This window comes from Fibrobacter sp., assembly GCF_045131395.1.
GTDB lineage: Bacteria > Fibrobacterota > Fibrobacteria > Fibrobacterales > Fibrobacteraceae > Fibrobacter.
Map to the genome: position 1 here is coordinate 1 of NZ_JBGUQY010000039.1, position 57671 is coordinate 57671.

Consider the following 57671-nt stretch of genomic DNA (forward strand, 5'->3'; position numbering starts at 1 on the left):
CATCGACATGGCGTTCTCCTGGTCAGATAGAAGTTCTTCGTCCGCATTGTCCACACGGATGCGGTCAATAGCCTCTTCAATTATATCACTGCCAAAGTTTGGCAACTTGTCGCTGTCGGCGGCATGATTCAGCAGATACAGCCATGCATCCACGGGACCGGACACCTCTTCAGCGGACTTCTTGAAGTTTGGCAGACTAAAAAAAATATACCTATTTTTCGGGAAAATAGGTACTGCGGAACCGTTCTTGACTGCACTTAAGACCTGGGCAGCATCCATCATCATTACCGGCAAGGCGTCCGCGGCTGCGGCTCTCCTATGCGTGTGCAAGCACCCGCGCAGTCGAGCCTTGCACGCTTTTCTTTGACATAATAACTCCCAATGGGCTTTTGACGCTTACTCCCCAAAGGGGATAACTCAACTAGACCACTAAAGTGGTAAGTTTCGTATAGGCGTCCGCAACGTTGTTCGGTCATAGAATCAAACAAGTTTGATTCTGCGACACTCACTTAATGGGCTTTTGACGCCTGCGGCGTCCGCGGCGTCGTTCGGTCATGCCAAAACGCAAGCGTTTTGTCGCGACGCTCACTTAGCACGCTTTTCCCCAAAGCCCTGTTTTTTTGTTAAACTTTTTTGAATGATTAATTAAGGTTTAGTAATCCTGTACACAACGAATAGAAAGGCCATTAACCTTCTTTGTACCAGCAGTTCGATTAATTCGATCTTGAGTAATCAGAACAGTATTACCATATGACGCAGTCGAATCTCTCACTAGACTACCATCATAATCACCAGGAATCCAATGATCTGCGAACACATCAATATTCGCATATCTAATATATTTTTCTGGAGAATCAACCCATTGAGTTTGTAGCACTCCGGCAGGCAAAAGAGAAAATCCACGCTGATTGGAGCCCCACAAAACAGCGCCCAAATACGAAGCGCCATCTCTGGAGCCGCGACCTTTCATTACAGTAGCCCATTCTTCCTCATTCATCACATGCCATCCCTCAGGACAAATTCCCCGATGAATGACAAGACTAAGGTTATTTTGATACTCGGGAACCGGATTACTCATCAAGTCGTACTCCTCCGGACATTTGGCACTGCCCATGGCAAAGCTGTCACAGGCTGCCGGGAAATTCATCACCGTAGCCCAAGTATAAAGGCCACCGAAGCCGTTCTCGCAATACCAAGGGTCATCATCGTAGCAGAACTTGGTAGAATCGGTCATCTGGGTTCCCCCAGGAATCATCCTGCCATAGTTTAGATTTTGGGCAAAAAAAGTTATAGAATCTATTCCACGAAAACCATGTTCATAGCGAATTGTCTTGTACACCTGGCCGTCACGGGGGTCCGTAAATTCCCCGTAGCTGTAGTCATTCTCGCTTACAAAAAGACGGCTCATGTCGTAATACTTGCTACTAGAAGAAGGCGTTACAGAACTAGAAGACATCGGAATCCAGCGGCCATTCTCGCAGATAAATTCCTGTTGCAACTGAGGAATATACTGAGTCCACCCCTCATAATCACTCGAGCAAAGCGAATCCCGTAGCACATAGCCACTGGAACTAGAACGAGTATTATCTACACTCGACGAAGATGTATCCACACCATCTGAGCTACTGTTCTTACCGCTCACAGAACTAGAACTCTTCTGCGAATCATCTCCAGACTTTACAGACGAAGAAGACGTTTCCCTACCGACCGAAGAACTAGACCCTTCGACTTCGCTCAGGGTGACACTTGACGAGGATTGGCTTTCAGAGGCCGGGTCAGAAGAAGTTGACGAATCGTCACCACAACCGGCAACAAAGATCGCGAAAACAAGAGCTAATACAAGAGGCATGGACCCCCTCCTTGCCAGTCGAGGGTGACCTACAGCAATAACATTCTTCATAATCCCACCTAACCTTCATTTTTTTTTGCGAAATATAACAAACTCAACGAAAAAAGACATCCAAATTCTTTTGGATGCCTCAACACTCTATTTAGGATAAACGCAGAAGACTAGTCTTCTTTCTTTTGGAGACCGATATCGATCTGGCCGAACTTAGCTTCGTAAGCCTTCAGGGTTGCGGCGAGCATAATGGCCAAGCGCTTAGCCGTGTACGGGGTCATCACCACGCGTTCGGCAATGTCGACATTCACCTTGCCCTGATTCACGTTCCAAGCCTTGTTAAGGCCCAAAAGCATCATAATTTCTTCGCGGCCGCCCACCACGTTGGTCGCGTTCACATAAAGACTCTTCATATTGGAATCATTCCAAACCACTTCGGGCTGGGCAACGGATTCAGTCTTTTCGTTCGTATTTTCTGCCATATAGAAAACCTCCAATTGTTATTACTTTCCCAAAACGCGCTCGCAAATTTAACAAAAGCAATCCGCTTAAATTGTTACAAAAAACTTATACAAGGTGTAAAATTAAACATACGTTGTATTCATTTTTGCATCTTGACATTTTATATAAAGAATTCTAAAATTCGCCTCGTTTTGGGATATTGTGTTACTGGAGGTCCAATGAATAGAAAGGATTGGTTTATTGTTGTTGCCGCTTTCTTGGCAGCATCTTATTTTACGGCCTGTTCCGTAACAGATTCCGAAAACTCGGAATATTCCAAATGGACTTTCTCGGGCATGGTCATTGACGCATCGACAGGGCTCGCTCTCGAAGGTGCTCAAATCTCTTACCTCGACAACGACGGCGACATTGACACCACCGAAACCGACGAAAACGGCAACTTCTATATAAGCAACCTGCCATACGGTTCCAGGACCTTTACGTTCAACTATATCAGCGTCAACAAAAAAGATACCCTGTATTACACCCCAAAAGTTTTTGACGTCTCTAGCACAAACGAATCCAGCCACATGGAAGGCGTGGTCGCAAGTACCTCGGCTGTTATACGGTTAAGCCCGCTCAATGCAGCCGTCACAGGCGAACTCTACATCAGCGACCCAGGTTCTGGTAAAAAAATTCCGGTTTCAGGTCTTTCGCTGAGTCTTTCGCACATTGATTCCAGTTACATCAACATTTTCCCGAAAACGTTCTCTACCAAAACAGACTCCCTTGGCAAATTCACCTTTAAGAAATTGCCCGCCGACACGGGCCTTGTACTGAACGTAGCCGGCTACACTTACAAAAACATCCGTTACCAACTCTATAGCGTAGCACTCCCCAAACTTGCCGCAGGCGCTACGCGCGATCTCGGGCGCGCCTACCTTGTTCAAGACACTCTGATTCCGCAAACGAAAAAGATTGTAGCCTCGAACGTGATGGACAACAACTTCATTGGATACGGGAACATTTCTACCCTTGCAAAGCCTTACTACGTCTTCTCGCAAAAAATCCATTCCAGCAATCTCACGGTAGAAGTAACGGCAGACACAAACAAATTGTACGTGAAGCCCGTCGTTAAAGGCGATACGCTGTTCCTGGAACACGACACGGCCTTCCCTGCCGAAAAAAAGATCGTAGTCAGCATTGTCGCCTACGAAAAAAAGTCGAACGACCGCATTCAAATGACATTCAGCGGCGACTCCGCCTTCACGACTGACCGCGGACTATACGCAATCACCAGTAATGCATGGCCGACCAACAGCAAATTCAAGGCTACATTTGGAATCGAAGACACCATGTGGGTCAAGTTCTCCGAAGAACTCGACAAGAACACCGACCGCATTCAATGGAATTACTGTAGCGGTGTTCACAGAACCCTGTACGGCAACGGATTCTACGCTAATTCCAAGGCATGGGTCAAAAAAGACACCATGTTCGTACAAATGGACGAAAAGATTCTGCAAGACCGCCAACAGGGCGACAGCGCAGGCTTCAACATCACCATTTACGCCAAGAACGGCCTGTATGCCGAAAATTTTGAGTTGAGAACAGAACTCGTTGTACCACCCCAATCAAGCAGTTCTTCCGAGGCTTTATCATCTAGCAGCGCAGAATCTTCGAGCAGCAGCGCAGTCATTGAATCGTCAAGCAGCGAAGCCGTCTTTGAATCATCGAGCAGTTCGGCCATGGAATTGCCGAGCGAAGGCGATACGGCTAGTTCTTCGAGCAGCAGCGCCATCTAAACACCATTATCCAGGTTGATATTTTTGAAACTATTTTTCCTGACATTTTTCTTGTTTGCATTCGGGACAGCCGTTGCAGCCTCTTTTGACGGAGTCACGGAACCCATCGCCCAGGCAAAAATCGGTTTTACCGTCCCCGGAAAAATTGACCGCATTTGGGTGAAAGAAGGCGCATTCGTACACAAGGGCGACACCCTGATGAACCTTGTCAAGACCGAAGAAGAGATTCGCGTACACATGACAAAGATCATTGCCGACGATTATTCGGGCATCGCATCGTCCAAGGCGAAAATGGACACATACCTAAAAGACTATTACGCCATCAAAAAACTGTACGAAACCAGCAACTCGGTAAGCGAAGAAGAACTGTGGGAAAAACAGATGAACTTCGACATTTCTAGAGCCGACTGGAACGCCGCCAAAGTCAACAAGATCAAGGATTCATTGGAACACCGCATGGCCCGTGCCCAGCTCCAAAAGCAATACCTGATAGCCCCCTTTGACGGCGAAATCGTATCGATTTCCAAGAACACCAGCGAAAGCGTCGAAGCCTTAGAGCCGATTATCGAAATCGCCGATGTGCGAACCTGCCGCATGACAGCCTACATTATCGTGAACAAGGCCAGTTCACTCAAGATTGGCCAACAGGTAAACCTGCAACTCAATAGCGGCAAGGCTAAGAGCAAAAAGGGCAAAATCGAGTTTATTTCACCCGTGGTAGACAAGGCGAGCCTTTTGAGGACCGTCAAGGTGATATTCGACAATTCGGACAAGTCCGTAGAACCAGGCGTCACCGGGAAGATCCAGATTAAATAACCGATAATGATGGCAGCGCGTAAACAGGCTTATTTAAGGAGCATCGCTTATTTTGTATTGCTTTTCGCGATACAAGTGGTTTTTGCGCAAGAAGATTCGCTAGTCATCAACTTTAATGAAGCCCTCAAAATGGTCATCGGAAATAATTCCGATGTCCAGGAGGCTAAATACAACTGGATTGTACGTTCCGAATATGCCCAAGGCGCATACGGCAACTTCGAACCGCATCTAATCGGACGCGCGTTCAAGGAACGTGGCGAGAGCCCCAGCGCCCTGTTTACCGAGACTAAAGACGAATACAAGATTGGCGTGCAAGGCAAGTTGCCCACGGGTACCGAATATGATGTCGGCTTTAACCAGGCGACCTATACCCACAGCGACTACACCTCGGAACTTTACTTTGGCGCAGAACTCCGCCAGCACCTTTTGAAAGACGGTCCGCTGTATCTTTCGCCCACGAACGATTTACGCTCGGCAAAGTTCCAAAAAGAATACGCCTACCAGAAATACCGAGAAGCCTTAAGCGAAATTCTGGAAAAATTCTGCGATAGCTACTGGAACTATTACTATTCGCAACAAATGCTCCAGTTTTCAACCGAATCTGCAAAAGTTGCAGCCGATATAGTAAACGACGCCCAAAAGCGCGTAAAACACGGCTTGCTATCTCAGCTAGATTACCAAAAGACAATCGCCGAATTTTCAAATCGCGAAGCCGCTCGTTTAGAAGCCCTCGACAAGCTAAGAGCCGCAAGGCTTGATTTTTTGCTCATGCTTTCGTCCACCGAAATGTTGCAAGACGAGCGCCCCCTCGCCATTGCCCCAGACACCAAACTTGATTCCGGAAGGGTCCTTGACTCGCTTACATTCATCGATTCCATAAGCGCCATGCACCCGACATACCTTTCGCAAAATGCCGAACTGGACATCCGCGAAACCGAGCTGGACTTGCACAAGTCCAACTTCTTGCCCAAGGTGGACCTTGTTGGCAATTACGGGATCCGCAATAGAGACAACAATGCCCACGCCGCAGTAGCCGGGTTCAAGAGCAAGAATATCCGCCAGACAGTCCTTGCGGGCGGAATTGAAATAGATATTCCCCTGTTCGCAAACATTCACGAACGCCACCAGATTGCAGCAGAAAAGGCCAACGTGCGTTCAGCCAAAATCCGTCTTACGCTTATCCAGAGCAAGCTCTTCGAAGAATACAAGATGCTGAAAAAACGAGCTGTCGAACTGCGTGAACAATGGCAATTGAGCGAAGTCACCGTCAAATATCACGAAAAAGAACTGGAAGAAGAATTCAAGAAACTGGAACTTGGCAAAAGCAACTACCACCAGATTTTCGAGACAGAAGAAGATTTGCGCGAAGCAAAGCAACGCCACTTGGAAAGCATGCGGCTGCTTCGAGTTATTGATGTTAGGCTCGCTCGCGCTACAGGCAAAATTTTACTGCAGAATGACCTAGAATCTTGGAAAGAAGGGAAGCTCACCCTCCGCGAGGATCTGCTCCATGAATAAGAAGACCGTTTCGCTGGAACCTACCGAAATTATCAAGGCGATGCAGGGGGCTCTTCAGAGCTCGAACGCCAAGATAATGCAGATGACCAATGTTTTTGATACAGTCCAAAAGGTACTAGAAAAAGAAACATTCAAGGCAACGGCGATTACCCTCGCAAGCGAAATTGCCGACAGGCACCATGCCGAAAGGGTGAGCCTAGGTTGGCTCAAGCATGACTATATCGCCCTCAAGGCCATTAGCCATACCGACCGATTCGAAAAGAAGATGCAGATCGTGCGCGACCTCGAAGGTGCCATGGAAGAAGCCTACGAGCAAGATGCCGCTATCACCTACCCCGAAAAAGAGAACAGCCCCCTTTCAAACCGGGAACACAAGCGTTACAGCGAAACCCACAATGCAGGCAACCTGCTTTCGGTCCCCATCAGGCACGGCGACGAAGTGATTGGGATCATCACATGCGAACGCAAGGGGAAGATTTTCGACGACAACGAATCGACCCAGATTCATCTCGCCGCAAACCTCTGCAGTGCAAGGCTACTGGAACTTTACAGCAAAAGCCGTTGGTTCGGCGCCAGAATGGCACACAAAGCACGCAAAGTGCTAGGCAAGTTCCTAGGGCACGAACACACCTGGGCAAAGCTGATCGGTATTCTCGTTACCGCATTTATCCTTTTTGCAACGCTCGTTCCCATTGAATACAGGGTAAGCTCCCCTGCGATCTTGAAAACAGACAAAATAATTTATACGACAGCTCCATTTGACGGCTACATCGAAAGCGTAAGCGTAAAGCCAGGCGACATGGTGTACAAGGGTCAGGAACTTTTGCGACTCGACCAAAAGGAGCTTAAACTCGAAGAAGCCGACCTTATGGCCGTTGAGCAGGACAACCGCCGCGAAATTCAAAAAGCGCAAGCGAACAGGGAACTGGCCGAAATGCGCATTCAGCAGGCAAAACTTGCACAGACTCTGGCAAAGCTAAAGACAGTCCGCTACAAGCTTTCAAAATCAGTAATCAGCGTAACAGCCGACAGCGCCATAATCGTCGAAGGTGACCTGCAAAAACGTATCGGAGCCCCAGTCAGCCAAGGTTCCGAACTATTCCAGATGGCTACCATTGAAAACATCTATGTAGAATCCAGCGTTAGCGAACTGGAAATCAAGAATGTGAAACTCGGCGGCGAAGGCCTGCTCGCCATCAAGAGCCGCCCCGATTATGTTTACCGATTTAGAACGGAACGCATCAGCCCCACGGCCACCGTCAAGGATCAAGAAAACACCTTCGCTGTACGCGGAGAATTTGTAAAGCAGACTCCAGCGTGGTTCCGCCCTGGCATGACAGGCATTACCAAAATATTCTCCGAGAAAAAGACTCTCTGGTGGATTTTATCGCATCAGGCCATCGACTTTTTGCGCCTGAAGCTTTGGTGGTAAGGCAAAAAATTCTATCTTTGTGCTCACTATGAGCATTTCTATCCCTCAGTTGCCTAAGGGCACACGTGATTTTTACCCGGAAGCCCAGCGCATCCAGAATTACATTTTTGACACCTGGCGCAGCGTCGCCGAATCTTTTGCCTACGAAGAATACGAAGGCCCCATGTTTGAACACCTGGAGCTTTACACAGGCAAGTCCGGCGAAGAAATCGTTAGCCAGCTTTACAACTTTAAGGACAAGGGCGACCGCGAAATCGCACTCCGCCCCGAAATGACCCCCACGCTGGCCCGCCTGGTGATCCAAAAGGCCCGCGAACTCAAGAAGCCTTTCAAGTGGTTCAGCATGCCCCGCCTTTTCCGTTACGAAAAGGCACAGAAGGGTCGCCTTCGCGAATTCTTCCAGCTGAACATGGACATTATCGGCACCGAAAGCATCTACGCCGAAGCTGACCTGATGGCCGCTATCGCTACCATGCTCCGCAAGTTCGGCCTCAAAGATGGCGAATTTGCCATTGGCGTTTCTAGCCGCAAGCTTTTGGCCACCTACCTCGAAGAAATCGGCGCCCCGAATCCGGCGCTGGTTTACCCGGTGCTTGACCGCCGCTTAAAAATCGGCCCCGAAGCCTTCGCCAAGGCTCTCGCCGACGCAGGCCTCTCCGAAGACCAGGTGAAAAAACTGGACGACTTCATGAGCTGCAAGAGCATCGAAGAAGTCAAGACCAAGGTGCACAGCGAAAATGCAACGGCCGCCCTCGCCGAAATCGAAGACCTGTTCGCCACCCTCACCGCAGCAGGCTACGGCGAATGCGTGAACCTGGACCTTTCCATTGTTCGCGGCCTTGCCTACTACACCGGCATCGTGTTCGAAGTCTTTGACAAGGGTAAATCCATGCGCGCTATCGCTGGCGGTGGCCGTTACGACAGCCTCACCGAAAAGCTCGGCGGCGAACGCATTCCGGGCGTGGGCTTTGGCATGGGCGACGTGGTTCTCGCAGACCTCCTGGCCGAACACAACCTGCTCCCGAGCCCCAAGCAGAGCGTGGACTTCTACATCGCAAGCTTCGGCAACGACATGAAGAAGGTATTCGAAACCGCCCAGGTGTTCCGCGCAGACGGAAAGACGGTATCTCACCCGCTGGCCCCCATGAAGATGGGCAAGCAGCTGGATCAAGCAAACTATCAGGGCGCCAAGATTGTCGTCTACGTGGACGGATCCAAGGCTGCCGAAGGTGAATTCGAATACAAGGACATGCGCACCGGCGAAATGTTTGTCGGCAACGTCGCAGCGATTATTGCCCGCCTATGATGTCCCCTTTAAAAGTCCTCCTTTCTATCATTAGCCTTTTCGCGGTGCTGGGCTTGATCGCCCTCATCTACCCCAACGACGGGATTCATGTAGGCGACAGCACGCTCCGGTACCCGAAGCTCACCGAAATCTTCGAAAAGCAGGCCGTCGGCGATTCCCTCGAGGAATCCGGACAGGTCGACCCCGAAGAGGCTATCCGCGAAATGATGGAAGCCACCAGACGGCAGGAATTCGCCGCCTTCAGTGACTCCCTGAAGTTCTACGAGGACTTTTTCCAAAAGGGACGCACGCGATTCGATTTGCCCAACAACGACCCCACGTGGTTCGACCGATTCTTCTTGCACATGGAGCTTGCCTCCCTGGACAGCACCGTGGTGCACGTGGTCCACTACGGCGACTCCCAGCTTGAAGAAGACCGCATTTCGGCCACCATCCGCGAAGACTTGCAAGACGAATTCGGTGGCGCAGGCCCCGGCATGATGCCCGCCATCATGACCGTACCGTCCCAGACCACCAGTCATGCCAGCACGGGCGCACTCTCCCGCTACATCCTGTTTGGACCGAAAGACGAAGAAGCGGACCACAGCCGCTACGGCCCCTTGGCCCAGCTGGCCAAGCTGGAAGGCGAAGCCGCCATTACCATCCAGCGCCGCAAGGAACGCAAGGGACAGTTCCCCCACGTAGGCGGTTACAAGACTATCAAGCTCTTGACCAACAAGAACGCCCGCATCAAGGCCAAGCTCAACGTCAACCAGACCTTTGCAGAAGTGGTCGGCCAGAACGATGACGGCACCTCCAAGGAAAAGCGCACCACCAAGGTGGTAGACGCAGGCGAACCCACGGTCGATACCTACAACAAGCTGAAGGTCTTTACCTGGAAGCTGAAGGACACCACATCCGTCGCCAAGATGTACTTGTCCGGCAACGGCGAAATTTACGCCATTGCCGCCGACGGTGCTTATGGCGTGGCCGTTGACAACGTGGCCATGCGCGGTTCTTCGGGAACCATCTTCCACCGCATTGACACCGAACTCTTGGCAGAATCCTACAAGGCCATGAACGCCCGCCTGGTGATTATGGAATACGGCGGAAACCTGGTTCCCAGCATCAACTCCGGCAACATCGACTGGACCAAGAAAATCATCACCCGTCAGATTCAGGCCATTCAAAAGGCGAACCCCGATGCAGACATCCTGTTCATCGGCCCTGCCGACATGGCTCGCCAAAAGGACGGCCAATGGCAAACCTACGCTGGCCTGAACATGACCATCAAGGCTCTCCGCGAAGTTGCCCTCGAAAACGGTGCCGCTTACTGGGACATGCACCGCGTCATGGGCGGCAACGGAGCCATGATCAAGTGGGTCAACAAGGATCCGGCCCTGGGCTTCACGGACCACATCCACTTTACCCGCCGCGGCGCTGCCTACATGGGCGACCTGTTCTGCTCGGCACTGCGCATGCATTACGACTACTTCAAGTTCCGCGACCGCCACAACATTAGTGACGAAAAGCTGAAAGACATTCACAAGTGGAGCTCCGAAGAACAAGTCGAAAAAGAAAAGAACGCCCTGCCGGAGCGCACGTTCCTGAACGTCAAGAGAAGAACTAAGAAGGCAAAAGGAGGAGCTAAGAAATGAGATTTCTTACCGTAGCCTTGATTGCAGCTCTCACAACAAACCTTATTGCAAGCGAAGCGAAAAAGCTAACGGCAGCCCCAGGTGCCTACAACATCGACCTGACCCGCTACGATTTTATCGACACTTCGCTTAACGTAATTCAGTTCCCCAGAGGAAATGCGTCCTTCAACGCTTTCTACAACAAGCTGGACACCCTGGTGTTCGAAAACCGCGGACAGGTGCGCATCCTGCACGTGGGTGGTTCCCACCTGCAGGCCGACGTGATTTCGGGCCGCATCCGCGAACACTTTATCAAGGAATATCCGGGCGCCTCTGCAGGCCGCGGCTTCGTGTTCCCCTACTCCGCCGCCCGCACCAACACGCCCGCCAGCTACGCCAGCGCCTACAAGGGCATCTGGGACATGAACAAGAACGTGCAGCGCGAAATCAAGAAGCCCCTGGGCCTGCTTGGTATCGCCGTCAGCACCAGCGACCCCCGCTCCGAAATCACCCTCCTTTTAGACAAGTACAATTCTGAACCTATCTGGGGCGAAACCAAGCTCAGGCTGTTCGGTTACAGCGACAACAACGATGTGGTACCCGTACTGCGTGTAGATTCCACCGACATCTACGGCAAGCTGGACACGGCAAGCCAGAGCTACGTCTTTACGAGCCCCCGCCCCATCGATACCATCCAGATCGCATTCCGCTGGATGGATTCCCTGCAGCAGGCCACCATCGCCCAGTTCATTACGGACTCCCTGATCCAGGACTCCATCGCCAGGGCCAAGGAAGACTCCCTGAAAAAGGCCAACGGCGACACCGCCCAGAACAAGAAGGAACCCGAACCGCCCGCCAAGATTCCCAACAACGTGGCCCTGCCCGAAGTAGCCAGGGATTCCATGTTCCAGGGTGAATGCGATGTCTTGGACACCGCCTGCCTCGCCCGCGAAGAAGCCCGTGCCAAGGGCCCCCGCCGCTGTGCCGACATGGTAAACAAGCCGGCTGTCAACTACGCCGAAGGCGAGCTGGATTCCACCAACTACGCCAACGAGCACTGCATTACCGAAGCGGAAGTCGTTCCCGATTCTGCAAAGAAGAACGCCCGCCCCCGTTTTACGCTTACGGGTATTTTGACCGAAACCAACAACCCGGGCATTACCTATACCGGCGTGGGCATCAACGGCGCCAAGGTTCACGACTACTTTGAAGAAGTCTGCCCCCGTTTCGAAAAGGAACTGGCCTACTACAAGCCGGACCTGGTGATTTTCGCCATCGGCATCAACGACGCCAACGTGGAACGCTTTAACGACAAGCAGTTCCGCGAAGACTACGACAAGCTGATTACCCGTATCAAGAAGGTGAACCCCAACGCCGCCATTATTTTCGAGACCAACAACGACATGTACCGCAAGGTCAAGAAAAAACGCTACGTGCAACACCCCAACGGCGACGTGGCCCGCAAGGCATTCTTCGCCCTGGCCGAAAAGCATAAGGCCGGCGTATGGGACAAGTTCAGCATCATGGGGGGATTAGGCTCCATGGCCAAATGGGAAAAGGCCGACCTGGCCAAGGCGGACAAGGTCCACTTTAAATTGGCTGGTTACAACCTCCTTGGCGACCTGTTCTACAAGGCAATCATCAAGACATATCAAGAGCATATAGCCAATTTGCCTGCACAGACTAAAAGTGAAGTCAAATAAATAGATGACAATGCTATGCTAGATTATTTAATACCTTTTTTAACAAGAACCTTTGCTTTCGATGCGAACAGTCCCCTGCTGTTTACGCAGTTCTATTTCTGGGGATTCTTCGCCGTAGTCTTTGCATTCCTGACCCTCATCAAGAACCGCATCGCTCTCCGCAACGCGTTCCTGTTTGCGACCAGCTTGTTCTTCTACTACAAGACCAGCGGCAGCTACGTGTGCATCCTGATTTTCTGCGTCATCGCGAACTTCTTTATCGGCAAGTGGATCGAAAAAGCCGAAATCCAGTGGAAAAAGAAATTCCTGATGATTATCGTAGTCATCATCGACCTTCTGGTTCTTTGCTACTACAAGTATTCCTACTTCTTCTTGGACGCCCTCTACGACTTTACCGGCATCGAGCTGCACGTTTACAACTTCTTCGCGGCGGCCAGCAACAAGATGTTCGGCACCCATTCTCTGGTAGATACGATTATTTTGCCGGTGGGCATTTCCTTCTTTACCTTCCAGGCCATGAGCTACTGCATCGATATTTACCGCGGTAAGATTTCGGCCGTCAAGAACATCCTGGATTTCGGTTTCTACCTGTCCTTCTTCCCCCAGCTGGTGGCGGGCCCCATTGTGCGTGCCGACAAGTTCGTGCCCCAGCTGTACAAGAAATTCTTCTTGCCCCGCCGTACCTTCGGCATTGCCGTCTTCTGGATTTTGAACGGCCTGGCCAAGAAAATCATCTTGAGCGACTACCTGGCCACCAACTTCGTGGACCGCGTCTTTGACACTCCCCTGCTGTTTACCGGCCTCGAAAACCTGATTGCCCTGTTCGCCTACTCCCTGCAGGTGTACGCCGACTTCTCGGGCTATACCGACATCGCCATCGGCGTTGCCCTCCTCATGGGTTTCCGCCTGCCGCAAAACTTCAACAGCCCCTACAAGGCCCTCAGCCCCACGGAATTCTGGCGTCGCTGGCACATCAGCCTTTCCAGCTGGTGGCGCGACTACCTGTACATCCCGCTGGGCGGTAACCGAGGAGCCTCCGTCGGAACGTTCTTCTGGATGGGCTTCTTGAGCCTGGTGGCCATCATGCTCTCCGGCAGCGTCTGGGTGGGCATTGCTCTCGGCCTGTTCTTCCTCTACATTGCCATTTACGCTTACTTCAAGCCCGATTCCCGCAAGTTCATTACCACCAACATGAACGCCATGTCCACGCAGATTGTGGGCGGCTGGTGGCACGGTGCCAGCTGGAACTTCATCATCTGGGGCGGCTTAAACGGCTTTGGCCAGGTGTTCAACAAGATCTGGGTCAAGCGCAGCGTTACCTTCCGCGCCATCGCCTCCTTTGTGCTCTTTGCCTCTAGCGCCATCATCTTTAAGCAGAGCCACATCGCCATTTTCGCCATCACGGCGGCCTATTTCGGCATCCTGTTCGTGGGTATTTACTCGGTGCTGATTTTCCGCCTGTTCAGCGACAAGTACATCCACGGCATTTACGTGGCCTGGAACGTGTCCCTGACCTTCATATTCATCACCTTTACCCGCTTGTTCTTCCGCGCCGGTTCTAACCTGGATCCGGCCGAAGCCAACGAAGTGGCCTGGAACACCGCCAAGAACATGGTGCAGCAGATGGGTACCGCCTGGAAATGGGATACCATCGGCACAATCGCCTGGGAACACATCAATATCATCCTGGTGTTTATCGCGGGCATGCTCATCCACTGGATTCCCAAGAAGATCAAGAGCCGTTACCGCATCGCCTTCGCCTCTCAGCCCATTCCGCTGATGGTGGCAAGCACGGCATTCATCATCTTCGTGATATACCAGTTCATGAGCGCAGACAGCTGCCCCTTCATCTACTTCCAGTTCTAGCGGAAGATCAAAACTAAATCAAATTAATGGGCTGCTTGCGAAACAAGCAAAGCAAGGTATCCGACGTAAACCGCCAAAAGGATTCCGCCGGCAATACGGTTTAAACGACCGTCGCCCTTGCGCCTAAAGCCAAGAATAATCAAGGCCACGGTCAGGGCGGTCATAAGCGGCATATCGCGGGTAGTCACCACGCTCTCGATTTCGTCCATAGGCGAAATGGTGGCAGCCAGGCCCACTACAGCCAGCGTATTGAAAAGGTTAGACCCGATAATGTTTCCGAGGGCCAGGTCGTTTTCGCCCTTGCGGGCTGCGGCAATGGAACTGGCCAGTTCCGGCAAAGAGGTTCCGATAGCCACAATGGTAAGGCCGATCAAAAGATCGCTCACCCCAAGGGTGCGGGCAATTTCCACAGCACCCCAGACCAGCGCACGGGAGCTAGCCACAAGCAAAAAAAGACCCAAGACCAGCCACATAATGGACTTGCCCAGGGATTTCTTTTCACTGGAGGGTTCATCGGCAGAATTTTCGGCATGGGCCTTGCGCAATTCGCGCCAAATGCTGTAACCCATCACCACCGCAAAGACCACCAGCAAAAGCACGCCATTCCAGCGAACCACGCTGCCGTCCCACACGAGCACAATAGAAAGAATAGATACCGCGATCAGGATCGGCAAGTCTCCGCGAATTACCGAACGCTGCATGAGTATGGGCGAAATCAAGGCTGTCGCTCCCAGAATCAAGGCGATATTCGCAATATTGCTACCGTAAGCGTTACCTAGGGCAAGCTCAGGGTTTCCTTGGGAAGCCGATATAGCAGAAACCGTAAGCTCCGGAGCAGAGGTTCCAAAGCCTACGATAACCATACCGATCAGAAGTGTAGACATGCCGCAAAATTCGGCAATACCTACGGCTCCGTCCACGAATTTATCAGCACTCCAGACGAGAACCGCAAGGCCAAGAATTACAGCGACAATGGCAAGAATCATATCTTAGAACGGGTAGACAGAAATTCCGATGTTGAAGGATGAGGCATCCAGATTCAGGTTCATGTTCTTCATGTGACCGTCATACAAGTCGGACATACCCAGGTTGGCAGAGATGTCGAGAGAAATGTACTGGTTCGCCATGACCGAGAATCCAAAGACAAAGGCCCAATCCAGGTTGTTTCGATAATCGTCCATCATGTCGATCTTATCCGTATGCTTGGATTCCTTTGCATCGGTATAAGAGATACGGAGCTTGTCGTATACAGGAATGGACATTTCGGCACCGAGGTCGAAGAAGATTCTCGAAGTGGCAGCCTTGAAGGTGAAGAGCACCGGAATATCAATTTTTTTCTGGCTGAACTTGTAGCTAGTCGGCACCTTGTTGACATAGTAAGATTCGCTGGCGCGGCTCTGTTCGTAAAGGACACCGAGCTTGATACCCATGGTGTAGGCATTCAACGGAATGATGGACATGATACCGGCCTTCCAGTTCATGCCGTTGTACTGGTCACTATCCCAGTCGTTACCGGCGAGCTGGTAGGCACCAACAGAGGCGTGGGCACCGACTTTAAAGCTCATGGGGTAAAGGCCCCTGAGATCATCCATCGTGACCGTGTCCTTGCCTTCACGTTCGGCAACATAAACGGTACGGACAGGAACTCCGTCCTGGCCAGTATAAACGGTTTCGTAATATACGGTATTGCGAGCATCGCGGAAACGCTGGGCGGCTTCGGAAGAGGGGCCCACATCTTCGTTACCGGCACCGCGCACAGCCTTCGGGGCTACGACAACGGCAGGTTCTGCGACAGGTTCTTCTGCGGGAGCGGCAGGAGCTTCAGCAACGGCTGCGGGAGCTTCGGCGGCAACAGGGGCGGCAGCCTGTTCGGTTGCAGCGGGAGCGGCTGCAGGAGCAGCAGCGTCTGCACCACGGACAGCAGCAGGAGCGGCAGCTTCCACCGGAGCGGCAGCTGCGGGAGCAGCGGTAGCGGCGTCCTGAGCAAAGGTAAATGCCGAAAGGGCAAGAACACTAAGAATTCCAGTAATTTTACGATTCATTTGAACCTCCATTTTTCACACTTTATTATAGCATTTTTTCTTTTAAAATTGCAAAAAGAAAGGCAAAAAAAGCGACTAGACGGCAAATTACGCGGATAGAACCGCCCTCGCCCCCAGTTTTACTAAATTTAGGGCATGAATCTGAATATCGTTTCCTCTGAAAATCTCAAGAACACTGATGACAAGGCTTACGCCCTTTTCTTTGTCAAGCAGTCCATTCAATTTTCCAGGGTTCTCTCTGACGCGGGCATCGCCCAGGCTGAATCCGTTCTGAAGGGCATGAACGACGGCCCCTTCGAAGACCTGGAATACCTCGAAATCGACGGCTGCAACACCATTTTTGTAGATGCCGCCAAGGAACGCGGCCTTTCGGCCCTGGACCACCTGCGTATGGCCGCCTATCGCCTGGCCAAGCGCGCCATGAAAAAGCAGATTTCCACCGTGAGCCTGTTCCTCGCCGACGCAGCCGAAGAACAGTTCAAGGCCATTGCCCACGGTCTTTACTACGCCAACTACAAGTTCGACGCCTACAAGAGCAAGCAGAAAGAAAACTTCCAGGTGACCTACGAAATTGTCGCCGGCGAACACGTCAAGGAATTCAAGAAGATTGCCGAAGACGTGGCCGTGGAACAGAAGGCTATTACGCTTGCCAAGAACTTGATCAACACTTGCGCGGCCGACCTCTACCCCGCCGAATTCGTGGAACGAGCAAAGACGGTCGCCAAGTATACCGAAGGCCTCTCCATCAAGGTCCGCAACATGAAGCAGCTGGAAAAGGAAGGCTTCATGGGCCATGTAACGGTCGGCAAGGGCAGTTCCCACGAACCACACATGATCACCCTTGAATACAAGCCCGCCAAGCGCACTTCCAAGGACCACCTGGTCATTGTCGGCAAGGGCCTCACTTTTGATACGGGCGGCCTCTGCCTGAAACCGCCTAAATCCATGCCCGAAATGATCAGCGACATGAGTGGCGCAGCGACCGCGCTCGCCGCCATCCAGGCCATAGCAACACTCAAGCTCCCGATTCACGTGAGCGCCGTCTGCTGCCTCGCCGAAAATGCAATCGGAAACAAGTCCGTGCTGCCGGGCGACATCTTTACCGCCAAGAACGGCAAGACCGTCATGGTGGACAACACCGACGCCGAAGGCCGTCTGGTCCTCTCCGACGGACTTGCCGAAGCAGGCCTCATCGGTGCCACCCACATCGTGGACCTCGCCACCCTTACAGGCGCCATGGTCCGCGCCCTCGGTTACGCAGTCACCGGATTCTTCAGCAACGATGACGACCTGGGCCTGAAGGTGATCAACTGCGGCGAAGCCTGCTGCGAAAAGTTCTGGAGCATGCCGCTAGAAGAAGAATACGCCGACGCCCTCAAGGACAAGTTTGCCGACTTGAAGAATACGGGAAGCGACGCAGGAGCCATTTCTGCCGCCCTCTTCTTGCAGGAATTCGTGCCCGAAAACACCGCCTGGAGCCACTGGGATATTGCAGGCACGGCCTTTGTCGACAAGAAGTGGAAGTACACCGAATACGGCGCTACCGGATTTGGCGTGCAGACGCTGATTGAACTCGCCCGCGAAATGTCTAACAACGAATAAGCAAGCCCTGTACATTTAAACAACGAAAAACGACCGGGAAAATCCCGGTCGTTTTTTGATTCAAGATTAAATTCAAAGATTCTTATTTTGTAACCGCAAGATTGAATCCCAAAATAATCTGACCATTACGTTCAGAAGCAGAATTATCATGATGCAATCTGATGCAGAACTTCAGGTACGGAAGATTTCCAGACTTGAATTCCACTTTTTCAAAGGAATCATAGGAACTATCCGACTTTTTAATAAGATGAGAATCATTTACATTCATATCGTTATCCGTAATCAGCTCAGGTGAATATGAGCCAATCACATACAAATCGAAATCCTGCGGAATTTGGCCACCAAGATTAGCGATATCATCACCATAGTTAAGCCAAGAAATAGCAGCCTTCATAGACTTTCCCGGGTAATTAGGTATAACGAACCAAATTTCCTTCATACCATTTACTTCGTGATTTCTCAACTTATTAATGTCACCATTCCAATAACGGGAAAGATACTCATATTTGGGTTTTGAGCCAATATCATCAAATACCAAGTATTCGTAAGAAGGAGTCGTTGTAGTTACAGCACCATCAGGATACTGAGAAATCGAATTGCCAGAAGAGGTGAGAAGCAAGGCCTTCACAACTTCAGGATGCCAACGATAGAACGGGTTAACCGCCAAAAGATCAGACACCATACCAGCTGTATAAGCAGCGGCCATTTCTGTACCGTTATAGAACGGCTGGAACGTTTTCTGATTTCCATTCGTTCGCGTATAAGTTATCGCACGTTCATTAGGTTTGCGGAAATGAACATAGTTGTAAATTTCCGGCTTCTGGGAACCTCTAGAATGAGTCACGGTAGATGTGTAACTAGTTACATTTTTATGGGTGACATCAACTGCACCCACGGTAATCGCATTTGCAGCATGTGCTTGCGCAGTCAATTTACCAGCACCATCACCCGTATTACCAGCAGGAACAAATTCAATTGTACGCTTAGTATAAATAAAGTTATCCAAGGCTTTAGCAGAAGCATCGTAAGATGATGTACCCGAACTACTCATCTTGTTATTGCGCACACCAATATAGATATGGGGATAAGTAGAAGTTAGGTTATTCGGATTCGTTTTCTTACCAACAAAAGGAACGGAATGCCTAGAAACATAATTCACAAGGTTCAAAGTACGAGTATCTCTTACTTCATGCCCATAGTTATCTATAAAACCACTGCCCCATTCATTTAAATCATACTTAATATATTCTGGATCAAAACTCCAGCTATTCTTTACCGGACGCGCGTCAACAGCCAAATAAACGCCCACATCCGATGCTTTGGAATCATACCAATTTTGAACACTATTTGCCCCAGAAAAATTCTTATGTTTCATCACTTCTACAATGCTTTTATCGTAGCGAATCGTTTGATTAGAATTATACGGAGACACTTCAGACAAGTAATACGTTTCTGGAGGATTTTCAGCAAAGAGCGTGTAGTTATAATAAGTCCAAGGGATATTCCCATCAAAAGAAAGCGTATAAGGCGCATAAGTATGGTACGGATCACTTGAACCGGTTGAAGACATTTCTACGATATTGTATGCACCAAAAACTTCATTCCAACGATATTTATAATTAGCCCAATCACAATATCCAGAAAAAATCGGATTACCATAATTATCAATTGATCTAAAATAATAAGGTATTGTCGCAAAACCTGGATTACTAGTCAAGCTAGACCAATACAAAGCTTCCACGGCACCAACAGTATTTGGCATGCCTGATTTGGCCAAAGCTCGGTTTTCCAAAGAAGAGCCGACTTTCTGTTGCTCATTTTTCTTGACTTTTGAATAGTCAAAATTCTTATAGACCATCGGGGAATTCATTTTACTTCCCTTACGGCCAAGCAAGTCATAATTAGCAGAGGTCGCATTTGCTCCAATGCAGCAAAGCGAGATAATCAATGGTAATGTTTTTTTCATTTGTTCTCCTTATTGAAAAAAGTTGACTCAAATTTAAACAAACTATTTTTCATCGTCAATAAACTTTGTTCATAATAAAACAAACAACATATAAGTTTTCACTAAACTACATTCACACAACATATTTAATTTGTACAACATTAGCAAACAGATATTACAACACTCCATCTACGTCGTACAACACATACACTTTGCAAAAAAAAATCAAAATTGATTTATTTTTTTATTAACAGCGACAAACAGCGCTGTTTTTTTACATTTGTAATACAGGAAAGACTTAAAATTTCTATCTTTACGCTAAAAAGATTCCCGCCTTCGCGGGGATGACAGAAAGAATATGAAGAACGTTGACACTATTGCCGTTTTGGACTTTGGTGGGCAGTATGCTCACTTGATTGCGAACCGCGTGCGCCGCTTGGGCGTTTTTACCGAAATCCACTCCCCTGCCGCCCCGGTTTCTGAACTGGAAGGCGTAAAGGGCATCATTTACAGTGGCGGCCCGTCTAGCGTGTATGCTGCAGACGCTCCGGAATACAATCCCGAAATTTTGGACCTGCCGGTGCCGAAGCTCGGCATCTGCTACGGCCACCAGCTTATCGCCCAGCAGTTGGGCGGTCACGTGGAACCGGGCAAGGTCAAGGAATACGGCATCGCCGACCTCATCGTGGGTGACGAAAAGTGCCCGATTTTGAAGGACCTGCCGAAGGCCTCCCCCATGTGGATGAGCCACGGTGACCAGGTCACCAAGCTCCCGGAAGGCTACAAGATCGTGGCCAGCACCAAGGACTGCGAAATCGCCGCCGTCGCATTCGATAGCGACCGCCCCGAACGCCAGATTTTCGGCATTCAGTTCCACCCAGAAGTCACCCACAGTAAGTTCGGCATGAAGTTGCTGGAAAACTTCATCGACTTCACCGGTGCCAAGAAAACTTGGAACATGAAGAGCTACTTGCCGCTCATCACGCAGCGCATCAAGGACCAGGTGAAGGACCGCAAGGTGTTCCTGCTCGTGTCTGGCGGCGTAGACTCCACCGTTGCCTTCGTGCTCTTGAACCGCGTGCTCGGACCGGAAAAGGTTCTCGGCCTGCACGTGGACAACGGCATGATGCGCCTCGGCGAATCCCAGAAGATTATGGACTTCCTCACCAAGGAAGGAATGAACAACCTCAAGGTTCGCGATGCCAGCGAACACTTCCTCGCCAAGCTCAAGGGCGTTACCGCTCCCGAAACCAAGCGCGGCATCATCGGTAAGGAATTCTTGACGGTCAAGGACGAGGAAATGGCAAAGCTCAACCTCGATCCGAACCAGTGGATGATGGCCCAGGGTACCATCTACCCCGACACCATCGAAAGCGGCGGCACCAAGAACGCCGACAAGATTAAGACGCACCACAACCGCGTGCAAGAAGTCTTGGACCTCATGGAAAAGGGCCTCGTGCTGGAACCCCTCGCCGACCTGTACAAGGACGAAGTTCGTGCCCTCGGCGAAGAACTTGGCATTCCGCACAACCTCGTGTGGCGTCACCCGTTCCCGGGTCCGGGTCTCGGCGTTCGCCTGCTCTGCAGCGACGGCGTTCTCACCAATGACATGGTGAAGTTCGAAGACGTGAAGGATACGACCGGCCAGTCCCTCGCTGACTACCTGAAGGCAAACAACATTGCAGGCCGTTTGCTCCCCATCAAGAGCGTGGGCGTGCAGGGCGATGGCCGTACTTACGCACAGCCGTTCCTCATCACGACTCCGGGCCTCTCTTGGAAGGACTGCGAAAAGTTCTCTACTGAACTTGCCAACCGTTTCAAGGCAATCAACCGCGTCATCTATCAGATCGGTAGCGTGGCCGATGAAGATCCGAAGCTCGTTGAACAGTTCGCTACCCGCGAAAACTTCGATACGCTCCGCAAGTTCGACAACATCTGCACCGAATTCCTGCAGGCAAACGACCTGTACGAAAAGATTTGGCAGATGCCGGTCGTTCTCGTTCCGCTCCGCACGGCGAACAAGCCCTGCATCGTGATGCGCCCGGTGAACTCCACCGAAGCCATGACCGCAAACTTCGCCGAAATCGACCAGGGAATGCTCGCTGGTCTCTGGCGCAAGTTCGAAGCCGAAGGCGCAGGCTCGCTGTGGTACGACGTCACCCACAAGCCGCCCGGAACAATTGAGTGGGAGTAAGGCGAGTGTCGCGAAAAAATGCTTGCGCTAGCGCTATTTTTTCATGACCGAGCCGCGCGAACACGCGACGAGCGTAGCGCAGTCGCAATGGGAGTAGCGCGGAGCCGAGTGTCGCGAAAGGAATAAAGAAAACGCCAGCTGAATCTCGAATCAGCTGGCGTTTCTTGTAGACAACGTAAGAATGAATTCTATATTTATCAAATGCTTTCACATATTGCAAAATTTCCTTATTTCGTCGTAACGGCATTTGCATCGTTTCTATTCGCATTCTCCGCATGCAGCAGTTCTTCTGAACCCGAAGACGTAAACGAGAACCAAACTTCTTCAAGCTCAGCTGAAGCAGATGAACCTACTTCTTGCCCGGAGAAACTTGGTAAAAACGAAATTTGCGACTCCCGCGACTACAAGGTCTACCGTACCACGGAAATAGGAGCACTTATCTGGACAGCCGAAAACCTGCGTTACGAAGTCGAAGGCAGCCGCTGTTTTGAAAACCAGGATTCCAATTGTGTCAAGTTCGGCCGCCTGTACAATTGGGCCCAAGCAATGGGTTTTAAAGCCTATTACCTGCGAAATACCGCCGAAGATTCCATCCACAAGCCGTACCATCAAGGCATCTGTATGCCGGGCTGGCATGTTCCCGATACTCTGGAATGGAAATACTTGATGAGCTACACCGACATCGTTGACGAAGACCCCTACGGATTCAAGATTCTCCACAGCGGTTTTTACAGCAACTACTCCTTCTCTTACTGGGATAACGCTGACAAATTCATCACTGCTACCGAAAGCGACGAAATGGACTATTATGTCGACCACAACCAAGACACCTTCTTTGACGAAACCATTCCTCCATCGAGGGTGTACAGCTACGGTACAGCCCCTAAGGAATCGTCCATATTTTCTGATTCCAAGTCTCACGGATATTCGCTCCGTTGCGTCAAGGACACCCTGCTCATGGAAATGGTTATCCCATCCAGTTCCTCCGTAGAGTCCAGTTCTTCTGCAGAAACTCCCAGTTCATCATCAATCGAAGTTTCCTCTTCCAGCGTAGATACAGACACCTGCGCCAGCATCCAAAAACAGAGTTGGAAATATCTGAACCCCGATGTGGAATACGAGATTTTCCAAGATGACCGCGATGGCCATTGCTACAAGAGCGTAAAAATCGGTGAACAAGTTTGGATGGCAGAAAACCTGAACTACGTCGATTCCATTGCCCACCCCCTCTTTGCAGGAAAAACTCATTGCCTAGGCAACGACCCCGACAGTTGCGAAATCTTCGGGCGTTTTTACTCCCACATCGCAGCGATGAAAGCCTGTCCAGAAGGATGGCACCTACCAAAGAGAGACGAAATCAAAACCCTTTTGGAAAATGCAAGTGATGCCGCCCTTAAATCAACAGAATGGCCATGGCAAGAGAGTTCTGCAACTAATGAAAGCGGATTTTCCGCATTGCCCCTGGGACTTCTTGTAGATGAAACGGGTTATTGCAGTAACGGTGGCTGTGACGTTATCGAAAAGTATTTTGCAACATACGGCGAATTGGTTCAGATCTGGAGTCAGACACTGAATCCAGGCTATGATGATTTCGCCTACTACTTGATCATGTGGGATCTCGACGAGGAAAAAGCAAAAATAGACATTGAAGACCGCCTCATGGCAATGAATGTCCGCTGCATTCATAATTAACAGAACTTTAAAATTACTAATTTGTTCGTATGAAAAAGTCTTTCGGCATAAGTTTATTTTTATCGGCAATTGTAGCAGCACACTTCATTGCTTGCAGCGATAGTTCCTCGGAACCGGATTCTCCGGATACACCGGAAGTATCAGAGCCAGAGGATACTCCCGACGCACCGTCTTCGGCCCAATGCAAAGAACTCTACGGCATCACCGAAAAAAATTCCTGGTCAAAGACAATCACCAACAGTACCATTCTCAACAAAGAGGCTTGTTCCAAGGCCGCGGAATTTATCAGTCAAACAGGTAACCTTGATATCTCCTGTTACGAAGCGATGCTCAATCCCGAAGAGAACCGTATAGACTTTATCTTAAATTCTGAATACGGCTACAGAGGTGTCTGGATTAAGCTCAATGGTTGCAAATACAAATTAGGAAGCGACGGCGACTTCAATACGTTGATACCCAAGGCAACCGAATGGGAATTTGACGGATGCCTTTGCAAAGTGGAAAAAGGTGTGACATATTACCGCAACATCGCTCCAAAGAAAACAGAAGAAAGTTCAAGTTCCAAGGAAGAAGAAATATCCTCTTCGAGTGAGACGTTTCATTCTTGGCAATCTTCCAGCAGCATCAGTTATGTTCCGCCTTTAGAGGCTGTTGCCGGAACCATGGTAGACACACGTGATAATCGCGAATACAAGACCGTGACCATCGGGACTCAAACCTGGATGGCCGAAAACCTGGCCTACGCTTACGTAGAACCGACAAAGACCCAAGATTCTTCCAGCTTCTGCGACGACAAGGATCCGGATTATTGCGAAAAATATGGCCGCCTTTATTTGTGGTCGGCCGCCATGGATTCTGCCGCCGTATTTTCTGAAGACGGCAAGGGATGCGGCTATGACTTTAGAAAGTGCGCCAACGAAAACAACTCGAATGGTAAGATTCGTGGCATTTGCCCCGAAGGTTGGCACTTGCCGAACGTAGATGAATACGAGGTCCTTTTTACTGCTATTGGCGGTCAAAAAGAACCTAGTTTCCCTGATTGGAATAACGTCGAAAAATCCTTAAAGTCCATAGAAGGCTGGAAAGAATATGAAGGCCGCGACGGAAACGGTTTTGACGATTACGGATTCAACGTCATGCCAGTGGGCCGAGCCGATGACACTGAAAACGTACACCTGTACGATCAGGGCGGAGTAGCCTTTTTCTGGACATCCGATAACAGAAATGACTTTACCGCCGAAATCATCACATTTCACAACTGGACTCCAGAAGTTAGTAATAGCGGAACAGGAATGAATTCGTATCTGTCTATTCGTTGCTTAAAGGACTAATTGATTCTATGAAAAACGTAATCTGGTTTGCACTGACATCTTTTTTGCTTAGCGCCTTTGTAGCCTGTTCTGACAGCGGCACGACTGCCGAAGAAAAATCGGCAGAAAAGGAGCACGAAAAGAAGGCTGAAAAGGAAATTACAGAAAGGGATATACTGGACAGCATTATAAGCAATTCGGGAACAACCATTCGCCTAAACCACTCCAATGGTGGAAACGGCACGTACATTTCTGAAGGATTCCGACAAAGCCGTGTTATTGACACAACGATCGAAATCAACAAGTTCATTGAAGAAATGGTTGTCAACATTCGCTTTAACGATCCTTCCGTCTGCAATTACAGCAACACCAAATTTTTGCTGAATGGCAAAGAAATCAAGGGTGAAAAAAGCACTGAGTCGAATGGTAGCCTTGTTTTCAAGGATATCTTTAAAAAACAGAATGAAACCTACCGCATCGAAATATTAACGGACTCCGCAAAGTGCGGCAATCTAAAGGAAACCTATACATTGGTTCCTTCAGAGAAACCCGGCGATGCTCACTTTACGGAAGTCTGCTATAATCCGGATGATGCCTACTACATCAAAGGACATTTCTATGCCAGGGTTATACCGTGCTACTATGGAGGATTCTATTCCACCTATGCGGACTCCGTCCAATCGAAATGTTTCTTGAAAACAGAATCTGATACGATGGAATTGAAAATCGAATTTGAAAAAGATTACGACATCATGAATGCCCGGTATTATCAGGAAGGCTCTGTTTCCCTCGACAGCGTCACCCTGGTCAACTTCCTGAAAGATGATACCAGCGCAACACTGTCCTGCGCCCTCGTGTTCCAAGATTGGGTCGTGCCGGCTCAAGTAACCCGGGAATTAAAGTATTACAATAAAAACATTTTTTTCAAGGAAGCAAGCAAGGCCCGTCTGCTTGACGTGATTACGAACGAATATTATTTAATGACCGTAGAGCCCTACAACTTTGTCGACTATTTATTCACCCGAACCACGGTCAACGGTGAAAAAATTTTCGCCAAGGAAGGTTATGGAATATACGATTCAACATCTCTTGGTATTTTGCACGAAATTCGCTGGAAAGATGTTTATGACGGCCTGATCGATGAAAGTACTACTGAAGATTCGGTTCAGATTCTTGCTGTCTCTTGGCCAGAAGGCTTTACGACGCCTGAAGAAACGGCTTTATTCCAAAGGCTTCGAGAAATCTACGCAGAAGAAGATTCCACAATCTTTGCAACAACCCTGGATTCTATCATGAACGCGGTAACAGACAAGGCCGGAAACATCAAGGAACAATTCTACTTCATGGATGCCAAGCGCGTTCCCGGTTACGACATAAACGACTATAAATAAATTGAGCAAAACGCCATTTTATTCCAAATTGGAATAAAAAAAGCAGGGCATTAAGGGACTTTTTTCACAGAAAAGTCCCTTTTTTCTGTTTTCTTTAGTTAAATTAAAGCTAGAAGATAGGAGAAAATGGTCGTGATACAAAGCGAACCCGATATGACACGTCCCCTGGGAGCGGGACCAAGCACTTCGATTTTCGAAAAAGAAGACCCCATTACCGGTCTGAATTTTGTAGCATGGTTCTTTGCGCAAACTCAAAAAGATCCTAACTATTACCCTCTCGAAAGATCAACCATCACTTTTTTTAATGTGATGAGTTTCAAGACCATCAACCAGAGGTTCTCTTACCAAGGCGGAAACGAATACCTCTGCAAATTCAGGGATGAACTCAAGAAGCTTTTTGAAGGCGAAACCGTCTTACGTGCCGGAGCCGACCACCTGGTGGTCATCAGCCTCAATCTCACCGTCGAAGAGATAGCCCTGCGAATCAAGCTATTGAACAAGACGATGGCGGGCTACGAAAAAGGACTCCGCAACCTCATCAAGGCGGGCATCTATATAGCCGACGGGACCCCACAACAACCCATTGTCATGATGGACCGCGCCTCCCTCGCCTGTCGCGAAGTCCACGGCATCTTTAACAGGGAATACGCCGTCTTTGACGAAGAACTCTGCAAGAGGCACGAGCAGAAACAATATGTGTTGGAACACTTTGACGAAGCCTTCGAAAAGGGTTATTTCAAGGTGTATTACCAGCCGATATATCGAGCACTCAATAAGAAGGTTTGCGGCTACGAGGCCCTTGCCCGATGGATTGACCCCAAGCGCGGCATGATTTCGCCGCTCATCTTTATTGAAGTGCTAGAGAAGGTTCACCTGATTCACAAGCTGGACGCCTACATTATTGATCAGGTATGCAAGGACCTGCGAGACGATATCGATAGCGGTTTCGCCTACCAGCCCATTTCCGTCAACCTTTCAAGGCTTGACTTTGAATTGAGCGACATCAAGAAAGTCGTGGACGAAGCCGTTGTCAAATATAACGTGCCCAAGGAATATCTTGTCCTGGAAGTCACCGAAAGCGCCTTTGCTTCGGACCTGGAAAGCTTGGGCGATACCATTCGCAGCTTTAGGGAAGACGGCTACCAGGTTTGGATTGACGACTTCGGTTCCGGTTACAGTTCCTTCAACAACCTGCAGACCTACGATTTCGACTTCCTCAAGATCGACATGAACTTCCTCAGGAACTTCGACAAGACCCCGAAGTCCAAGGTCATTATCGCCTCGATTGTAGACCTGGCGAAAAAGCTCGGCATTCACACTCTGGCCGAAGGCGTTGAAACCGAAGACCAGTACGAATACCTGAAGAGAATCGGCTGCGAACTGATTCAAGGCTATTATTTTGCCAAGCCCATGCCCATTGAAGACTACCACAACAAGCGCGCAGAACTGTGCAATTTCGAGACAAACGAAACTCCTGCAGAACGCCGCTATTACGACGACATGGGCCGCATCAACTTCCTGGAAAACTCTCCGTTGACCCGAAAGCGCATGGATGTCACAAACGAAATTCCCATTGCGCTTATCGAACGAGAAGACCGTCACTACCGCACCATATTTGCAAACAAGGCTTTTATCCGCGAAATCAAGTCTTTCGGAGCGACAGATGCCAACGAAGTTCTAAGAATCCTCTGGAAAAAAAACCCGCCCGAAGAGGTCGAGAAATATTACCAGAAGATTCTATACTCCGAAGAACACAGGGAAACGGTTGAATACGACGTGACGTTGAACAGCTTTAGGGTCAACACCAAAGTTCGATTTATATCGCGTATGGGAACAAAAGCCGTCTATGCATTCATGACAAGAAACCTTACAGTCCGAGAAAAAATATGATTTTTTAGGCTTTTGTCATACAAATTTTCATTTTTTTATATAAAAGAGATGTTTTTCCACAAAAAAACATCTTTTTTTTCAAAAAAAATTTCCTTTTTTATGAAAAATTTTATAATATAGCGTTAAAGAATACGAAAACGCCTTTATCAAGGAGAAAATATGGCTGGAAAGAAGAGCAAGAACGCACTGGATGACGATCCGATCATTCCGAACGACGACCTGGAAATGGAAGAATCCTCCATCTTCGAAGAAGAGGACGACGATTCCGAAGACAAGGGCATCGACGAAATCCTCGGCGGTGCAACTCTTGGCCGCGCCGCGGGCGACCTGGACGGCTGGGGCAGCTCCGAATATGAGGACAACTAAGTACTCGTGAACCGCGAGGAACTCAAAGAAAAATATGGCAAAAAACGTGTGCCCCACGAATGGCGGGGCACCGATTCTTTGTCTATACTCGTAACCACATTCTTTGGATCTGGAATGAGCCCGAAGGCTCCAGGCACCATGGGTAGTCTGGCAGCGACCGTCGTGGCATACCCCATGGCTGTTTTCGCCAGCGACATTCTTGGCGAGACCCTGTTCAGATTTTTCTTTTTTGCTGCCGCCATCATCGTGTTTTTCGGAGCCATTCCCTTCGTGAACAAGGCAATGAAAGACACCGGCACCGAAGACCCCGGCTGGATCGTCATTGACGAAGTCTGCGGAATCTTCATGACCTTCGCATTCATCAATCCCGGCCTTATCAGCAGCATGGGCATTGTCTTTACCGCTCCCCTGCTTCTTATCGGCTTTGGACTATTCCGCTTCTTCGATATCCTGAAACCCCTCGGCATCCACCGTTTTGAAAGATTTCCGGGAGCTTGGGGCGTAATGGCAGATGATTTACTGGGCGGAATCTACGCGGGATTACTGATGTATCCCATTTCGTACATATACTCTTTTGTCTGGATACTGCTAGCCATTGCGCCCGGTAGCCAGAACTAGCAAATTTCCTGACTAACAACGCCGTCACTGATGGCGGCAAGCATTCGTTCGTGGGTGCAAACTTCAGCAGAAACCCCGTGAATGGACCCCGTAGAATAGAACGAGGTGCAGGCGCATTCGTGGGCATGGCAGCGAAAACGGATAGCGCAACCTTCGCAGTCCTTCTTGTCGCGGCTAAAGAAATCACGGATATCCCTGGCGACGGGGCCCTCAAAAATCTTGGAGGGTTCATCAAAAACGCTACCCATGATATAGGGAGCGTCAGGCATACTGCTGATAAAACGGGTGCAAGGGAAAAGATTCCCGTTGGTGGCGCAAGCCACAATGCCCTCGGCCACATGACAACTCGTTAAACGATGGCGTTGTCCCGTCAGGCGGAATTTCAACTTGTCCTGGATTGTTCCCAAGTAAAAGGGAATCTTCTTGCGCTTGGTTTCAAGCCAAAATTGCGCCAGCTTGTCGTATTCCCTGGCGAGGATATCGAATTCGTCGCCGGTCCATTTGCCGTCAAAATCCACCGCCGTCGTCATGTTCCTGAAACCCTGGGCCTGAATCCAGCGGACTGCGTCAGAAAGGGAATCCATATTGTCGCGGGTCACCACCGAAAGGACGACGGTATCCATCTTGGTGAGAATAGGTATATGGGGCTCGATGAGCTTAAAGGACCCCGCTCCCCCCACCTGCTTGCGGCAAATGTTATGGTGCGTTTCGTGACCATCCAGCGAAAGATAGATGCGGAAATTTTCACGCTTCAGATATTCGATGATGGCATCATCCAGCAGAGTGGCGTTGGTGTTTACCGCAAAACGCAAGCGGAACGGCTTTATGGCAGAATTTAAAGGAGCCGAATTCGCAGAAGTCATGCCAATCGACACGTTGTCGCCAAAGCGCTCACGAGCAAGGCTTTTCGCAAGTTCCACACCATGGCAAATCGAGTCCATGCAAAGCAGGGGCTCGCCACCGAAAAAGGTGATATTTAGAAAGTTCTGCCTTAACGCAAGAGTCCGCTCGAAGGCAAACCGAATGGCAGTCTCCATGACGTCCTTCGACATCACAAGGCTACGGGCCTCGTGACTTACCTTGTAATAACAGTAAGTGCAGCGAAGGTTACAACGTTCTGTGAGCGAAAGAACCAGATTCATTAATTATTCATGTCTTCAGGTTCCGGCGGAAGAACCGGATCGCCTGCAGGAATATACCGTTCTTCGGCAGAAGAAGAACTTTCTTCTATAACGGGCAGACCCGCCGTAACGAACTCCTCCTCGGACGACGAGCTTTCTTCGATAACAGGCAAACCTGCCGTAAGCGTTGAATCGATTTCAACCTCATTTGACGAAGAAGACGGCAAAACATCTACTGACGAGGAGCTGCTTCCAAAGTCCGGTTCCACGACTCCGGCTTGTGGAGGAAACTCCGGAATCGTGGAACTGGAGCTTAAATCGTGTAATTGATCGAACGGGGAGCCCGATTCAGGTTCCAAGGTATCCGGAGGGGCAATTTCACCCGAAGTGACTTCCAACGAATCGATGCTGTAGCTGCTGGAAGAAGATTCATCTATTTGCGGAGGCAAGATACCAGCCGACAGGGGCGGCTCAGAACTGCTGCTTGAATTCTGCTGTTCAGAACTCGAAGACAGACGTTCGTAACCATCACAAGGAAGTTCCCCACAAGTGGGCTCCGGAGGTTCAACGACTCCTGATTCCGGCGGCAAATCCACGGAACTGCTAGACAGTTCTGAACCCGAAACATTCCTATCAGTCGTATTGGAGCCAAAATCGCAAGCCGTCAAGGCTGCGGCCGAAATCATCGCAGAAACCCCAAGCATGGACGCCAGCTTCTTTTGCGTGGAAGCCGACCACTCGCGATTCTTAACAACTTTGCTTTTACGGATATTCATGGGGTTTCTCCTTCTTTCATTTACAATATAGATAAAAGGGGGCTCAAAATCGCACATATGCGTAAAATGACAAAATCCCGTGATTAACTCCACGGGAAAATTCAATAAAGTGATAGATTGCTTTGTTATTTTGATCCTCGCAACAACATTACAATAAAAATCGCTTTAGAACCAAGCAAAACAAAATTCGCTCAAAAACGAGCAGGACGACGAACGGCAAGGCGTAGCGTACAAAACGTACGTGAGCCTTGCCGAGAGGAAGTAATGCGAAGTTTATCAGCGAATTTTACACCTTCAGCTCGCCGGCGTCGATGTTCGCCCAATCCGGAACGGCGTCGATTGCCGGGCGGACTTCTTCGGTCACGAACTTCACGACCTGGCCAGGAGCGCGGCCCACGAACTTGCGAAGGTCGAGGATTTCCTTGAGCTTGGCTTCGGTGATACCGAGCTTCTGGAACTTTTCGTTCTTGAGGACACGTTCGAGGAGATCGTTGTCCTTGCCCTGTTCCTTAACGACCTTGCCCGCTTCCATGGACATCACGCGGATTTCTTCGTGGAGTTCCTGACGGTCACCGCCATTCTTCACGCCTTCCATGATGATGTTTTCGGTAGCCATGAACGGGAGTTCAGCCATGATACGCTTTTCAATAACCTTCGGGTAGACCACGAGGCCGTTGGTCACGTTTTCGGCGATGATGAGCATGGCATCCATGGCGAGGAATGCTTCCGGAATGGCAAGGCGCTTGTTGGCGCTATCGTCGAGGGTACGTTCGAACCACTGGGTAGCCTGAGTGAAGGCGGTGCTGTTCACCTGGGCCATCACGAAACGGGCCAGGGAGCAAATGCGTTCGCTGCGCATCGGGTTACGCTTGTAAGCCATGGCAGAAGAACCAATCTGGGTCTTTTCGAACGGTTCTTCGACTTCCTTAACGCCCTGCATAAGGCGCATATCGGTTGCAAACTTGTGCAAGGACTGAGCGATGGAGCTGAGCACCTGGTTCACGCGATTGTCCCACTTACGGGTGTAAGTCTGACCGGTGATGGTGAGCACGCGCTTGAAGCCAGCCTTGGCAGTCACGCGGCGGTCGAGTTCCATAATCTTTTCTTCGTCGCCGTTGAACAGGTCCATGAAGCTGGCCTGCGTACCGGTGGTGCCCTTCACGCCGCGGAACGGGAGAACTTCGATGAGGAAGTTCAGTTCTTCGAGGTCGATGAGCATGTCCTGGAGCCAGAGGCAGGCGCGCTTACCGACGGTGGTGAGCTGGGCGGCCTGGAAGTGGGTAGCACCGAGCTGGGCCATGTCCTTGTATTCCATGGCAAACTTGGAAAGCTTGTCCATCACGCGACAGAGACGCTTGCGGACCATGATGAGGCCCTGCTGCATCTGGATAAGGTCGGTGTTGTCACCCACGAAGGCGGAAGTTGCACCCAGGTGGATGATGCCCTTGGCCTTGGGGCACTGCACGCCGTAAGCGTAAACGTGGCTCATCACATCGTGACGGCGGCGCTTTTCTTCTTCTTCGGCGACTTCAAAGTTGATATCGGTGGCATGAGCCTTGAGTTCGTCCACCTGTTCCTGCGTAATCGGGAGGCCCAGTTCCATTTCGGATTCAGCGAGGTAAATCCACAGCTTGCGCCAGGTCTGGAACTTGTACTGGGGGCTGAAGAGGAAGCTCATTTCTTTAGAAGCATAACGCTTGATGAGCGGGCTTTCGAATTGATCACGCATATTGATGTCCTTGGTTTAAATTTTACGTGATAAATGTAGAAAAAACAAAGATCCTTCGACTCCGTTTCACTACGCTCAGGATGACATATTCCTACTTGAATTCAGGAGCAATGGTCACAATCATGTTGATGCCATGAAGCCCATGGAATCCGAGCTGCAAACGGAAAAGGTAAATATCCGGTCGACGGACACGGATGCCAAAGCCCCAGGAGTTGTAATAATGGTCCATACTCCACTTGTCTATTTTAGGGGCAATCATCGCATATTCATCAAACAACACGCCATCGACATACAAGTCTACCGGCCAACGGTATTCCACACTCAAAGACATCAAATTGTGCGTTGTCCATTTATCGTTATAGCCGCGCAAGGGAGTATTGGCATTCACATTGATAAATGCATCGTGAGGAGCGCCCCCCTCTTCCATTTCCCAGAGGCTCACCAAGCGGTACTGCAAGGCTATAACTCGGCGTTCAAAAAGCGTGTTGCGGACCTGTTCCGGACGCCATACGCGCATCACTTCATCCCAAGAAAAATCGGTATAGAACCGGCGATTTTCACGGGCTTCCTTTACCGAGAACACATAGTTTTGTGCATTTCCTAAAAAGAAATAGTGTTGAAAAATAAACCGCGTTGTCCAGTAATCGTGATTCAATCCACCATCTTTAATGACTTCGTCATGGTCAGACTCCGGCAGAATTCCCAAATCTTCGTACCGCACACCGGAATACTTGCCCACAAAGGTATAGTCGCCCTCTAACACCACGCGAGTTCCACGAGAAGGAGCATACGGAGCATCCAGGTTGTCGTACACAATGGAAAAACCCACCGGAACCTGGTCAACCTTCTGGTATAGGCCACGGTCTTCGATCTTGAATTTATCGCTAATCAGCACTGAATCCTGAACGTCCGGATGACTGGCCCGGCCGCAAAAAAGGGACGCCCAAATTTCAGCATTCCAGTTGGCTGTATTGGTAATGGGAGCCCCCAGACGCCAGGTAAACTGATAACTGGAATCGGGCTGTAAATAGTTTTCCTTGGTCTCAGGAATCGTAAATCGATTGTCGCGGTCCAGGTCTATATCGTACCTAAAGCCGCCAAAGAAGCGGGTTCCAAACAAGGAATGCTTTGTGTAGCGAGCCGTGAAGCCCATGTCTCCATTCGCAAAATATTCCCCCTGCAAGACAAGATAATCTTTATCAAGAAACGCGCTGCGATGGCGATAGTTCATGCCAACCATGGATCGCGAACCCGGCTTAAAGTTAAAACCGGGGTAAACCATAATCTTGTAATCTTCGCCAAAAGAAATCAATTCGACGGTCTTTTCAATGACACCGTTCTTAAAGGCGTAGTCCACAGGCTGCGCAATCGGATAAATAAGACCATTCAAAAAAGGCTGGATAATATGCTCAATGGGCCACATCCAGGCCGACTTTTCAGGAACTTCAACACTATCACTATCTACAGATTCTTCAACAGCCGCACCCGTATCGGATACTTCGGTACTGGAATTTTCTTCGGCAAAGAGCGGTACAACGCCAAACAACCATAGCGAGGCAAAAACAAAAACCCAGAGACTTCTCGACTCCCTTTTTAACATGCCCCTAATTTAGCTTATTAATTCGAATAAAGAATATAATAGTTATATTATTTATATGTTTTCGGCTTTTGCCAAATTGATTCGAAAGATAGCCCACTACCCCAAGACAATGATTGGGTTGTTCCTCGCTATTACACTTGTATGTATTTACCCTATCGAAAACCTTCGATGGGAAATCCAGCTGCAGGATACGCTTAAAGGACACGAAGTAGAAGAAGATTACCAGACTATCGAAAACGCCTTCGGGGGTCTCGGCAGCCTGACAGTCGTCATTCAATCTAAAGACAGTGCCGCCAACTATAAATTTGCCCAAAAGCTGGCACGCCAACTCGAAAAAGATCCTGCGGTCCACTATACCGAATACGATACGGACCTGGACTTTTTCAGGAAAAACAGGCTCCTGTACGCAAGCGAAAAAGACCTGGACCTGGTGATTGAAAAACTGGACAAAGTCAAAGACGAACAGATCAAGAAACACAATCCGCTACTGGTAGACTTGTCCGATGCGGCACCGGCCCCGCACGATACCATCGAAATCATTTCGCAAATCGAAGCCAAGTATTTCAAAAGCCTGCAACAGGATTTTTCAAACCAGCAAGGATCCATTCGAGTCGTAGACATTTACCCCGCCACCTCCCTTTCGGACTTGCAAGCCAACAGGGACTTGCTGACGAAAGTCGAACATTTTGTCGAAGAAAATGGCGAGGGAATCAATATCTACTATACCGGAAAAGTCTACGATTCCATCAAGGCCGGCAAGGCACTACTCCCCAAGGCGAAATTCGCCGGCGGGATTGCCGCCCTCATCATTTTAGTGCTCTTGATTATCAACTTTTACCGCCAGCCCCAGTTGATTTTTATTTCGGCGGTTCCCCTGGCCCTTCCTACCCTATTCACCCTGGCCAGCGCCTATGTGCTTTACGGCAGAATCAACCTGTTCACCCTTTCGCTCGGACTCTTGTTGCCGGGGCACGCCTGCCAGATTCTGACCCACGTGTTCACCCGCTACTTCCATGAACGGGAACGCAAGCTAAGCCCCGCCCTCTGTATCGAAAGCGCCCTATTGGGAATTGGCCCTGTCGTTGCGGCATCGTCCCTTGTGATGGCGGGCCTGTTCAGCGCCTTCATTCTCGTGCCCCTGCCGGGGCTCAGGGAATTCGGAGTCCTCGGCGCTATCGGAAGCTTGCTGAACCTTTTGGTCTGCCCGCTCCTTACCGCCTCCCTATTACTCCTCTTGCAACGCAAGAAACCCTTTGAAATCAGATTCCAAGGAATCTCGCCGAAACACCGTAAGCGCCTGTTTTCGTTCAAGACGAACTGGATTATCATTGTAACCATCAGCGTCGCCAGCGCAGGGGCATGGCTTTACAGCGGAGCGAATCTCACCTTCCTCTATGATTTCAAGAAAACGGAATTGCAACTGGAAGAACGGGAAGCCAAGGCTCTGATTGCAGAAACAGGCTTTTCTACCTACGACCCCATTATCGTCATGCTCCCCGACTCGTCTTACAATGACGACCTGGTGGAAAACTTCGAGCACCTGCAAAAGAAAGGACGCTTGAAGGATCTTGGCAAGATTTACACACAGTACCAGTTCTTGCCCAAGGTCAGCGTAGAAAAGAAGCACAAAATCGAAACCTTGAAGAAGATGATATCGGAAGATGTCCTGGCAAGGCTGAATCCCAAGGATAGCGCCGCCATTGTCGAGATGTTCGACAACTACGAAAACGATGTCAAGGAATTCGAGCTTTCCGAAAGCATCCGTAAAAAATTCACCGACAAAAACGGGAAATCGGGCGTATTCGCCTTCATCATCCCCAGTTCCGACCCGAACAACGGCCTGATCTGCCGCCACATTGCAAAGCAGTTGCAGCAAATTGACGGAATCCACGACAAGACCTTCAAGATTTGTGGAACCCCCATTCTAAGAGCCTCCCTTCTGGATACCGTCCTGGGCAACATCGACAAATCCATTCTCCTGGGAACTATCCTGCTTTGGATTGTCCTCTTGATGTTCTACAACAAGTTGAGCCGGGCCTTCTTTACCCTATTGCCATCCCTGTTCGCCATGAGCTGGGTGACCATTCTGGTCCATGTCTTCAATATTCAGATTTCCGCCTACAGTTCCATCGCTTTCGTTCTTTTGATTGGCGCCAGTGTGGACGGATCCTTGCAGCTGTGGTCTTCGTACTACGAAAAGCAAGGCGGAAACGCCTGGACCGTTCTGCAGACGAAATTGATTTCGACATTGATCGCCCAAGGAGCCTCTTTTATTGGAGCTCTCGCCATGTTGTTCTCTTCGCACCCGGGAATCAATGGCATGGGACAAATAGCAGTACTTGGACTAATTTGCATTTTCATTTCTCAATTTACCATTTACCCCTTAGTGGCAAGCACCCTGGATGCATACCGCATTTTGAAAAAGGCTAAACACAAACATGAAAAACTTATCCGCTAGAACTTTGAACATTGCAGCATCGCTCACCGTCGCCATCGACACCCTGGCAAAACAGATGATTGCCGACGGCAAGGACGTGGTTAGCCTCGGTGCCGGAGAACCTGATTTCCCGACCCCCACCCCCATTCAAGATGCGGCCGTAAATGCCATTCGCGAAGGCAAGACCCGCTACACCGCTCCCGTAGGCATTCTGGAAGTCCGTAAGGCCGTAGCGGAAAAGCTGAAAGTCGAAAATGGTCTGGACTACAAGCCCGAACAGATCATTATGACCAGCGGTGCCAAGCACGCCGTGTTCAATTCTCTTGCCGCCTTGGTAAACGAAGGGGACGAAGTGATTATTCCGGCACCGTACTGGGTGACTTACCCGGAACTGGTGAAATGGCTTGGCGGAAAGCCGGTGATTGTGAATACCAAGATTGAAGACGGGTTCAAGATCAAGCCGGAAGCCCTGAAGGCAGCCATTACCGCCAACACCAAGGCAATCCTCTTGAACAACCCCTGCAACCCGACCGGCGCCGTTTACAGCAAGGCCGAACTGGAAGCCCTTTCGAAGGTGATTGTCGAAAGCGACATCTACTGCATTTCGGACGAAGTGTACGAATACTTCACCTACGACACGGAATTCTGCTCCGCCGCAGCATTGCCCGGCATGGCCGAACGCACCATCGTGATTAACGGATTTTCCAAGTCCCACTGCATGACCGGCTGGCGTATCGGTTACGATGCAGCCCCGGCTGAAATCGCAAAGATTATCGGCAAGATCCAGGGTCAGGCCACGCACCACCCCAGCAACGTGGCACAGTACGCCGCCCTGGGCGCCTTGCAGATGGACAAGTCCAACGTTCACGCCATGCAGGCTGCTTTCCGCAAGCGCCGCGACTACATGCTCAAGCGCACCGCCGAAGTTTTGCCGGAACCCTGCCGCGCCCCGGAAGGAGCCTTCTACCTGTTTGCCCCCGTCAAGAGTTTTTACGGCAAGAAGACGCCTGCCGGCAAGGTCATCAACGGCTCCATCGAGCTTTGCGAATACCTGCTGCAATCCCAGGGCCTTGCCATTGTGCCGGGTGCCGCCTTCGGTGACGACAGCTGCGTGCGTTTCTCTTATGCCGCCAGCGATGAGACTTTGCAGAAGGCCTGCGACAGATTTATCAAGGGATTGAAGGAGCTCGCCTAGTTGCAGTCCTTTAGAATTATCACACCGCAGATTGGCGAACCGTTTACCATCGGTCGCAAGCCAGACAACTCTCTGGTGCTGGATAACCCGATGGTTTCGCGCTACCATGCGGTGCTGGAATTCGAAGACAAGCATTGGAACCTGAAGAACCTCACGCAGAACAGCGTGACCCAGGTAAACGGCAACGATGTCGAAACCGCAGTTCTCGAAGACGGCGACACCATTCTCATTGGCCCCTTGCAGCTCCGCGCCACACTGAAGCACGGAAACCTGCAGCTTCTGCTCATGGAATCGGTGGAGCGTGACCTGGTACAAACCCAAAGTTTAAGCAGCTCCTGGGAAACTCTGGATAGCCTTCACATGGACATTCCCGAAGGATGTAGCGCCAGAGTCCATGCCGGAAAGGCCGAAATCAGCTTTAAGGATAAAATCGTCAATACCCAAGGGAAATCCACCCGCCTGCTTCAGCTTGAAGAAGGCAAAATGATTCGTCTCCCGGGCTGTACCATGAGTTACGCCCAAGGCGAACTGACCTGCAAGAACTTGCCCCTGGGATTCGATGTAGAAGTAGAAAACCTGGATGTCTTTGCCGGGAAAAAGCAGTTGCTCAAGGGAATCGACTTTAAGCTGCGGGCCGGAGAAATCCTCGCCATTATCGGGCGCTCGGGCCAGGGAAAGTCTACCCTTTTGCGTTTGCTGCAAGGCAAGCATAAAAGCGGGCAAGATTCCTTTGTAAGCATCGGAAAACTGGATTACCGCAACGAAGAAATCCGCAAGCATATCGCCTTCTTGGAGCAAGACCCGGAACTGCGCCGGGACTTGACCGTCAAGGAAACACTCTTGGACGGTGCGCGGGTAGGAATGTCCAAGCAGGACTTCAAGCGCAACGCCACCGGGCGACTGGAAAAGTTCTCCGAACTTTTCGGGCTGAGCGCAAGACTCGACAACCCCATTCGCACGCTCAGCGGCGGCGAATGCCGCCGAGTCGCCCTCGCCAAGGAACTTATGGGAAACCCGGGCCTGATTGTCCTGGACGAGCCCCTTTCGGGCCTCGACCCTTACAACAGCAAGATTCTCTGCACCCACTTGAAGCAGCTGGCCTTTCTGGGACACACGATTATCCTGACGACCCACAGCTACGAAGCCCTCGAAATTGCCGACAAAATTCTCGTTTTGCACCAAGGGCAGCAGGCCTTCTTCGGAAGCCCCAAAGAAGCCTACAACTACTTTGAAAGCGATGATCCCGAAACCATTCTCACCAACCTGAATGACGATACCGCCACCCAATGGAAAACGGTCCTGCAAGAACGCATTACCGCGCCAATCAGAAGCACTTCGACCCTTGAAGCCTTGGTTCCAAGCTATTTCCCGAAGACCCGTTTGTCGCCGGTATTCCTGTACAAGCTTTCCATTACCGCCAAGCAGTGGTTCCGGGACAAGGGCAAGTTCCTCACACTCCTCTTGCAGCCACTCATTATCGGCTTTTTATTCTCGCAAATTTTTTCGAACCTGACCTCGCTCTGGATCGTAGCCTTCGCCATTATCCTTTCGGCAAACTGGCTTTCACTCTCCCTTTCGATCCGTGAAATCGTTCAGGAAAAAGAGATCTTGCAGGCAGAATTCCGCAAGGGCGTTCCCGTACTCCCGACCATTTTGGCCAAAGCCCTCTTGCCCACAATAGTCGCCTTTGTCCAGACCCTTATCGTCTACGCCTTTGTTGGGTTCCGCACCCTCAATTGGCCCTCTCCCCCGCAACTGTTGCTGGTGATTCTCCTGATGGTACTCCCGCCCGTTGCCGTGGGGCTCGCCGTGAGCGCCCTCACCAAAAACGCCGGGCAGGCAAACGCCATGCTCCCGCTCTTGATTATTCCCCAGGTCGCCTTGGCCGGAGCACTGGTGCCCCTAGACCAGATGCAGCCCATAGGGCGGGCACTTTCTACCATTATTTGGTCCCGTTATAACCAGGGAAGCCTTTTAAACCTGCTCCTAGAGCGCAAAGACTCTATGGAGAACACGATTCTTGCCATCGCCATCACATTATGTTTTTATATTGTGGTTGCAATAAAACTAAACTGGTCTAAGAAAGCAAAATGATAGCCCCGCAAAAAAACGAAGTATTTCCGCGCCCCTTTAATGAAAACTACGATTTGATCGGTACCCTCGGCAAGGGAGGCATGGGAAACGTTTACAAGGCCATAGACAAGCGCCTTGGCCGCGTGGTCGCATTCAAGATCTTGGACGCTTCTTCCGATGAAGAGGCCATCAAGCGTTTCTACATGGAAGCGCAGGCCATGAAGGAGCTGGACCACCAGAATATCGTGCATGTGTTTGACTTCGGTCAGCAGAATAGCCAGCTCTTTATCGCCATGACCTATGTGGAAGGCACCAACCTCGCCGACATTCTGCACAACAAGGAACAGCTTTCCTTCGAAGCCATCGAAGTAATTATCAGGCAGATTGCCCGCGGCCTTCTTTCGGCCCACAACAAGGGTATCGTTCACCGCGACGTAAAGCCCTCGAACATCATGCTCACCCGCGACAACCGCGTGTTCATCATGGACTTCGGCATTTCTTACATCCAGGAAATGGAAAAAGAAAGGCTGACCCGCACCGGCATGACCATGGGGACTCCCGAATACATGAGCCCCGAACAGTGTCACGGCGATAACGTGACCATTCAGTCTGACATTTACAGCATGGGCGTCATTCTTTTCGAAATGACCTGCGGACGCCTGCCCTTCGAAGGCAACCGCCCTGTAGAAATCGCCCTGAAGCACGTACAGGAGCAGCCCCCTGCACCGGAACTTTTCCGTAAGGACATGCCTCCCGGACTTTCCCAGCTTATTCTCAAGTGCCTCAAGAAAAAGCTGAACGAACGTTTCCATGACATGCAGGAATTCCTGGATGCCTGCGACCAGGTGTTCCCCGCCGAAGGAATCCGTGCAAACCAACGCCCCACCATGGGCCACACGCCGCTCCGCCGCCGCACGGCATCCATTGCCGAAATGGCAAACATGATTACGCCGCGGGCCCGCATGCTCAAGAAAAAGCTGACGGCTCTCGCCATCTTCATTTTCCCGCTCATCATCATGCTCCTGATTTTGCTGATGCTGACCCACAAGCCCGAAAGCACCCTGCGGGAACTGGAATGGAACGACGCCCTGGGTAATTTCGAGACAAAGCAGTTGGAAATCGACATTTCCGGCGGCTACCCCCTGGACAACCTGAACGACAACGACCTTAAGACGGCCTGGCTCTACACCATGCCCCAGAAGCCGCAGAATCCCGTGCTCACGCTGTATTTTGACGGCAACGCCATCGTGACCCACTTCGGTATCGCCATCGGCTACCAGAAGTCCGTAGACGACGCCTTCGGTGATCGATTCCGCATTTTCAAGAAGCCGAAAACCATTACGCTGGAAACCAAGGACGGATTCAAGCAGAAAGTAAAACTTGAAAATATCCGCGGCATGCAATACCCCAATATCCAGGCCATGGAAACCAGCGAACTCAAGGTTTATCTGGACGACGTGTTCGAAGCAGAAAACGAAGATTTCGCCATTTCTGAAATCCGCCTGTTGGGAATGGAACTTCCCTAAATCCCCGCTTTTTCAAAAAACGGCGTATATACATAGAGACACTCATAAAGGAACTCTATGTTTAAAAGCGCATCTAAAGCAATCAATCGCCCCAAGGGCAACTTTATCGAGACCCAGGCGTCCGCATACCTGAGCCGCCAAGGGTACCGGATTATTGCCCGCAATTACGCCTACCAGGGTGGAGAATTGGACATTGTGGCCAAAGACGGGGAAACACTCGTTTTTGTAGAAGTCAAGTCCGTATGGAACAATCAGCAAGGGAATCCTGCCGCCCGCGTAAACACCTTAAAACAGCGAAAAATCTGGAAGACGGCCTGCCATTTCTTAAGCACACAAAAGGAAGATGCCCCCAAGGGCTTTGATACCCCCTGCCGCTTTGACGTGCTGACTGCCAGAGTCTACCAGAAACCCTTGCAGTTCGAGCACTTCAAGAACGCCTTTGATGGCAACCAGGTAATACCGCAAATATAATGTGAAATGTGTAATGTGAGGTGTGAGATGATTAATTACACATCCCACATTTCACATCGCCCTATTCTACTTCATTGAGTAGAACAACCGAGATATCCGTCATGTCACGGAAGGCCACACAGTCGGTCAGGATGCAGTCTGCGCCACAAACGTAGGCCGTTGCAAGACGCATGGATTCTTCGTTATTCAGCTTGTGGGTTCCGGCAAATTCGGCCGCCTTCACGGCAATTTCGCCAGTGACCTCGCAGGCCTTGACATTGCGGGAATGTTCAAAGAATTCGCGATACTGGCGAGAAAGGAGTCCTTCGCCAGCGGCAAAGGCCTTTTTCGAAAGCTCAAATAAAGTAACGTTAGAGACCAGGAGGGTCAAGTTGTTTTCGTAGGCAAAATCAAGTACCGATGACACCACGGGGTAATAATCCGGATGCATCTGTAAAAGACGCACCACGGCACCGGTATCCAAAAAGAGGACTCTTGATTTTTCAAGCGCCTTATTCATAGATTTCCATGTAGGCGATATCTTCGCGCATGCCGGCACGGACCATCTTAAAGCGCTGGGCCTGGGGGTAGAAGTACCAGATCATCCACTCGCCCGCCATGTCGGTACGCTTGGTCTTGATGGCAATGGGCTTTTCGCCGTTAAAGAAGTCACGCTTGTGGGGAATCACGTGTTCGAAAGGCCTGTATACATGGGAATCTTCGCCAGCGGCACGTTCAATGAATCCATTGCCGTCCTTACTCCAGGTAATGGTCACGGTACCGTTGTCATCCTTGACTTTTTCGCAGCTATCGAAGCCGCTGCCGCACCACAGGTACTTCTTGTACTTGAAGCTCTGTTCAGGCATATTGAATGTTTCTACGACGCGACGGTTACCCTTGTAAATGTTGTATTCGCCTTCCAGCTTGTACCTGCCGGCATTGTATTCGGCGCATCCACGCTGAGCGACCCTCACCTTGCGGTCTGCCACGGCAATATCCACCGTACAACCCTCTTCGGTATAAGTCAGGCGGGCATGTCCATTTGCTTCGCGAAGTTCCAGGTTGCTGGCTTCCAGTTCGGCACGATTGCCGAAGGGACCGTTCTGGATGACAAAAGAGAAATAGCGGGGATTGGTAGGAGACTTTTTGAGGTACACACTACCGGTGCCGGAGGCGTACTCACCGCTCAAGTCCATGGAGGCCTGCTGGAAACGGGCAAGGTCGGCACGGCGGACCCACACTTCGCCATACTTACACTGGATGGGCACAAAGCGCGGAGGTTCCTTGGGTTCCACCTTTTCCCAGGTGACAACGCGGCGTTTTTTCACCTTGGTCTTGGGTCTCCCCTTCTTGTCTTTTTTGACGTTGCCCTTGCGGTCCTTGACTTCGACAGTCTCTTTAACGACCACCACCTTCTTGACAGAATCCATGGGAATCGGCAGTTCGCGAATCTGGTCCGTAAATACCAGGGAACCTGCAGGTGTATTTTCGTCGATACCGCTAGCGGTTTTCTTATAAACAGATAAAGTTTCCTGAGCAAACGAAAGTGAGCAACAGAGCGAAATCAAAAACGTAAAAAATTGGATTTTTTTCAAAACAAAACCTCTTTGTGGGAGTAAAGTTAACTTTTTATATGAAAAGCGAATGTAAAAATAATGACAGAAAGAATATTTTACTAAAATTTGTGGCGTGGAATATATAAAGGAGTTCCTTTTATGAAGAAAATGTTTATTGCCTCTTGCATTATGGCAGCAGCCGTATTTGCCGCTCCGGCAGCAAAGGCCCCTGCTGCAGAACCCGCAGCCGCACCTGCCGCCGCACCGGCTAAGACCGAAGCTAAGGCTGAAGCAAAGCCTGCTGCAGAAGCTGCCGCTCCTGCCAAGACCGAAGCTAAGGCTGAAGCCAAGCCCGCCGCAGAAGCCAAGGCTGAAGCTAAGGCCGAACCGGCTCCTGCTCCCGCAGCCGCTCCTGCCGAAGAAGCAAAAACTGCTGAAGCTGCTCCCGCAGCCGAAGTGAAGACTGAACAGCCTGCAGAAGCAGCTCCTGCCGCAGAAGAAGCAAAGACGGCCGAAGCCGCCCCCGCAGAAGCCGCTGCCGAACAGCCGAAGGAAGAAGTCGCCAAGGCTGAAGAAGCTGCTCCGGCAGCCGAAGTCGCTGCCGCCGAACCGGAACAGAAACCGGCCAAGAAGAAAAAGCGCAAAAAGAAAAAAATGATCCAGAACGCCGTGATGACGGTTAACCAGATCAACTTCGACATCAACGCAGACTTCGAACTCGAAGCTGGCAAGGTGCTTTGGAACAGTGAAGAAGATGCCATGGGCGACAACTTCGAAACCTGGAATGGCGAAGCTAACTTCGCAGTGCTCGCCGAAGCCGAAGACTTCAAGGGCAAGATTGGCGTTGCATTCTACCCGGGCGACCTCAAGCCCGCCGATGACAACATCGACAAGAAGGTAAAGAAGGAACAGCTCCGTGACGGTTCCCGTCAGTATGCAGACGACTACTTCTCCCTGGACGAAGCATGGGCCATGCAGGAAACTGACCTGTTCACCTTCAAGGTCGGTCGTTGGGACAACACCGATAAGAGCGGAGACTACTTCGGTGGCTACATCGATGGTTACCTGGCCGGATTCCTTTCTACCCAGCCTTCTGAAAACCAGTTGATGTTCGGTTTCACACCGACTGACAACATGTCCGCCTTCATTTCTTTGATCAGCAAGTCTGAAAACCTGGACAAGGGTGACGTCCGTGCCGCCTTCAACTTCCACGGTCTCGCAGGCATCTCTGCCCTGAAGATTCAGCTCGCTTACCGCAGCAACGTGTTCGACGTCGTTTACGACAGCAAGGCCGACATCAAGCATAACGCTTCTATGAAGGCTAACCTGCCCATCGTGAACAACATCGTGGACATCTTTGCCGAAGCAGCCCTCATGGATATGTCTGACGACCTGGTGATCCCCGTGACTGGCGGTTTCGCCATCTACACTCCGGTTGTGGACCGTATTCTTCTCGAAGCTGAATATGTTGGCAACCGTCACGACCACAAGGACTTCTACGGCATCAAGGATCCCAAGCACGTGAAGGATGTTCTGGGCGCCTTCTACCTGGAAAAGGCTTTCACCAGCCGTTTCAGCCTGTCCGCAGGTTTCCACAGCTACGGTTGCACCAAGGACTACATGATCTCGGGTAACCTCGTCGGTCGCATTAACTAAGAGACCGATCGGCTCTATCGCATAAAGAAAAATGTGATATCGCCTCGCTCTCACAACCGCCCTCGGTTAACACCCGAGGGCTTTGTTGCTCACATAAGACCGCTCGCGCCCAATCGTACTAAGTACGTTCCCAGAGCGCTCGCTCTCGCAACCGTCCCTGTTTAATAACAGGGACTTTGTTGCTCACCAAATCTTTATAAATCGAACAAGAAAACATCCCGCGAGAATTCCGCGGGATGTTTCATTTTTAAAAATTACAAGTTGGAATATTATAAACCCTTTCTATCCAGATCAAGCAGCAGAGACTGCAAAGAATCTTCTACACTTGCACGGAAATCGGCCGAACCGAGACTGCAGGATGCAACCACGTCGGTTCCCTTGGTAATACGAATAACAGAAAAACCACCTTCGGTCGTAAAAGAAACACCAAGGCCCTTATTTAAGGCTTTTTCCAAAAGATCGCGCATAAAAAACTCCTTTTTAATGCAGGGGTAACTAATACCCTTAAATTAGGCTTTTTCTAACAAAAAAACAAGAACTTTTTTTATTTAATTGAATAAAAAACTGCTTTTTGGGAGTATATTAAGTATATGTTTGACTTTCATCTTCATTTGGCACGGCTACCCCAGCCTACCTTGCTTGCTCGGGCCCTTCTCAAAAGGGGTTTAAGCTTTAATGCCATCGCTTGCGAGCCCTGGGAATGGGAAATCTTGCAGAAGATGGAAGCTCCCCTTTTTGAAGGTTCTACCCGCAGTTACGGCATTCACCCTACAGTCGCCGCCGACGTCACCGAAGCCGACTGGGAACGCCTGGAATCGCTCCTTGACAACTATCCCGATGCAAATGTCGGTGAATGCGGTTTAGACAAACGCTACGACGGCTATGCCGAAGGCGGCCTTCAGGAACAAGCCTTTATAAGACAGGTGGAACTTGCAAGAAACAAGCATCGCGACCTGCATATTCACTGCGTTGGCGACTACGCCCGCATCATCAAGATTCTAGAAGACTGCGGTTATCCAGGAAAGAAATCCAATATCAAGTCTCGCCAAAGGGCTCCGAAAATTCATGTTACGTTCCACCGCTTCGGTGGCGACATTTCGATTGTCAATGCCGCCCAAGCCCTGAATCCGATTTTCTCGCTGCATCTCGATTCATTCCATAAGAAATCCACACTTGCGGCCATTCCGCAAATTCCTGCAGAACAGATTCGCTTCGAGACCGATGCAGACGAAACCTTCTGCACGGCAAATCTCCTGAAGAACGAATCCGTCGAAAAAATCGCGGACTCCCTTATGGAACAATTGAAAGAAACGGAACAGCTGGTGAGCCGCTAAAATTATTAGCGGAAACACCTAGCGTGATACCGTCACCACGGAATCTGCCTTAATCACAGCAAAAGCCCGGAATTCCTTAAGAGCCTTTTCGGCCAATTCTACGGCGTTGCCCTTACCCAGTTCAATGACCACCTGCAAAGGCGAACCGCCCATGATTCTCATGGGGAATTGGGTATTGGCGTACATTTCGCTGATGATGCGCGGATCGGGCGGCGGGAATTCCACAAAGGTGGCCGCCAGCATTCCCTTGCGCTGCACCAAGCCTTGAATGCGGAGCCGCCCCGCCAAGAGACCGATTTCGGTCACCAGCAGCAACATCTTGGCGGCTTCGGGCACGGGCCCGAATCGATCCGCCAGTTCCTGCGCAAGGCCTGCGATTTCGTCGGTATGACTTACGCGAGAAATGCGCTGGTACATCGAGATACGAGTGAGACCATCTTGAATATAGTCTTCGGGCAAGTAAGCATCTACGCCGAGTTCCACGCGCGGCTGGATAGGCTTTTCGGAAGGTCCACCGCGCAACTGTTCCACCGCCTCGCGCACCAAGCGCACATAAGTTTCGAAGCCCACTTCGGCAATAAAGCCATGCTGTTCCTGGCCCAGCAAGTTACCCGCACCGCGGATTTCCAAGTCGCGCATGGCCAGCTGGTATCCGCTACCGAGATCAGTAAACTGTTCCAGCGCCTTAAGGCGTCGCATGGATTCCGTAGAAATTTCATTCTGGGCAGGAATCACCAACAGGGCCTTGGCAAGTACGCTGCTTCGACCCACGCGGCCGCGCATCTGGTAAAGCTGGCTAATGCCAAAATGATGGGCGTTGATAATGATAATCGTATTGGCGTTAGGAACATCCAGGCCCGATTCGATAATGCTGGTGCTTACCAATATATCGAACTTGCGAGAAATAAAGGCGTCCATGGCGTTTTCCAGGTCCCGGTCATTCATTTGGCCGTGGGCAATGCCAACGGTAGCATCGGGCACCATTTCCTGGATTTCGTCGGCAAGAGTATAAATACTCTGGACGCGGTCATTCACGATAAACACCTGGCCCCCGCGAGCCAATTCATCTTCGATGGCCCGCTTGATGACCATGTCGTCACGCTTCATGAGCGTGGTTTCCACAGGCAAGCGATTCATGGGCGGCGTGTTAATCAGCGAAATATCGCGCACGCCCGTCATGCTCAAGTGCAGGGAACGGGGAATCGGTGTTGCACTCATGCTCAAGGTATCGACGGCAAGGCGAAGCTCACGGAGCTTTTCTTTCTGCTTCACGCCGAACTTTTGTTCTTCGTCGATAATTAAAAGGCCCAAATCCTTGAACTGGTTCTTCTCGGAAAGCAAGCTATGGGTGCCGATGAGAATGTCGACTTTACCTTCGCTGACCTGCTTGAAAATTTCCTTCTTTTCTTTAGGACTCTTGTAGCGGTTCACCAGCGCGATGTTCACGCCAAAGCCCGCAAAGCGGTCCATAAAGTTTTCGTAATGCTGGGCAGCGAGAATCGTCGTAGGCACCAGCATCACCACCTGCTTTTTGCTGACCACGCACTTGAAGGCCGCACGCATGGCCACTTCGGTCTTTCCAAAGCCCACGTCACCGCAAATCAGGCGGTCCATGGGGCGGCGGCTTTCCATGTCGCGCTTGATATCTTCGGTGGCCTTCACCTGATCCGGCGTCGGGTCGTATTCAAAGGCATCTTCGAATTCATGCTGCAACTTGCCATCGGGCGGGAAATCAAAGCCATCGACCAGTTCACGCTTGGCATAAAGTTCCACCAGTTCGCGGGCGATCTGGATGACCTTTTTCTTGACGCGTTCCTTGAGATTTTCCCAGGCCTTGCCTCCCAGGCGGTCCAGTTTAGGCGCATTTTCCTGGGTATCCAGACGTTCAATCTTTTGCAAGTCCGCCACAGGGAACTTGAGCTTGTCGCCGCCCGCATATTCCAGCAGGGCGCAGTCCACCATACCGCCGTTCACGTTCACGCGCACAAGCCCTAAGTACTTACCCACGCCGTGATCTTCGTGAGAAACGTAATCGCCGCGATTCAGCGATTCAATCATCAAGGCGCTAGAAACGGAACCCGCGATTTTGCGCTTTCGGGTCTTGTTGGAATGGCGGTTGAAAATACGGGTCTCGGTAAGGAACGCAAGCCCGTCGTTTTCGAGCCAAAAGCCCTCGGACATGTTGCCGACAATGTAGTCTTCTACCGGGAGCCCCTCAAGCATTTGCTTGATACGGTTTAAAGCTCCCGCATTAGGGGCCACCACATATACAGATCCCCCATGGGCCGCGAATTCCTCGATTTCCTTGGCCACGGCATCGGTGCCGTTAGAAGAAAAATCCTGGGGTTTGCATTGCAACTCATGACTGTTACCGTCGTTGAGCTGTACACGGGAAACATCCATGGAGGTGCGCCCCACAAACTTGCGGGAAAGCTCCCCCATCTTGAACCAGGTATGGGCCGGGTCCACCGCCTCGGAATCCACTTGGCGAACTTCGCGGAAGGTATTCTCGCAGTTCTCATAGTACTTGGAGGCATTCTCCGACAAAAGCGAAAGTTCTTCGAATACAAGAGATGCTTTCGGCAAATAGTCCAGCAGGCTGTAATCCAGATTCACATACCGTCCACGATGCCACCATAAGCCGGACAAATCGCCGTTATAACAAGCCGCTTCATGTTCCTTGACGGTAAATTCGCCCATGGGGAAAAGCTTTACCGACTTCATGGTCTCTACAGAACGCTGCGAGAAAATGTCGAAGCTGCGGATAGATTCAATCTCGTCGCCAAAGAACTCGATACGAATCGGGTGCGGGTATAAAAGGCAGTTTACGTCAACAATGCATCCGCGAATGGAGAACTCCCCCACACCCGAAACCACGGGTTGTTCCACAAAGCCGTGATCCAAGAACCAGGGGCGTAAAGACGAAGGTTCGGCAACGCCACCCACCTTGAGTTCCAAGCAATCCTTCATCACCGAATGAGGTGCCGGAAGCCTCATCAAGAAGGAATCCAGCGGGCAGACCGTAATAAAGGGGTCTGCACCTTCTACATCCCTAAAAAACTTGAGGCGTTCTTCGACGACCCCTTCAAAAGGGACCTTCTTTTCGTAGGGTTTTAAACCGATGGAGGGGAAAAACCGAACGAAGTCTTCTCCCAGCAAGCCTTCCAGATTTTCCACCCAGTTTTCGGCACTCTTGTAATCCTTCGCCACCACCAGAATCGGGGCCGGCTTTTTAAGGAACCGCACCGCCACCATCATGGATGCCAGCGGCACCGTGGCACCATTTACATGAATAGCGCCCCCTTCGGCCTTGCTGAAGAGGGAAAGGGTTTCGGAACGGGCAAAAGTAAGAAATTCTGAAAGGGAATCTACCACGCCCGCAAAGATAGCAAAAGATTACCAGTTAGAATAATTCGTAGGATAGATAAGAATCGGAGGCAGTATCAAAGGAACGTACCACCTACCGTAACTTTCATCGCAAGTGTACTCGACTCCACCGACCGTTATCTTTTCACCATACGTGGTAGAATCGCAAGGCGGAGCATAATCTTCGAACACTTCCCGATTCCATCGGAATTCATCGGCAATACACTTGTAATATTGTCCAGAATATTCTACCACGGAATCGTTCTTTGCCGCCACACAAAAACCATGAGCATCTTCGATGGCCATTCCTGAAACCCAGCCTTTTCCGGTACACAGGAATTTAGAGGAAGCAACCACAGTCGTGTCCTCTGTCTTAGAGGCATTGCAAGGGCCCAGATACTCAATGGCATCGGCAACATACCATCTGCCGGATTCGCACTTGTACAAATCGTAGTCTTCGGTTTTCAAAGTTCCATCTAAGCTATCTGTACAGAACCCTATCGAATATTCAACACCGGAAGGCCCCCTCCAGGAGCCGTTTTCATCGCAGAAGTAAGATTTTTTCTGGAATTCCACAGCCTTGAAACGATTCTTTTCATCGCATTCCCCATAAACAGCGGTTATATCTGGTTCTATCCACCCATACTTCGTGCAGATAAACGTCATTCCATTAGAATTCGTTGCGATAACGTCCTGCAGTTTCGTACCACAATATCCTAGCTCCGAAGCCGGGTAATCCAACACAATCCAGCCCTCCTTGGTACAGGCATGACGCCTGTCATTCAGCTCATATTCTTGTTCTAGATTGTCTTCGGTACAGGAGACATTCAAGTCCGAAACGTTCGCCAATCGCCAAAGTTCATCGCACACGTACAGTCGATCACCAGACAAGAAGAAGTCCATTTTTTCAGATTCCTGACAAGCTCTCGTCTCCGAACGAACCCATTTTTCGTCTGACGCAGAACATTCAAAATAAGCCACGCTGTCCACCACCATGGTAATCGGGACATTGCCATTGGAGGCATCACATATGGGAAGCTCCGTCAGCTTACTTACAATTGAACGATTCTTGACACAACGCAGCGAGTAGAATCCAGTTGCAGAAACATCCTGAATTTCGTGAACAATCTTGCCCTTATCATTTTTTTTCAGGACAATGGCTTCACCACCATAAGCAAGGTACCTGACTAAATTTTTATTGTCGTGACATTCCAGCGTATCGTTCTTGTCGCATATACCGGCAAGTTCCAAATTGAAATCAACACCTTGCGCGATCAGGTCCTTCCAGGCCGCAATGGAGGGCAGCGTAAAGCCTTCCGGGCAAACTTCTTCAGCGTCACTATAGTTATTATCCATATAGAACCGGCCATAGGAATCGCAGCTGTCGGCATAATCATAGCAAGTACTCTTGGCAAGTAGAGGCTCTTCGGAGTTCATGTTTTCCACCATCCAGATGACAGAACCCACCGTTAGCGTCTTATACGATTTTCCATCCTTGGCAAGAACTTCCCCTTCGGCCGCCACCTTAAATTGGTCCAGTTTAAGACTATCCGCCTTGCTCAAGGAATCCGCACCACCATTCTTCTTGGGAAGATCCTCTTCTTCAGCACTCGAAGAACTCGAGGTAGAACTACAGGCGAAGAACACCCCGCAAAACAAGGCAACAACCAAGGCAAAGAAACTTGCACTCACTTTCTCAAAATTTTTCATCGTCATACCCCTTACCCTAATTCTTCACGCAACGGACAGCAACGCCAATCGCCTTTTCGTTTTGAACTTGCCCTGAAGTAGACTTATTATCTTCATATGCGTATCCAAAGGACCAAACGGTACCTTCAGCATTCCAATAATAAGCACCTAAGCTTTCATAATACCGCATTACCGCCGCATCAAAGCCATTACGCAAGTATGAGATTTTCAATCCCGTCGGAGCCATTTCTAGTCCCAAATAGTTTTCCTTTACACCATTTACATCAATGAAAGGGGTTGAGCCAACATAATAATAAAGCGTAACGGCATATGTATTCATGGTTCTCCATTCCGTAGAATCGGGCAAATGCCACCCGGTCGGGCAAACTTTTTTAGCCGAAGACAAGCTGTAAAGGCGGCCACGTTCACCGCAGTTTACTTCGTCTTCATCCACACATTCCGTAGAATCCGATGCATCGTTGTAATTCAGGTTCTGCACCATCCAAGTCACACCGTCAAAGTCTGCAATGTCATATTTTTTGCCATCTCTAGAATCCGTCATTGTTTTGAAGGGCCTGGCAACCCACTTTCCTTCGGTACAAACACTGGAATCAATTCCGTTATACATGACGTGACCTTCACGATCGGAAGTGCAAGTTCCCATATATTCACGAATAGAGGCTTTATTCCATCGATTGCTCTTACACTTGTAATGGACTCCCTTAAAGGTCAAGGTGTCACTCGCGCAATATCCTTTAGACATATCGACGTCATCGTAAAGCATCCAGCCCTTACCGCTAAAAGCAACATCATTGCAATAGTATAACGTATCTTTGTACATGGCTGTCAATTTGCGTCTATCGGTGCATTCGCCGTACACCTGTTCAATGCTATCGGCAACATTCCATTCATGGTCCTTGCAATAGTAGTAGACACCTCCGACCTTCTTCATGACCACTGTATCGCTGGTACATTCTCCCAGATTGGCAATGTTCGCATCGACCAGGGTCCAGCCATCTTCTTCGCAGCGGTAATCCGTTGTTCCAGATGACTTGAGCTCGCCGGCATTCAGAGGCGAACAGATTCCAAGAGATTCATCCAGAGCAGAGGTCACATCCCAGCCGTCTTCGCGGCAAACATACGTTACGCCGGAATAAGACCCAGTCTTGCCATATACCGATTCATCGCAATCACCTAAAATTTCGCGGCGGGACTTAAGCACCCATTCATAGGAATGACACATGTAGGTAGAATCGCCAACCACTTCGACCTTGCCTTCGATCGAGTCGGTGCAAACGCCCAACGTGCGTTCCACTTTTGTCAGTTCTCTCCAGCCCTGGCGTTGACAGACATAACGGGAACCCTTCAAAGTCACTTCTTTTCCATAGTCGTCGCGGAAACACAGGCCATATTCTTCTTCAACATCATCCATCTTATACCAAGACTCATGATAGCAATACCATTTCTTGAAACCAACCTGAATCACCTTATTGAGCTTATCATTGGTGCATTCACCATCCACATCTTTGGGCGTAAGTTCTCGCCAACTGGAACTATCGCAAATATAAACCACCTTTACACCGGCATCGTAACGCATCGAGACCGTATCCCTCTCGCCTTGACGCTGTGCTGTACACAACCCTAGCCGAGAGCCCATTCCTTCGACTTCGTCCCAATATTCATCTTGGCAGATATAGTAGGTGGAATTATAGACGACTACATCGTCTTCGCGTTCGGGAGTACATTCACCCAAGTAGTCATTCTTAGTCGCCACACGCCACGCGTTATCGTCGCAAATGTACGAATCACCGGTCCATGTCGTATCGAACTTGCCCTGCGTCTTAGAAGTGCACACACCAAATTCCAGTTCTTCGTCCGTAAATTCTTCCCATTTCTTGCCGCGGCACACGTAGTCGGCCCCCTCAAAGTATGCCGTCTTGCCAACCTTGGTAGAATCGCATTTACCAAAGAAATCAGCCAACCCGGCTTCGCGCCACCCCAGGGAATCACAGAAGTAGTGAGTATATACCACTTTACGGCTGTCGCCACTTTCTTCGTAGCTATAGGCTTTGTACACCGTAGGAACAGAATCCAGCGTTCCACGCTTTTTCTCGTTACAATAGCCCAGATAGGTTTCGGCCTTGGTAAATTCGCGCCAGCGTTCATCTTCGCAGGCATAGTACTTGCCATTGAACAGGAACGTGGTCCCTTCCTTATTTTCGGTACAGGTTTCCTTGGAATCGCTAATGCTAGCCAATTGCCACCTGTTGCTCTTGCAGATGTACATGGAATCGTTATAGACACCGAACATGTCGTCATCGACATGGCCACAATTATCCGAGAAATCGTCAACCCAGCGCGACCCGATGCAACGGAAGTTACTCTTCTTGCTCATGACATAGTAGAGATTCAAGCTATACTGATTGGTCGTATCACAATGGGGCAAATCATTTTCCGTAGCAACAATATAGGTGTACTTCACGCAACGTAATTGATAAAAACCGCTTTCACTAGAAGTACTAAAAGAAACGGAATGTCCACTAACTTCGGCAACAGCACTATCCTTCGCCAGGTAATAGCCGGTCTTACCTAATCCAGAACAGGAAATGTCCCCCTGTCTCTCATAGCAGGAACCACCCTTCGAAAAACCAAAGATACTATCCATTTCATCGTACCGATCCAGGTAGCTCATAGTTCTGGACCAGTCTTCTTTAGTGGGAACGGTAAAACCACTAGGGCATCTAGAAGCCCCAGGACTGTACAAGCGGCCATAGATGTAGCAATTTTCAGGCACGTTGTCGTAGCACACGGAACTGCTAGAGAACGACGTCGTTTCGGTAGAATTGTCTTCGAGCCAGATATACATACCGAACTGGATCGTATTTACGTAAGACCCCGTACTGGAATTGTAGAACCGATCCTTGAAATAGGCGGCATCAGAAACCTTGCTGTCAACGTCAATATTTTGTGAAGGAAGATCACCTTCTTCAAGATCGTCGGAACTGGAGCTATCGGAATCACCGCAGGCAGAGATCAAGATGCTTGCACACGCAAGTACAAAAAGACTGATTGTCTTTTGAAAAACTCTCATGTTACCCTCATTCGTTTGTAAACAAAAGATAGAAATTTCAGTAGATTCGCCGGAAATGCACCCAACGAATCTTTGAACTTTGACGATGTTTTGCTATATTTGTAATAAACGCACCGGGGGTGCTCTGGTTTCGACAGGGTTACCGAAGTGTTAGTTGCAAGTCGAGGTCTCAGACGAGGGCACTCGTAAAAAAGTCTGAAAAAAAATAAGTGCTGACGAAAACTACGCACTCGCTGCCTAATTAACGGCAACGCCGGGCCTCATTCCGCTCCCATCGGGGTGAAAGTCCGGACGCAATATGGGATAGGATGCATCCATGCCTAGGGAGTGTGTCCGAGATTTACTAGGCTGGTCAAAGTCCGCGCCGACCTTCTTGGGCGTAGATCAGACGAGAACTTAAATTCGAAGGGAAAACTTGTAGGAACGTGCATGGACGTGATTTTGGACAGGGGTTCGACTCCCCTCACCTCCAGAACTAAAAAAGGACTCTTTCTGAGAGTCCTTTTTTCTATTTAAAACATCACCCTGTACGGGATTTGCTTATCGTACCGACGGCCTTTCAGGTCGCGGTATTTTTGTTTGGGTTCTAGCAAGCGTTCGTTCGCAGGAGTTTCGCGACGAATATTGCGAATCTTCACCGAAGAGGTGTCCGCCGGTTTGCCAAACTTGATGTTACCCATTAACGTTTCGCCGCCGAGGCCTTCTGCGGTCAAGTAGAAGTCCTGTACGCCTTCGAGCTTAGGCAAGTTCGTGCAAGCGACTTCATCCCACTTGGCGGCGTCGCCGCTTCCGGGCAGTTCGCATTTCGAAATCACGTCACCCTTCTTGCTTTCTTTACGGAGCGAGAGCGTTCCGCCAGCAGCATTTTTCACCTGCACGCTCACGCCAGCGCCCACGATAGAGTCCGTAATCACGTTTTCAAAGATTGCGTAACCGCCGTCCTTGATAGCGAATTCATCATTATCCGTCAAACGCACACGAATGCCGTTATCAAAGCCATTGGCCGGAATCGTGTCGCGAATAATACGCAAGAAATCGAGGCGGTCCAATTCTGCGTAGTGCTTGCCCTTGGTGATTTCGATAAAGTTCGAGCCACGCTTAAATTTAGCCGGAATGTACACGACAGACTTTTCGGGGAATTCGCTCCAGGCACCCGTCAGCGGCAACGCCACTTCCTGCGTCTTGCCGTTGATGTCTACGAAATGAGAGCTACCATTGGCACCGTCTTCTGTCCAGTCGTTATCGTAGCGGTAACGGATCAAGTAATCCCCCGCCTGCGGGATAATCATGGGCAGGCGGATCTTGCTGTCGTCATAGTTGATGTAGGCGCAAAACTCACCGTTCGAAGCCTTGGAACTGCTGGAAATATCTACGTGCGTGAGGATGCCGTGTTCCGCTTCGGCGCTCAAGTAGCGGCCCATAAAGGGTTGCCCCAGTTCCGGCCAGTTATCTTCGGTCCACACGATATCGCGCACTTGAATGTAGGAATTTCCGCCGTCATTCTTGTCGTAATAATGGTTCACAAAACGCTGGCGATTGATGTCTTCAAACGCCTCGCCGCCTGCAGGCCCGTAGTAACGGCCATAACGGCTCAGCAAAATCGTTCCACCGCCGTCCAAGAGCGCCTTGCCGCTGCGATCCACATAACCGCCGTCAATGCGGTTGGAGCGTCCCACCGTCGTCTTGTAGGAATTATTTTCAAGGTCGGCACCCTTCTTGCAGCAGTTATCCCATGCCGTAAACAAGAAGTACTTGCCGTTATGTTCGATCAAGCTTGCACCTTCGACGCCAGCGCCACCGCGGTTTGCGATGTTCTGCATCTTGGCACCACTCTTCACCTTGCCCGTCGATTCGTCGAGTTCAAGAATGTGAATGCCCGTGCCCCATGAACCGAACGCCATCCAGACTTTTCCATCTAAATCTTTGAGCACGGCGGCATCAATGGCGTTATAGGAATCGCTCTTGACCGTATGAATGACCTCGCCCTTGTCTGTCCAGCCGTAGCCAGGTTTGGTGGGGTCAATTTCCTTGCTCGCCATGAATCCCATTCCCGAAGAACGGATTCCCATTTCGGAACCACAATAGTACATGCGGTATTCGCCACCGATGTAATGAATATCGGGGGCCCAAATGTCAATCATATTCGGGGCATAGGTGTAAAGCCATTTCGAAAACTCGGGCATGGCCGGCTCGCCGTTCTTCCAGTTCAAAGCATCTTCGGAAAACTGCATGAGCATGTGGTTGTCCGTGGTCGCAAGCGCATAACCGTCTTCGTAACGGATAATATCCGGGTCATGCCCCGCCCAACGAGTTTCTTTAGCGTACCAGTCGGCGGCCAATGTCGCCTGTGCACACAAAGTAGCGGTCAAAGCCAAAACGGTTTTCTTCATAAAGCCTCGCTTTCCCACACACCACTCTTTTAATATAATTAAAAAACAGGAAAAAGATGCTTAATCTTCGTAGAACATCGTGTAGGAAGTTCCAAGGGCATCGGCAAGTTTCTTTGCCATCATCATCGAGATAGGCCTAGCCCCTCGCTCAAGCGAATTGTAGTTTTGCTTAGCGATTCCAATTTTTTCGGCGAGTTGCATCTGCGTTAGACCTGCATTGGTGCGCATTATTTTGAGAGCCTTTGCAGGCGTCATCTTTGCCTTCGCCTTTTTATACCAATCGGTATCTTCA

At 50.1% G+C, this 57671-nt stretch carries 40 protein-coding genes, 1 other RNA gene and 1 pseudogene (1 of these 42 running past the window's edge); 24 read left to right on the top strand and 18 right to left on the bottom strand.

What is annotated here, in order from left to right; genetic code table 11:
* The 3 genes and pseudogenes from ACJMNB_RS09575 to ACJMNB_RS09585 all read right to left on the bottom strand — a co-directional run.
* Window positions 1–330 (bottom strand): annotated as a pseudogene (locus ACJMNB_RS09575) (hypothetical protein); the annotation flags it as partial.
* A gap of 322 nt (window positions 331–652) precedes the next feature.
* Window positions 653–1849 (bottom strand): FISUMP domain-containing protein, encoded by a 1197-nt coding sequence (locus tag ACJMNB_RS09580; protein WP_405341848.1) that lies wholly within the window; start codon window positions 1847–1849, stop codon window positions 653–655.
* Between the two features lie 161 nt (window positions 1850–2010).
* Window positions 2011–2322: a DUF3467 domain-containing protein gene (locus ACJMNB_RS09585; protein ID WP_405341850.1), complete on the bottom strand. Its 312-nt coding sequence runs from the start codon at window positions 2320–2322 to the stop codon at window positions 2011–2013.
* A 198-nt stretch (window positions 2323–2520) separates the two neighbouring features.
* Here ACJMNB_RS09585 and ACJMNB_RS09590 point away from each other — a divergent pair, with 198 nt between their 5' ends.
* Genes ACJMNB_RS09590 through ACJMNB_RS09625 form a run of 8 tightly spaced genes read left to right on the top strand, consistent with a single transcriptional unit; the run spans window position 2521 to window position 14340 of the window.
* On the top strand, window positions 2521–4083 hold the full coding sequence (locus ACJMNB_RS09590; RefSeq protein WP_405341852.1) for a carboxypeptidase regulatory-like domain-containing protein: 1563 nt from the start codon (window positions 2521–2523) through the stop codon (window positions 4081–4083).
* 24 nt (window positions 4084–4107) lie between these two features.
* Window positions 4108–4899 (top strand): efflux RND transporter periplasmic adaptor subunit, encoded by a 792-nt coding sequence (locus tag ACJMNB_RS09595; protein ID WP_405341854.1) that lies wholly within the window; start codon window positions 4108–4110, stop codon window positions 4897–4899.
* Between the two features lie 6 nt (window positions 4900–4905).
* Window positions 4906–6417 (top strand): TolC family protein, encoded by a 1512-nt coding sequence (locus ACJMNB_RS09600; RefSeq protein WP_405341856.1) that lies wholly within the window; start codon window positions 4906–4908, stop codon window positions 6415–6417.
* Window positions 6410–7849, top strand: a complete 1440-nt coding sequence (locus ACJMNB_RS09605; RefSeq protein ID WP_405341858.1) for an efflux RND transporter periplasmic adaptor subunit — start codon at window positions 6410–6412, stop codon at window positions 7847–7849. Before ACJMNB_RS09600 ends, ACJMNB_RS09605 begins: the two co-directional genes overlap by 8 nt.
* Before the next feature lie 28 nt (window positions 7850–7877).
* Window positions 7878–9155, top strand: coding sequence for a histidine--tRNA ligase (hisS, locus tag ACJMNB_RS09610; protein ID WP_405341860.1), 1278 nt, complete (start codon window positions 7878–7880; stop codon window positions 9153–9155).
* Window positions 9152–10792: a GDSL-type esterase/lipase family protein gene (locus ACJMNB_RS09615; RefSeq protein ID WP_405341862.1), complete on the top strand. Its 1641-nt coding sequence runs from the start codon at window positions 9152–9154 to the stop codon at window positions 10790–10792. The genes hisS and ACJMNB_RS09615 overlap by 4 nt, the downstream gene beginning before the upstream one ends.
* Window positions 10789–12474, top strand: coding sequence for a GDSL-type esterase/lipase family protein (locus tag ACJMNB_RS09620; RefSeq protein WP_405341864.1), 1686 nt, complete (start codon window positions 10789–10791; stop codon window positions 12472–12474). The genes ACJMNB_RS09615 and ACJMNB_RS09620 overlap by 4 nt, the downstream gene beginning before the upstream one ends.
* 15 nt (window positions 12475–12489) lie before the next feature.
* Window positions 12490–14340: an MBOAT family O-acyltransferase gene (locus ACJMNB_RS09625; protein WP_405341866.1), complete on the top strand. Its 1851-nt coding sequence runs from the start codon at window positions 12490–12492 to the stop codon at window positions 14338–14340.
* Between the two features lie 23 nt (window positions 14341–14363).
* On the opposite strand, the gene ACJMNB_RS09630 is transcribed toward ACJMNB_RS09625, so the two are convergent.
* Both ACJMNB_RS09630 and ACJMNB_RS09635 read right to left on the bottom strand, forming a co-directional pair.
* Window positions 14364–15326 (bottom strand): calcium/sodium antiporter, encoded by a 963-nt coding sequence (locus tag ACJMNB_RS09630; RefSeq protein ID WP_405341868.1) that lies wholly within the window; start codon window positions 15324–15326, stop codon window positions 14364–14366.
* A 3-nt stretch (window positions 15327–15329) separates the two neighbouring features.
* Window positions 15330–16382, bottom strand: coding sequence for an outer membrane beta-barrel protein (locus ACJMNB_RS09635; protein WP_405341870.1), 1053 nt, complete (start codon window positions 16380–16382; stop codon window positions 15330–15332).
* Between the two features lie 135 nt (window positions 16383–16517).
* Here ACJMNB_RS09635 and ACJMNB_RS09640 point away from each other — a divergent pair, with 135 nt between their 5' ends.
* On the top strand, window positions 16518–17984 hold the full coding sequence (locus ACJMNB_RS09640) for a leucyl aminopeptidase family protein (RefSeq protein ID WP_405341872.1): 1467 nt from the start codon (window positions 16518–16520) through the stop codon (window positions 17982–17984).
* A gap of 82 nt (window positions 17985–18066) precedes the next feature.
* Here ACJMNB_RS09640 and ACJMNB_RS09645 read toward each other — a convergent pair whose 3' ends face one another.
* Window positions 18067–19950, bottom strand: coding sequence for a S8 family serine peptidase (locus ACJMNB_RS09645; protein WP_405341874.1), 1884 nt, complete (start codon window positions 19948–19950; stop codon window positions 18067–18069).
* 337 nt (window positions 19951–20287) lie between these two features.
* On the opposite strand from ACJMNB_RS09645, the gene guaA reads away from it, so the two are divergent.
* The 7 genes from guaA (at window position 20288) to ACJMNB_RS09680 (ending at window position 29390) form a co-directional block, all read left to right on the top strand.
* The gene (gene guaA, locus ACJMNB_RS09650; protein ID WP_405341876.1) at window positions 20288–22123 is read left to right on the top strand and encodes a glutamine-hydrolyzing GMP synthase; all 1836 of its coding nucleotides are present in this window, start codon (window positions 20288–20290) and stop codon (window positions 22121–22123) included.
* A 201-nt stretch (window positions 22124–22324) separates the two neighbouring features.
* On the top strand, window positions 22325–23815 hold the full coding sequence (locus ACJMNB_RS09655; RefSeq protein WP_405341878.1) for an FISUMP domain-containing protein: 1491 nt from the start codon (window positions 22325–22327) through the stop codon (window positions 23813–23815).
* Window positions 23816–23844: 29 nt separating this feature from the next.
* Window positions 23845–25146 (top strand): fibrobacter succinogenes major paralogous domain-containing protein, encoded by a 1302-nt coding sequence (locus ACJMNB_RS09660; protein WP_405341880.1) that lies wholly within the window; start codon window positions 23845–23847, stop codon window positions 25144–25146.
* An 8-nt stretch (window positions 25147–25154) separates the two neighbouring features.
* Complete coding sequence (locus ACJMNB_RS09665) at window positions 25155–26516, top strand: hypothetical protein (protein WP_405341882.1); 1362 nt, start codon at window positions 25155–25157, stop codon at window positions 26514–26516.
* Window positions 26517–26669: 153 nt separating this feature from the next.
* A complete protein-coding gene (locus ACJMNB_RS09670; RefSeq protein WP_405342104.1) occupies window positions 26670–28406 on the top strand; it encodes an EAL domain-containing protein in 1737 nt (578 codons plus the stop codon).
* 159 nt (window positions 28407–28565) lie between these two features.
* A complete protein-coding gene (locus ACJMNB_RS09675) occupies window positions 28566–28772 on the top strand; it encodes a hypothetical protein (protein WP_405341884.1) in 207 nt (68 codons plus the stop codon).
* A 78-nt stretch (window positions 28773–28850) separates the two neighbouring features.
* The gene (locus ACJMNB_RS09680) at window positions 28851–29390 is read left to right on the top strand and encodes a phosphatidylglycerophosphatase A (RefSeq protein ID WP_405341886.1); all 540 of its coding nucleotides are present in this window, start codon (window positions 28851–28853) and stop codon (window positions 29388–29390) included.
* On the opposite strand, the gene ACJMNB_RS09685 is transcribed toward ACJMNB_RS09680, so the two are convergent.
* The 4 genes from ACJMNB_RS09685 to ACJMNB_RS09700 all read right to left on the bottom strand — a co-directional run bounded on the left by ACJMNB_RS09685 (window position 29387) and on the right by ACJMNB_RS09700 (window position 34616).
* On the bottom strand, window positions 29387–30532 hold the full coding sequence (locus ACJMNB_RS09685; RefSeq protein WP_405341888.1) for a radical SAM protein: 1146 nt from the start codon (window positions 30530–30532) through the stop codon (window positions 29387–29389). The genes ACJMNB_RS09680 and ACJMNB_RS09685 overlap by 4 nt on opposite strands.
* Complete coding sequence (locus ACJMNB_RS09690; RefSeq protein WP_405341890.1) at window positions 30532–31287, bottom strand: hypothetical protein; 756 nt, start codon at window positions 31285–31287, stop codon at window positions 30532–30534. Before ACJMNB_RS09690 ends, ACJMNB_RS09685 begins: the two co-directional genes overlap by 1 nt.
* A 286-nt stretch (window positions 31288–31573) precedes the next feature.
* Complete coding sequence (purB, locus tag ACJMNB_RS09695; RefSeq protein WP_405341892.1) at window positions 31574–33016, bottom strand: adenylosuccinate lyase; 1443 nt, start codon at window positions 33014–33016, stop codon at window positions 31574–31576.
* A 91-nt stretch (window positions 33017–33107) separates the two neighbouring features.
* Window positions 33108–34616, bottom strand: coding sequence for a BamA/TamA family outer membrane protein (locus ACJMNB_RS09700; protein WP_405341894.1), 1509 nt, complete (start codon window positions 34614–34616; stop codon window positions 33108–33110).
* A gap of 55 nt (window positions 34617–34671) precedes the next feature.
* Here ACJMNB_RS09700 and ACJMNB_RS09705 point away from each other — a divergent pair, with 55 nt between their 5' ends.
* The 5 genes from ACJMNB_RS09705 to ACJMNB_RS09725 are packed head-to-tail and all read left to right on the top strand — an operon-like array spanning window position 34672 to window position 42318.
* Window positions 34672–37074 carry an MMPL family transporter gene (locus ACJMNB_RS09705; RefSeq protein ID WP_405341896.1) on the top strand — a complete coding sequence of 801 codons (2403 nt, stop codon included), beginning with the start codon at window positions 34672–34674 and terminating at the stop codon, window positions 37072–37074.
* Window positions 37055–38248 carry a pyridoxal phosphate-dependent aminotransferase gene (locus tag ACJMNB_RS09710; RefSeq protein WP_405341898.1) on the top strand — a complete coding sequence of 398 codons (1194 nt, stop codon included), beginning with the start codon at window positions 37055–37057 and terminating at the stop codon, window positions 38246–38248. The genes ACJMNB_RS09705 and ACJMNB_RS09710 overlap by 20 nt, the downstream gene beginning before the upstream one ends.
* Window positions 38249–40342, top strand: coding sequence for an ATP-binding cassette domain-containing protein (locus ACJMNB_RS09715; RefSeq protein WP_405341900.1), 2094 nt, complete (start codon window positions 38249–38251; stop codon window positions 40340–40342). It begins immediately after the preceding gene.
* Complete coding sequence (locus ACJMNB_RS09720; RefSeq protein ID WP_405341902.1) at window positions 40339–41847, top strand: serine/threonine protein kinase; 1509 nt, start codon at window positions 40339–40341, stop codon at window positions 41845–41847. Before ACJMNB_RS09715 ends, ACJMNB_RS09720 begins: the two co-directional genes overlap by 4 nt.
* Window positions 41848–41904: 57 nt before the next feature.
* On the top strand, window positions 41905–42318 hold the full coding sequence (locus tag ACJMNB_RS09725; protein ID WP_405341904.1) for a YraN family protein: 414 nt from the start codon (window positions 41905–41907) through the stop codon (window positions 42316–42318).
* A 61-nt stretch (window positions 42319–42379) separates the two neighbouring features.
* On the opposite strand, the gene ACJMNB_RS09730 is transcribed toward ACJMNB_RS09725, so the two are convergent.
* Together ACJMNB_RS09730 and ACJMNB_RS09735 are read right to left on the bottom strand one after the other, a co-directional pair.
* On the bottom strand, window positions 42380–42817 hold the full coding sequence (locus ACJMNB_RS09730) for a type II toxin-antitoxin system VapC family toxin (RefSeq protein WP_405341906.1): 438 nt from the start codon (window positions 42815–42817) through the stop codon (window positions 42380–42382).
* The gene (locus tag ACJMNB_RS09735) at window positions 42810–43865 is read right to left on the bottom strand and encodes a hypothetical protein (RefSeq protein WP_405341908.1); all 1056 of its coding nucleotides are present in this window, start codon (window positions 43863–43865) and stop codon (window positions 42810–42812) included. Before ACJMNB_RS09735 ends, ACJMNB_RS09730 begins: the two co-directional genes overlap by 8 nt.
* Window positions 43866–44012: 147 nt before the next feature.
* On the opposite strand from ACJMNB_RS09735, the gene ACJMNB_RS09740 reads away from it, so the two are divergent.
* Window positions 44013–45509, top strand: coding sequence for a hypothetical protein (locus ACJMNB_RS09740; protein WP_405341910.1), 1497 nt, complete (start codon window positions 44013–44015; stop codon window positions 45507–45509).
* Window positions 45510–45778: 269 nt separating this feature from the next.
* Here ACJMNB_RS09740 and ACJMNB_RS09745 read toward each other — a convergent pair whose 3' ends face one another.
* Complete coding sequence (locus ACJMNB_RS09745; RefSeq protein WP_405341912.1) at window positions 45779–45976, bottom strand: hypothetical protein; 198 nt, start codon at window positions 45974–45976, stop codon at window positions 45779–45781.
* Window positions 45977–46099: 123 nt separating this feature from the next.
* Between ACJMNB_RS09745 and ACJMNB_RS09750 the strand changes: the two genes are divergently transcribed.
* Window positions 46100–46843: a TatD family hydrolase gene (locus ACJMNB_RS09750; RefSeq protein WP_405341914.1), complete on the top strand. Its 744-nt coding sequence runs from the start codon at window positions 46100–46102 to the stop codon at window positions 46841–46843.
* Window positions 46844–46861: 18 nt separating this feature from the next.
* Here the strand turns inward: ACJMNB_RS09750 and mfd are convergent, their stop codons facing one another.
* From mfd to ACJMNB_RS09765, 3 genes are read right to left on the bottom strand one after another with little or no spacing between them, the layout of a single operon-like run.
* On the bottom strand, window positions 46862–50218 hold the full coding sequence (gene mfd / locus ACJMNB_RS09755) for a transcription-repair coupling factor (protein WP_405341916.1): 3357 nt from the start codon (window positions 50216–50218) through the stop codon (window positions 46862–46864).
* 21 nt (window positions 50219–50239) lie between these two features.
* Window positions 50240–51919, bottom strand: a complete 1680-nt coding sequence (locus ACJMNB_RS09760) for an FISUMP domain-containing protein (RefSeq protein ID WP_405341918.1) — start codon at window positions 51917–51919, stop codon at window positions 50240–50242.
* Window positions 51920–51935: 16 nt separating this feature from the next.
* Entirely contained in the window at window positions 51936–54989 is a 3054-nt protein-coding gene (locus tag ACJMNB_RS09765) for an FISUMP domain-containing protein (RefSeq protein WP_405341920.1), read from the bottom strand.
* A 115-nt stretch (window positions 54990–55104) separates the two neighbouring features.
* On the opposite strand from ACJMNB_RS09765, the gene ssrA reads away from it, so the two are divergent.
* Window positions 55105–55464, top strand: a transfer-messenger RNA (tmRNA) gene (gene ssrA / locus ACJMNB_RS09770).
* Window positions 55465–55501: 37 nt separating this feature from the next.
* Here the strand turns inward: ssrA and ACJMNB_RS09775 are convergent.
* Window positions 55502–57379, bottom strand: a complete 1878-nt coding sequence (locus tag ACJMNB_RS09775) for a family 43 glycosylhydrolase (protein WP_405341921.1) — start codon at window positions 57377–57379, stop codon at window positions 55502–55504.
* 60 nt (window positions 57380–57439) lie between these two features.
* On the bottom strand, window positions 57440–57671 hold the 3' portion of the coding sequence (locus ACJMNB_RS09780; RefSeq protein WP_405341923.1) for a helix-turn-helix transcriptional regulator. The gene runs 131 nt beyond the window's last position; the window shows 232 of its 363 coding nt (coding positions 132–363); its start codon lies off the right edge, out of view; the stop codon is at window positions 57440–57442.

Coding starts and splice junctions, on each gene's coding strand:
- ACJMNB_RS09580 (WP_405341848.1), bottom strand. CDS start 1,849: ATGCCTCTTGTATTAGCTCTTGTTTTCGCGATCTTTGTTGCCGGTTGT.
- ACJMNB_RS09585 (WP_405341850.1), bottom strand. CDS start 2,322: ATGGCAGAAAATACGAACGAAAAGACTGAATCCGTTGCCCAGCCCGAA.
- ACJMNB_RS09590 (WP_405341852.1), top strand. CDS start 2,521: ATGAATAGAAAGGATTGGTTTATTGTTGTTGCCGCTTTCTTGGCAGCA.
- ACJMNB_RS09600 (WP_405341856.1), top strand. CDS start 4,906: ATGATGGCAGCGCGTAAACAGGCTTATTTAAGGAGCATCGCTTATTTT.
- ACJMNB_RS09605 (WP_405341858.1), top strand. CDS start 6,410: ATGAATAAGAAGACCGTTTCGCTGGAACCTACCGAAATTATCAAGGCG.
- hisS (WP_405341860.1), top strand. CDS start 7,878: ATGAGCATTTCTATCCCTCAGTTGCCTAAGGGCACACGTGATTTTTAC.
- ACJMNB_RS09615 (WP_405341862.1), top strand. CDS start 9,152: ATGATGTCCCCTTTAAAAGTCCTCCTTTCTATCATTAGCCTTTTCGCG.
- ACJMNB_RS09620 (WP_405341864.1), top strand. CDS start 10,789: ATGAGATTTCTTACCGTAGCCTTGATTGCAGCTCTCACAACAAACCTT.
- ACJMNB_RS09625 (WP_405341866.1), top strand. CDS start 12,490: ATGCTAGATTATTTAATACCTTTTTTAACAAGAACCTTTGCTTTCGAT.
- ACJMNB_RS09630 (WP_405341868.1), bottom strand. CDS start 15,326: ATGATTCTTGCCATTGTCGCTGTAATTCTTGGCCTTGCGGTTCTCGTC.
- ACJMNB_RS09635 (WP_405341870.1), bottom strand. CDS start 16,382: ATGAATCGTAAAATTACTGGAATTCTTAGTGTTCTTGCCCTTTCGGCA.
- ACJMNB_RS09640 (WP_405341872.1), top strand. CDS start 16,518: ATGAATCTGAATATCGTTTCCTCTGAAAATCTCAAGAACACTGATGAC.
- ACJMNB_RS09645 (WP_405341874.1), bottom strand. CDS start 19,950: ATGAAAAAAACATTACCATTGATTATCTCGCTTTGCTGCATTGGAGCA.
- guaA (WP_405341876.1), top strand. CDS start 20,288: ATGAAGAACGTTGACACTATTGCCGTTTTGGACTTTGGTGGGCAGTAT.
- ACJMNB_RS09655 (WP_405341878.1), top strand. CDS start 22,325: ATGCTTTCACATATTGCAAAATTTCCTTATTTCGTCGTAACGGCATTT.
- ACJMNB_RS09660 (WP_405341880.1), top strand. CDS start 23,845: ATGAAAAAGTCTTTCGGCATAAGTTTATTTTTATCGGCAATTGTAGCA.
- ACJMNB_RS09665 (WP_405341882.1), top strand. CDS start 25,155: ATGAAAAACGTAATCTGGTTTGCACTGACATCTTTTTTGCTTAGCGCC.
- ACJMNB_RS09670 (WP_405342104.1), top strand. CDS start 26,670: ATGACACGTCCCCTGGGAGCGGGACCAAGCACTTCGATTTTCGAAAAA.
- ACJMNB_RS09675 (WP_405341884.1), top strand. CDS start 28,566: ATGGCTGGAAAGAAGAGCAAGAACGCACTGGATGACGATCCGATCATT.
- ACJMNB_RS09685 (WP_405341888.1), bottom strand. CDS start 30,532: ATGAATCTGGTTCTTTCGCTCACAGAACGTTGTAACCTTCGCTGCACT.
- ACJMNB_RS09690 (WP_405341890.1), bottom strand. CDS start 31,287: ATGAATATCCGTAAAAGCAAAGTTGTTAAGAATCGCGAGTGGTCGGCT.
- purB (WP_405341892.1), bottom strand. CDS start 33,016: ATGCGTGATCAATTCGAAAGCCCGCTCATCAAGCGTTATGCTTCTAAA.
- ACJMNB_RS09700 (WP_405341894.1), bottom strand. CDS start 34,616: ATGTTAAAAAGGGAGTCGAGAAGTCTCTGGGTTTTTGTTTTTGCCTCG.
- ACJMNB_RS09705 (WP_405341896.1), top strand. CDS start 34,672: ATGTTTTCGGCTTTTGCCAAATTGATTCGAAAGATAGCCCACTACCCC.
- ACJMNB_RS09710 (WP_405341898.1), top strand. CDS start 37,055: ATGAAAAACTTATCCGCTAGAACTTTGAACATTGCAGCATCGCTCACC.
- ACJMNB_RS09720 (WP_405341902.1), top strand. CDS start 40,339: ATGATAGCCCCGCAAAAAAACGAAGTATTTCCGCGCCCCTTTAATGAA.
- ACJMNB_RS09725 (WP_405341904.1), top strand. CDS start 41,905: ATGTTTAAAAGCGCATCTAAAGCAATCAATCGCCCCAAGGGCAACTTT.
- ACJMNB_RS09730 (WP_405341906.1), bottom strand. CDS start 42,817: ATGAATAAGGCGCTTGAAAAATCAAGAGTCCTCTTTTTGGATACCGGT.
- ACJMNB_RS09740 (WP_405341910.1), top strand. CDS start 44,013: ATGAAGAAAATGTTTATTGCCTCTTGCATTATGGCAGCAGCCGTATTT.
- ACJMNB_RS09745 (WP_405341912.1), bottom strand. CDS start 45,976: ATGCGCGATCTTTTGGAAAAAGCCTTAAATAAGGGCCTTGGTGTTTCT.
- ACJMNB_RS09750 (WP_405341914.1), top strand. CDS start 46,100: ATGTTTGACTTTCATCTTCATTTGGCACGGCTACCCCAGCCTACCTTG.
- ACJMNB_RS09760 (WP_405341918.1), bottom strand. CDS start 51,919: ATGAAAAATTTTGAGAAAGTGAGTGCAAGTTTCTTTGCCTTGGTTGTT.
- ACJMNB_RS09765 (WP_405341920.1), bottom strand. CDS start 54,989: ATGAGAGTTTTTCAAAAGACAATCAGTCTTTTTGTACTTGCGTGTGCA.
- ACJMNB_RS09775 (WP_405341921.1), bottom strand. CDS start 57,379: ATGAAGAAAACCGTTTTGGCTTTGACCGCTACTTTGTGTGCACAGGCG.